General features: G+C 70.6%; 50 protein-coding genes and 4 tRNA genes (2 of these 54 only partly in view). 34 read left to right on the forward strand and 20 right to left on the reverse strand.

All coding sequences use genetic code 11. The features are described from left to right. The 6 genes from QMF80_RS11775 to QMF80_RS11800 form a co-directional block, all read left to right on the forward strand. Positions 1–775: the end of an NADH-quinone oxidoreductase subunit 5 family protein gene (locus QMF80_RS11775; RefSeq protein WP_283452332.1), read on the forward strand. The gene continues 1,226 nt to the left of window position 1, outside the view; the window shows 775 of its 2,001 coding nt (coding positions 1,227–2,001); the start codon falls outside the window, past its left edge; its stop codon occupies positions 773–775. A 38-nt stretch (positions 776–813) separates the two neighbouring features. Continuing rightward, positions 814–2,379, forward strand: a complete 1,566-nt coding sequence (locus QMF80_RS11780; protein ID WP_283452448.1) for a complex I subunit 4 family protein — start codon at positions 814–816, stop codon at positions 2,377–2,379. Further along, positions 2,376–3,959, forward strand: a complete 1,584-nt coding sequence (locus QMF80_RS11785) for an NADH-quinone oxidoreductase subunit N (RefSeq protein ID WP_283452334.1) — start codon at positions 2,376–2,378, stop codon at positions 3,957–3,959. The genes QMF80_RS11780 and QMF80_RS11785 overlap by 4 nt, the downstream gene beginning before the upstream one ends. A gap of 370 nt (positions 3,960–4,329) precedes the next feature. Next, the gene (gene htpX, locus QMF80_RS11790) at positions 4,330–5,193 is read left to right on the forward strand and encodes a zinc metalloprotease HtpX (RefSeq protein WP_283452336.1); all 864 of its coding nucleotides are present in this window, start codon (positions 4,330–4,332) and stop codon (positions 5,191–5,193) included. Further along, positions 5,190–5,582, forward strand: a complete 393-nt coding sequence (locus QMF80_RS11795; protein ID WP_283452338.1) for a YccF domain-containing protein — start codon at positions 5,190–5,192, stop codon at positions 5,580–5,582. The genes htpX and QMF80_RS11795 overlap by 4 nt, the downstream gene beginning before the upstream one ends. 223 nt (positions 5,583–5,805) lie before the next feature. Continuing rightward, positions 5,806–6,885 (forward strand): glycosyltransferase, encoded by a 1,080-nt coding sequence (locus QMF80_RS11800; RefSeq protein ID WP_283452340.1) that lies wholly within the window; start codon positions 5,806–5,808, stop codon positions 6,883–6,885. Here QMF80_RS11800 and QMF80_RS11805 read toward each other — a convergent pair. The 3 genes from QMF80_RS11805 to QMF80_RS11815 form a co-directional block, all read right to left on the reverse strand. Continuing rightward, on the reverse strand, positions 6,882–8,102 hold the full coding sequence (locus tag QMF80_RS11805) for an APC family permease (protein WP_283452449.1): 1,221 nt from the start codon (positions 8,100–8,102) through the stop codon (positions 6,882–6,884). The two genes, QMF80_RS11800 and QMF80_RS11805, sit on opposite strands and share 4 nt — an antisense overlap. A gap of 94 nt (positions 8,103–8,196) precedes the next feature. Next, positions 8,197–9,654, reverse strand: coding sequence for a SulP family inorganic anion transporter (locus tag QMF80_RS11810; RefSeq protein ID WP_283452342.1), 1,458 nt, complete (start codon positions 9,652–9,654; stop codon positions 8,197–8,199). A 249-nt stretch (positions 9,655–9,903) separates the two neighbouring features. Further along, positions 9,904–10,392, reverse strand: a complete 489-nt coding sequence (locus QMF80_RS11815) for a YajQ family cyclic di-GMP-binding protein (RefSeq protein ID WP_283452344.1) — start codon at positions 10,390–10,392, stop codon at positions 9,904–9,906. Positions 10,393–10,594: 202 nt separating this feature from the next. Here QMF80_RS11815 and QMF80_RS11820 point away from each other — a divergent pair. After that, positions 10,595–10,676 (forward strand) — tRNA-Tyr (locus QMF80_RS11820). Positions 10,677–10,850: 174 nt separating this feature from the next. Beyond that, positions 10,851–11,291 carry a DUF3574 domain-containing protein gene (locus QMF80_RS11825; RefSeq protein WP_283452346.1) on the forward strand — a complete coding sequence of 147 codons (441 nt, stop codon included), beginning with the start codon at positions 10,851–10,853 and terminating at the stop codon, positions 11,289–11,291. Positions 11,292–11,399: 108 nt separating this feature from the next. Here the strand turns inward: QMF80_RS11825 and QMF80_RS11830 are convergent, their stop codons facing one another. Both QMF80_RS11830 and QMF80_RS11835 read right to left on the reverse strand, forming a co-directional pair. Then, positions 11,400–12,056: an SDR family oxidoreductase gene (locus QMF80_RS11830; protein ID WP_283452348.1), complete on the reverse strand. Its 657-nt coding sequence runs from the start codon at positions 12,054–12,056 to the stop codon at positions 11,400–11,402. A gap of 54 nt (positions 12,057–12,110) precedes the next feature. After that, positions 12,111–13,400 (reverse strand): amidohydrolase family protein, encoded by a 1,290-nt coding sequence (locus QMF80_RS11835; RefSeq protein WP_283452349.1) that lies wholly within the window; start codon positions 13,398–13,400, stop codon positions 12,111–12,113. Between the two features lie 253 nt (positions 13,401–13,653). Between QMF80_RS11835 and QMF80_RS11840 the strand changes: the two genes are divergently transcribed. The 9 genes from QMF80_RS11840 to QMF80_RS11880 all read left to right on the forward strand — a co-directional run bounded on the left by QMF80_RS11840 (position 13,654) and on the right by QMF80_RS11880 (position 19,074). Further along, positions 13,654–13,726, forward strand: a tRNA-Thr gene (locus QMF80_RS11840). Between the two features lie 52 nt (positions 13,727–13,778). Continuing rightward, positions 13,779–13,851: transfer RNA gene (locus QMF80_RS11845), tRNA-Met, on the forward strand. Between the two features lie 88 nt (positions 13,852–13,939). Then, entirely contained in the window at positions 13,940–14,104 is a 165-nt protein-coding gene (rpmG, locus tag QMF80_RS11850; protein ID WP_006604855.1) for a 50S ribosomal protein L33, read from the forward strand. Between the two features lie 107 nt (positions 14,105–14,211). After that, positions 14,212–14,679 carry a MaoC family dehydratase N-terminal domain-containing protein gene (locus tag QMF80_RS11855; RefSeq protein WP_283452367.1) on the forward strand — a complete coding sequence of 156 codons (468 nt, stop codon included), beginning with the start codon at positions 14,212–14,214 and terminating at the stop codon, positions 14,677–14,679. Between the two features lies 1 nt (position 14,680). Further along, positions 14,681–15,109 (forward strand): MaoC family dehydratase, encoded by a 429-nt coding sequence (locus QMF80_RS11860; RefSeq protein WP_283452369.1) that lies wholly within the window; start codon positions 14,681–14,683, stop codon positions 15,107–15,109. 180 nt (positions 15,110–15,289) lie between these two features. Then, positions 15,290–15,853, forward strand: coding sequence for a TetR/AcrR family transcriptional regulator (locus QMF80_RS11865; RefSeq protein ID WP_283452371.1), 564 nt, complete (start codon positions 15,290–15,292; stop codon positions 15,851–15,853). Positions 15,854–16,047: 194 nt separating this feature from the next. Beyond that, the gene (locus QMF80_RS11870; RefSeq protein ID WP_283452372.1) at positions 16,048–17,523 is read left to right on the forward strand and encodes an MFS transporter; all 1,476 of its coding nucleotides are present in this window, start codon (positions 16,048–16,050) and stop codon (positions 17,521–17,523) included. Beyond that, on the forward strand, positions 17,520–18,641 hold the full coding sequence (locus tag QMF80_RS11875) for a UDP-N-acetylmuramate dehydrogenase (protein ID WP_283452450.1): 1,122 nt from the start codon (positions 17,520–17,522) through the stop codon (positions 18,639–18,641). Before QMF80_RS11870 ends, QMF80_RS11875 begins: the two co-directional genes overlap by 4 nt. Before the next feature lie 16 nt (positions 18,642–18,657). Beyond that, positions 18,658–19,074, forward strand: a complete 417-nt coding sequence (locus QMF80_RS11880) for a hypothetical protein (RefSeq protein WP_283452374.1) — start codon at positions 18,658–18,660, stop codon at positions 19,072–19,074. Between the two features lie 3 nt (positions 19,075–19,077). On the opposite strand, the gene QMF80_RS11885 is transcribed toward QMF80_RS11880, so the two are convergent. Then, positions 19,078–20,097, reverse strand: coding sequence for an adenosine deaminase (locus QMF80_RS11885; RefSeq protein ID WP_283452376.1), 1,020 nt, complete (start codon positions 20,095–20,097; stop codon positions 19,078–19,080). Between the two features lie 264 nt (positions 20,098–20,361). Continuing rightward, positions 20,362–21,588 (reverse strand): pyridoxal phosphate-dependent aminotransferase, encoded by a 1,227-nt coding sequence (locus QMF80_RS11890; RefSeq protein WP_283452378.1) that lies wholly within the window; start codon positions 21,586–21,588, stop codon positions 20,362–20,364. 191 nt (positions 21,589–21,779) lie between these two features. On the opposite strand from QMF80_RS11890, the gene QMF80_RS11895 reads away from it, so the two are divergent. From QMF80_RS11895 to QMF80_RS11935, 9 genes are all read left to right on the forward strand, one after another. Then, positions 21,780–21,852: transfer RNA gene (locus tag QMF80_RS11895), tRNA-Trp, on the forward strand. A gap of 106 nt (positions 21,853–21,958) precedes the next feature. Further along, the gene (gene secE, locus QMF80_RS11900) at positions 21,959–22,240 is read left to right on the forward strand and encodes a preprotein translocase subunit SecE (RefSeq protein ID WP_283452380.1); all 282 of its coding nucleotides are present in this window, start codon (positions 21,959–21,961) and stop codon (positions 22,238–22,240) included. Between the two features lie 84 nt (positions 22,241–22,324). After that, entirely contained in the window at positions 22,325–23,290 is a 966-nt protein-coding gene (gene nusG / locus QMF80_RS11905) for a transcription termination/antitermination protein NusG (protein WP_283452381.1), read from the forward strand. 168 nt (positions 23,291–23,458) lie between these two features. Beyond that, complete coding sequence (gene rplK, locus QMF80_RS11910; RefSeq protein WP_283452383.1) at positions 23,459–23,893, forward strand: 50S ribosomal protein L11; 435 nt, start codon at positions 23,459–23,461, stop codon at positions 23,891–23,893. Positions 23,894–24,002: 109 nt separating this feature from the next. Continuing rightward, the gene (gene rplA / locus QMF80_RS11915) at positions 24,003–24,731 is read left to right on the forward strand and encodes a 50S ribosomal protein L1 (protein ID WP_283452385.1); all 729 of its coding nucleotides are present in this window, start codon (positions 24,003–24,005) and stop codon (positions 24,729–24,731) included. A 420-nt stretch (positions 24,732–25,151) separates the two neighbouring features. Further along, a complete protein-coding gene (gene rplJ / locus QMF80_RS11920; RefSeq protein WP_283452387.1) occupies positions 25,152–25,682 on the forward strand; it encodes a 50S ribosomal protein L10 in 531 nt (176 codons plus the stop codon). 110 nt (positions 25,683–25,792) lie between these two features. Then, entirely contained in the window at positions 25,793–26,173 is a 381-nt protein-coding gene (gene rplL, locus QMF80_RS11925) for a 50S ribosomal protein L7/L12 (protein ID WP_283452389.1), read from the forward strand. Between the two features lie 551 nt (positions 26,174–26,724). After that, positions 26,725–30,207 carry a DNA-directed RNA polymerase subunit beta gene (gene rpoB / locus QMF80_RS11930; RefSeq protein ID WP_283452391.1) on the forward strand — a complete coding sequence of 1,161 codons (3,483 nt, stop codon included), beginning with the start codon at positions 26,725–26,727 and terminating at the stop codon, positions 30,205–30,207. 97 nt (positions 30,208–30,304) lie between these two features. Beyond that, positions 30,305–34,204 (forward strand): DNA-directed RNA polymerase subunit beta', encoded by a 3,900-nt coding sequence (locus QMF80_RS11935; protein WP_283452393.1) that lies wholly within the window; start codon positions 30,305–30,307, stop codon positions 34,202–34,204. A 168-nt stretch (positions 34,205–34,372) separates the two neighbouring features. Here the strand turns inward: QMF80_RS11935 and QMF80_RS11940 are convergent, their stop codons facing one another. After that, positions 34,373–36,859 (reverse strand): YfhO family protein, encoded by a 2,487-nt coding sequence (locus QMF80_RS11940; RefSeq protein WP_283452395.1) that lies wholly within the window; start codon positions 36,857–36,859, stop codon positions 34,373–34,375. A gap of 355 nt (positions 36,860–37,214) precedes the next feature. On the opposite strand from QMF80_RS11940, the gene rpsL reads away from it, so the two are divergent. The 4 genes from rpsL (at position 37,215) to tuf (ending at position 41,571) form a co-directional block, all read left to right on the forward strand. Beyond that, positions 37,215–37,586 carry a 30S ribosomal protein S12 gene (rpsL, locus tag QMF80_RS11945; protein ID WP_007265893.1) on the forward strand — a complete coding sequence of 124 codons (372 nt, stop codon included), beginning with the start codon at positions 37,215–37,217 and terminating at the stop codon, positions 37,584–37,586. A gap of 2 nt (positions 37,587–37,588) precedes the next feature. Further along, the gene (gene rpsG, locus QMF80_RS11950) at positions 37,589–38,059 is read left to right on the forward strand and encodes a 30S ribosomal protein S7 (protein WP_267751584.1); all 471 of its coding nucleotides are present in this window, start codon (positions 37,589–37,591) and stop codon (positions 38,057–38,059) included. Positions 38,060–38,098: 39 nt separating this feature from the next. After that, a complete protein-coding gene (gene fusA / locus QMF80_RS11955) occupies positions 38,099–40,228 on the forward strand; it encodes an elongation factor G (protein WP_283452410.1) in 2,130 nt (709 codons plus the stop codon). A gap of 149 nt (positions 40,229–40,377) precedes the next feature. Beyond that, on the forward strand, positions 40,378–41,571 hold the full coding sequence (tuf, locus tag QMF80_RS11960) for an elongation factor Tu (RefSeq protein WP_283452412.1): 1,194 nt from the start codon (positions 40,378–40,380) through the stop codon (positions 41,569–41,571). 116 nt (positions 41,572–41,687) lie between these two features. On the opposite strand, the gene QMF80_RS11965 is transcribed toward tuf, so the two are convergent. Beyond that, complete coding sequence (locus tag QMF80_RS11965; RefSeq protein ID WP_283452414.1) at positions 41,688–41,858, reverse strand: hypothetical protein; 171 nt, start codon at positions 41,856–41,858, stop codon at positions 41,688–41,690. A gap of 201 nt (positions 41,859–42,059) precedes the next feature. On the opposite strand from QMF80_RS11965, the gene QMF80_RS11970 reads away from it, so the two are divergent. Then, positions 42,060–43,181: a helix-turn-helix domain-containing protein gene (locus QMF80_RS11970; protein WP_283452416.1), complete on the forward strand. Its 1,122-nt coding sequence runs from the start codon at positions 42,060–42,062 to the stop codon at positions 43,179–43,181. On the opposite strand, the gene QMF80_RS11975 is transcribed toward QMF80_RS11970, so the two are convergent. Genes QMF80_RS11975 through QMF80_RS12025 form a run of 11 tightly spaced genes read right to left on the reverse strand, consistent with a single transcriptional unit; the run spans position 43,159 to position 54,880 of the window. Next, positions 43,159–43,695: a hypothetical protein gene (locus tag QMF80_RS11975; RefSeq protein ID WP_283452418.1), complete on the reverse strand. Its 537-nt coding sequence runs from the start codon at positions 43,693–43,695 to the stop codon at positions 43,159–43,161. The two genes, QMF80_RS11970 and QMF80_RS11975, sit on opposite strands and share 23 nt — an antisense overlap. Continuing rightward, on the reverse strand, positions 43,692–43,922 hold the full coding sequence (locus QMF80_RS11980; RefSeq protein ID WP_283452420.1) for a chorismate mutase family protein: 231 nt from the start codon (positions 43,920–43,922) through the stop codon (positions 43,692–43,694). The genes QMF80_RS11975 and QMF80_RS11980 overlap by 4 nt, the downstream gene beginning before the upstream one ends. 30 nt (positions 43,923–43,952) lie before the next feature. Further along, positions 43,953–45,275, reverse strand: coding sequence for an MFS transporter (locus QMF80_RS11985; protein WP_283452422.1), 1,323 nt, complete (start codon positions 45,273–45,275; stop codon positions 43,953–43,955). A gap of 46 nt (positions 45,276–45,321) precedes the next feature. Beyond that, positions 45,322–46,128, reverse strand: a complete 807-nt coding sequence (locus QMF80_RS11990) for a cyclase family protein (protein WP_283452424.1) — start codon at positions 46,126–46,128, stop codon at positions 45,322–45,324. Beyond that, positions 46,125–47,075: a branched-chain-amino-acid transaminase gene (ilvE, locus tag QMF80_RS11995; RefSeq protein WP_283452425.1), complete on the reverse strand. Its 951-nt coding sequence runs from the start codon at positions 47,073–47,075 to the stop codon at positions 46,125–46,127. Before ilvE ends, QMF80_RS11990 begins: the two co-directional genes overlap by 4 nt. A gap of 56 nt (positions 47,076–47,131) precedes the next feature. Next, complete coding sequence (locus tag QMF80_RS12000; RefSeq protein ID WP_283452427.1) at positions 47,132–48,799, reverse strand: FAD-dependent monooxygenase; 1,668 nt, start codon at positions 48,797–48,799, stop codon at positions 47,132–47,134. After that, positions 48,796–50,121 carry a tryptophan 2,3-dioxygenase gene (locus QMF80_RS12005; RefSeq protein ID WP_283452428.1) on the reverse strand — a complete coding sequence of 442 codons (1,326 nt, stop codon included), beginning with the start codon at positions 50,119–50,121 and terminating at the stop codon, positions 48,796–48,798. Before QMF80_RS12005 ends, QMF80_RS12000 begins: the two co-directional genes overlap by 4 nt. Further along, entirely contained in the window at positions 50,118–51,344 is a 1,227-nt protein-coding gene (locus tag QMF80_RS12010; protein WP_283452429.1) for an aminotransferase class V-fold PLP-dependent enzyme, read from the reverse strand. Before QMF80_RS12010 ends, QMF80_RS12005 begins: the two co-directional genes overlap by 4 nt. Continuing rightward, on the reverse strand, positions 51,341–52,168 hold the full coding sequence (locus QMF80_RS12015) for a tryptophan 2,3-dioxygenase family protein (protein WP_283452430.1): 828 nt from the start codon (positions 52,166–52,168) through the stop codon (positions 51,341–51,343). The genes QMF80_RS12010 and QMF80_RS12015 overlap by 4 nt, the downstream gene beginning before the upstream one ends. A 10-nt stretch (positions 52,169–52,178) precedes the next feature. Further along, positions 52,179–53,456 (reverse strand): ATP-grasp domain-containing protein, encoded by a 1,278-nt coding sequence (locus QMF80_RS12020; RefSeq protein ID WP_283452431.1) that lies wholly within the window; start codon positions 53,454–53,456, stop codon positions 52,179–52,181. A 56-nt stretch (positions 53,457–53,512) separates the two neighbouring features. Beyond that, positions 53,513–54,880: a hypothetical protein gene (locus QMF80_RS12025; RefSeq protein WP_283452432.1), complete on the reverse strand. Its 1,368-nt coding sequence runs from the start codon at positions 54,878–54,880 to the stop codon at positions 53,513–53,515. A 582-nt stretch (positions 54,881–55,462) separates the two neighbouring features. Between QMF80_RS12025 and QMF80_RS12030 the strand changes: the two genes are divergently transcribed. The 3 genes in view from QMF80_RS12030 to QMF80_RS12040 are tightly spaced (at most 11 nt apart) and all read left to right on the forward strand, a layout consistent with a single transcriptional unit that may run on beyond the window. Further along, positions 55,463–56,044, forward strand: a complete 582-nt coding sequence (locus tag QMF80_RS12030) for an NADPH-dependent FMN reductase (RefSeq protein WP_283452433.1) — start codon at positions 55,463–55,465, stop codon at positions 56,042–56,044. Between the two features lie 11 nt (positions 56,045–56,055). After that, a complete protein-coding gene (locus QMF80_RS12035) occupies positions 56,056–57,360 on the forward strand; it encodes an ATP-grasp domain-containing protein (protein ID WP_283452434.1) in 1,305 nt (434 codons plus the stop codon). Beyond that, on the forward strand, positions 57,357–57,412 hold the 5' end (the start) of the coding sequence (locus QMF80_RS12040; protein ID WP_283452435.1) for an anthranilate synthase component I family protein. 1,489 nt of this gene lie beyond the right edge of the window; 56 of the gene's 1,545 nt are visible here — the first part of the coding sequence; its start codon is at positions 57,357–57,359; the stop codon falls past the right edge of the window. The genes QMF80_RS12035 and QMF80_RS12040 overlap by 4 nt, the downstream gene beginning before the upstream one ends.

Genomic DNA, 57,412 nt, shown 5'->3' on the forward strand with positions numbered 1-57,412 from the left:
ACACTCCGAGCTCGCCCCGACGGCCGCGGGCTGGCTCGTCCTGGTCGCGGGCGTGCTCACGGCCCTGCTCACCGCCGCCTACGCCACCCGGCTGTGGCTGCTGGCCTTCCGCGGCCGGGGCGTCGCGGCCCCCGACCACGGCAAGGACCCGATCACCATGACCGGCGTGCTGTGGCTGCTCGCGATCCCCTCGGTCGGCTTCGGGCTGGCCGCCAGCACCCTCCCCGACTGGTTCGACGGCGGTGAACTGCGGCCGACCGTCCTCACCGTGGTGATGGGCACGGGCGCGGCCGTCATCGGCGCGCTGCTCACCTTCGCGCTGTGGCAGCGGGCCGAGGCCAAGGCCGCCACGGGCGCCCGTCTGCCGGGCGTACCCGCGTCGGCCCTCGCCGCGGAGTCCGCCGCCGAGACGCCCGAGGTCGCCGCGGTCACCCACGACCACCCCGCCGTCCCGGCCACCCCCGCGCCCGACCCCGGCAAGGCCCTGCTGGGCCCCCTGCACCGGCACGCGGCCGCCGGATTCCACCTGGACGCCCTCTACGACGCGCTTTTCGTCCGCCCCGTCCGGGGCGCCGCGAGCCTCGTCCGCTTCCTGGACCGCGAGGTCGTCGACACCTACGTCCGGGGCGCGGGCAGCGCCCCCCGGCTGCTCGGCACCCTCGTACGCCGCGCCCAGACCGGCAACGTGCAGACCTATCTGAGCGCCCTGCTCGCCGGTGCCGTGGTCCTGGCGCTCGCCACCGCCGTCCTCGCCAACGTCAACGCCGGATCGTGAGCCGTGAGTCAGCCGTGATTGATATCAGCGCATCCGTGATGCAGTTCCTTCTGGCGTTCATCGTGGCCGCACCGCTCCTCGGCGCCGTGGCCGCCCTGCTCCCGGCCCCGCCCGGGCTCAAGGGCCGCGGCGCCGACCAGGCCGTGCTGCGCCACGGCGTGACCGTGACCGGCGTGATCCTCGCCGCGGCGATCGCCCTCACCCTGGGCTTCGACCACGACGCCCCGTCCCGCTTCCAGGCGACGACGGACATCAGCTGGATCCAGGCCCTCAACGTCCGGATCCACCTCGGCATCGACGGCATCTCGCTCCCCCTCGTCCTGATGACCGCGCTGCTGTTCTTCCTCTGCGCGCTCTACAGCTACTTCAAGCTCCCCGCGGGCCCCGCCCCGAAGGCCTTCGTCGCCCTCCTGCTCGTCCTGGAGTCCGGCACCCTCGCCACCTTCGCCGTCCTCGACCTGCTGCTCTTCTTCCTCGCCTTCGAGATGGTCCTCATCCCGATGTACTTCCTCATCGCCCGCTGGGGCGGTGCCCAGCGGCAGGCCGCCGCCTGGAAGTTCATCCTCTTCACGCTGCTCGGCTCCGTGGTCATGCTCCTCGGCCTGCTGCTGATCGGGATCAAGAGCGGCACCTTCGACATGGTGGCACTCGCCTCCGACAACGGCCGCGGACTGAGCGGCACCACGCAGCTGATCGCCGTCCTCACCATCGGCACCGGCCTCGCCGTGAAGACCCCGATGTGGCCGCTGCACAGCTGGCTCCCGGACGCCCACACCGCCGCCCCGACCGTCGGCTCCGTGCTGCTCGCGGGCGTCATGCTGAAGATGGGCACCTACGGGTTCGTCCGCATCCTGCTCCCCGTCGCCCCCGACGGCATGCACGCCTTCGCCCCCTACCTGGCCGCCTTCGCCGTCGTCGGGATCGTCTACGGATCCCTCGCCTGCCTCGCGCTGGCCCGCAAGGGCGCCAAGGGCGACCTCAAGCGCCTGATCGCCTACTCCTCCGTCGGCCACATGGGCTTCGTCCTCCTCGGCATCGCGACGATGACGCCCACCGGAGTCAACGGCGCGCTCTTCGCCAACATCGCCCACGGCCTGATCACCGGCCTCCTCTTCTTCCTCGTCGGCGCGCTCAAGGACCGCTACGGCACCAGCGACCTCGACACCCTCGCCGGGGCCACCGGCGCGGCCCTCTACGGCCGCGCCCCCCGCTTCGGCGCGCTCCTGGCCTTCGCCGCCGTGGCCTCCCTCGGGCTGCCCGGACTCGCGGGGTTCTGGGGCGAGATGCTGACCCTGTTCGGCGCCTTCGACCCGGCCGCGGGGCTGTCCCGGCCCGCCTTCCTCACCTTCATGGCGATCGGCGCCTTCGGCACCCTGCTCACCGCCGCCTACATGCTGGTCGTCGTACGGCGCATCTGCATGGGCGACCCGCAGGCCCGCCCCGCCGACCAGGCCCCCCTGGCCGTCGCCGACATCCAGGGCTACGAGTTCGCCGCCTGGACCCCGCTCGCCGCCCTCACCGTCCTCGCCGGCCTCTGGCCCGCGGTCCTCCTCGGCCTCACCGACCCGGCCGTCCAGAAGCTCCTCGCAGGAGGCAACTCATGACGGCCCTGTACGCGGCCGCCGCGTCCGCCGCGTCCGCCGCCGCCCCGCAGCCGGGCGCGGCCGCTCTGGTCCAGTCCGTCGACTGGCTCGCGATCGCGCCCGTGGTCATCACAGCCGCCGTCGGCCTGGTCATCCTGGTCGCCGACCTCTTCGTACCCGAGCGGAAGAAGCCCCTGCTCGGCTGGACCGCCGTCGCGGGCCTCGCCGTCGCCACCCTCGCGCTGCTGCCGCTGCGCGCCGGGGACCGCGCCACCTTCTGCCTCACCGGCGACGCGGGCGCCTGCAGCTACACCGTCGACCACTTCGCGCTGGTCGTGCAGTTCCTGGTGCTGGGCGGCGCCCTGGTCACGGCCCTGCTGTCGGTCACCGCCGTCGAGGAGAGCAGGCTCCCGGCCGGGGAGTTCTGGTTCCTGCTGCTGTCCTCCGCCGCGGGAGCCGCGCTGCTGCCCGCCGCACGCGACCTCGCGACCCTCATCGTCGCCCTCGAAGTCGCCTCGCTGCCCGCCTTCGCCCTGGTGGGCCTGCGCCGGGGCGACCGGCTCTCCTCCGAGGCCGCCCTCAAGTTCTTCCTGTCCTCGGTGACGGCCACCGCCGTCTCCCTGCTCGGCGTCAGCTTCGTCTACGCCGCCACGGGCAGCCTGCACCTGACCCGGGTGGCCGAAGGCCTCCAGGACGTCCCCGCGCAACTCGACACCCTGGCCATGGCGGGCGTCGCGCTCACCCTCGTCGGCTTCGCCTTCAAGACGGCCGCCGTCCCCTTCCACTTCTGGGTCCCCGACACCTACGTCGGCGCCCCGCTGCCCATCGCCGCCTACCTGTCCGTCATCGGCAAGGCGGTCGGCTTCACCGGCCTCATCCTCGTCACCGTGATCGCCTTCCCGGCGTACTCCGACGTCTGGGGCCCGGCCCTCGCCGTGCTGGCCGCGCTCACCATGACCCTGGGCAACGCCGCCGCGCTGCGCCAGGCCAAGGACCGTGCCCACGGCGCGGTCCGCCTCCTCGCCTGGTCCTCCGTCGGCCAGGCCGGTTACCTGCTGGTCCCGATCGCGGCCGCCGCCTACGCGGGCCGGGACCAGATCGGCGCCACGGTCGCCTACGCCCTCATGTACGCCGCGGTGAACCTGGGCGCCTTCGCCGTCGTCGCCCTGGTGGCCCGTACGAGTCCGCGCGGCCGGATCGACGACTTCCGCGGTCTGTACGCGACGCGGCCCTTCGCCGCCCTGTCGCTGGCCTTCTTCCTGCTCTGCCTGGCGGGCCTGCCCCCGGGCATCATCGGTCTCTTCGCCAAGGTCACCGTCTTCCGCTCGGCCGTCGACGCCGGGCTGGGTTGGCTCGCGGTCGTCATGGCGGTCAACGTGGTCGTGGCGCTCTTCTACTACCTCCAGTGGACGGCGCTGCTCTTCCGCACCCCGACCCCGGTCGAGGGCGCGGACGCCGCGGCCGCCCCGGTGGCATCCCGCCCCAAGGCCCCGCTGCCCGTCATGGCGGCCATCGTCATCACCGCTGTCGTCGCTCTTGTGTTGTCCGGCGCCCCTCAGCTGGTACTACGTTTCGCGTCCACCGGCCTGTTCCCGAAGTAACCCGTACGGAGTAACACCCGCCCCGAGGCCCGGCCCCGCGGCCTCCCGGCCGCCCCCGGGCCGCCCCGCGGCGCCGCCCCCCCCGGCCCCCGGGACACCGCCCCCGCGTCCCCGCCCGGGCCGCCGTCCGGGACGGGGCGGGAACCCGTCGCCCCCGCCTGGCGTTGACCAGGAAGGGAGGGTCCACTGGACCGGAGACCCTCCGACCCCCGGACCCTCCGACCCGCGGACCCCCGGACCCGCGGACCCCGGATCCGCGGCCCCCCGACCTGGATCCGCCGACCCGCGATCCGCGGACCCGCGATCCGCAGGCCCACGATCCACCGATCCCGGACGGGTTCCCCCTGCCGCACCACTTGGAGGGCGCACCGTGCACCGCCGACACAACGGGCTGAAGACCGCCGTACTCCTCGGCGGACTGTCGGCACTCATCATCGTCATCGGCAGCCTCTTCGGCCGGACCGGCCTCGTCGTGGCCGTGCTCGTCGCCCTCGGGACGAACGCGTACGCGTACTGGAACAGCGACAAGCTGGCTCTGCGCGCGATGCGCGCCCGCCCCGTCAGCGAGTTCGAGGCCCCCGAGCTGTACCGGATGGTCCGCGAGCTCTCGACCTCCGCGCGCCAGCCGATGCCCCGCCTGTACATCTCCCCGACCGAGGCCCCCAACGCCTTCGCCACCGGCCGCAACCCGCGCAACGCCGCCGTGTGCTGCACCGAAGGCATCCTGCGCATCCTCGACGAACGCGAGCTGCGCGGGGTCATCGGGCACGAGCTGAGCCACGTCTACAACCGGGACATCCTCATCTCCTCGGTCGCCGGAGCCCTCGCCTCCGTGATCATGTTCCTGGTGAACTTCGCCTGGCTGATCCCGGTCGGCCGCTCCAACGACAACGAGGGCCCGGGCATCTTCGGCATGCTGCTGATCATGATCCTCGGTCCGGTCGCCGCGTCCGTGATCCAGCTGGCCATCAGCCGCTCCCGCGAGTACGAGGCGGACGCCTCCGGAGCCCAGCTCACCGGCGACCCGCTGGCCCTCGCCAGCGCGCTGCGCAAGCTCGACGCCGGGACCAAACAGCTCCCGCTGCCCCCCGAGCCCCGCCTGGAGACCGCGAGCCACATGATGATCGCGAATCCCTTCCGTCCGGGCGAAGGAATGTCCAGAATGTTCTCGACCCACCCCCCGATGGCCGAGCGCATCGCCCGGCTCGAACAGATGGCAGGCCGTCAGCAGTGAAAACCATCCTGAACATCATCTGGCTCGTGTTGAGCGGCTTCTGGCTCTGCGTGGGCTACGCCTTGGCGGGCCTGATCCTTTGCGTCACGATCATCGGCATCCCGTTCGGCATAGCGGCCTTCCGGATCGCGGTCTACGCCCTGTGGCCCTTCGGCTACACCACGGTCGAGCGCCGCGACGCGGGCGCCCCGTCCTGCGTCGGCAACGTCCTGTGGCTGGTCCTCGCGGGCTGGTGGCTGGCCCTCGGCCACATCGTCACCGGCCTGGCGCTGTGCGTCACGATCATCGGGATCCCGTTCGGCATCGCCAACTTCAAGATGGTCCCGCTCGCGCTGCTCCCGCTGGGCCGCGAGATCGTCCCGACGGACGCGCCCTTCGCCTCGCGCTGACGCCCCCAGGGGCGCCGGAGCCGATGCCCGTACGGGCTGATCCCGGTACGGGCTGATCCCCGTACGGGCGCCCGCGCCGATCCCGTAACGAGCGTCCGCGACGAGCGCCCGTACGAGCGTCCGTAGCGAGCTCCCGAACGGGGTGCGGGCCGGTCTTTTATACTGGGGTTCCGCTCTTGACGCCCAAGGGCACCCCACGTCGAAACCCTGGACAGGATTTCCGATGTCGGCAGCGCCCTTCCCGACCACCCTCTCGGTCGTCGTTCCCATGTACAACGAAGAGGAAGCCCTCCCGGCCCTCGTGGAGCGCCTGCGCCCGGCCCTCGACGGTACGGGCGTCGGCTACGAGGTCATCGCCGTCGACGACGGCAGCACCGACCGCACCGCCGCGCTGCTGGAGGAGTTCCGGGAGACCTGGCCCGAGCTGCGCGTCATCGGCCTGCGCGGCAACTCCGGCCACCAGGCCGCCCTGACCGCCGGGCTGCACGGCTCCAAGGGCGCGTACGTCGCGAGCATCGACGCCGACCTCCAGGACCCGCCGGAGAAGGTGCCGGAGATGCTCGACCTGGCCGTCGCCGAAGGCCTCGACATCGTCTACGGCGTCCGCGCCGACCGGAGCGCCGATTCCGGCTTCAAGCGCCGTACCGCCGGCCTCTACTACTGGCTGATGCGCCGCATCGTCGGCAAGCAGGTCCCCGCCCAGGCCGGTGACTTCCGGCTGCTCAGCCGCGAGGCCGTCGAAGCGCTCAAGGCGCTCCCGGACCAGCACCAGGTGTACCGGCTGCTCGTGCCGTGGCTGGGCTTCCCCAGCGGTCAGGTCAGCTACCAGCGCGAGGAGCGGGTGGCGGGGGAGACCAAGTACCCGCTGAGCAAGATGATCCGGCTCGCGGTCGACAGCATCACCAATTTCTCCGCCGCCCCGCTGCGCCTGGCGACGTGGCTCGGGGTGTTCAGCTTCTTCTCCTGCTTCGTGATGATGGCCGTCACCTTCGTCGTCTGGTTCGTCGGGCACACCGTCCCCGGCTGGACCTCGCTCTTCGTGGTGATGCTCTTCCTCGGCGGCGTACAGCTGATATGCGTCGGGCTGCTCGGCGAGTACATCGGGCGCATCTACACCGCCGTGCAGCGCCGCCCCACGTTCTTCGTCGGCCACGACACGGACACCGGCACGGGCACGGACACCGGCACGGGCACGCATACCGCCACGGGCACCCACCGGAGCGCGCCCAGAACCGGCACCGGCACCGGCGCCGCCGCCGGCACCGACACCGGCGGCGCCAAGGACCGCGAGCCCGCCCGCTAGCGCGTCCGCGAGCCGGCCCGCCGTACGCCGTACAGCAGCGCCCCGAGCCCCAGCACCCCCGCGCCCGCCACCACCGACGCGGGCGGCAGCGCGCACGCCAGCACCACGCACCCGGCCAGTCCCACCACCGGTACGGCGCGGTCCAGCACCCGCCCGCCCAGCGTCCAGGCGGCGGCGTTCGCGATCGCGTAGTACGCCAGCACCCCGAACGACGAGAACCCGATCGCCCCGCGCAGGTCCACGCACCCGGCCAGCACCGCCACCACCGCACCCACGGCGGCCTCCGCCCGGTGCGGCACCCGGTGGCGCGGATGTACGGCCGCCAGCGCGCGCGGCAGATGCCCGTCCCTGGCCATCGCCAGGACGGTCCGCGACACCCCCAGCACCAGCGCCAGCAGTGCCCCCACGGCCGCCAGTACCGCACCCGCCCGCACCACCGGGGCCAGCCCGCCCCAGCCCGCCGCCCGCACCGCGTCGGACAGCGGGGCCGCCGACGCCGCCAGGCCGTCCGTCCCCAGAACGGATAGCACGGCCACCGTCACCGCCGCGTAGACGCTCAGCGCGATCCCCAGCGCCACCGGCACCGCACGCGGGATGGTCCGCTCCGGATCCCGCACCTCCTCGCCCAGGGTGGTGATCCGCGCGTACCCCGCGAACGCGAAGAAGAGCAGCCCGGCCCCTTCCAGCAGCCCCCGGACCCCCCACGCCCCGCCGCCCCACGGCGAGCCGGCCGCGCCGGAGGTCAGGCACAGCGCCACGACCCCGGCGAGCACCGCCAGTACCGCCGCCACGATCACCCGGGCGATCCGGGCCGACTTCCGCACGCCCCCGTACCCCGCGGCCGTCACCGCCACCACCGCCGCGACGGCCACCACGTGTTCCCGCCCCGGCCACAGGTAGGCGCCCACGGTCAGCGCCATCGCCGCGCACGAGGCGGTCTTGCCGATCACGAACCCCCAGCCCGCCAGGTACCCCCAGAACGGTCCGAGCCGTTCGCGCCCGTACACGTACGTCCCCCCGGACGAGGGGTACCGGGCGGCCAGCCGGGCCGAGGAGCGCGCGTTGCAGTACGCCACCACCGCGGCCACGCCGAGCGCGCCGAGCAGCGCCCCGCCCGCCGCCCGGGCCGCGGGCGCGAGCGCGGCGAAGATCCCGGCCCCGACCATCGCCCCCAGCCCGACGACGACCGCGTCGGTCACCCCCAGCCGGCGCTCCAGCCGCCCACCCGCCGCGCCACCCTCATCCGCACCCGCACCCGCACCCGCACCTGATCCCGCATCCGCACCCGCGTCGTTCGTCACGCGCGGGACCCTAACCCGTCCCGGTGACGCTCCCGTGACCGTGGCCTGAACCGGCGGCGGCGGTGGCGGCGGCCCGCTGCGCCTGCCACCCGTCGAGCGCCGCCATGCAGGCGTGGTCGAGGTGACGCACCCCGGTCAAGTCGACCCGTACGGGCTGGTCCCCGGGCAGCGCGTCCAGTACGTCGAGCAGCCGGGGCAGCCGCAGGAAGCTCGCGTTCCCCGCCACCCGCACGCACAGCACCTCGCCCTCCCAGACCTCCTCCACCTGCATGCTGGAGGTCTCCCACGCCGCCTTGGCCACCGCGAGCGCCAGCCCCACCAGCACCCCCTCGAAGAGGTTGGTGGCCACGACCGCCCCCGCCGTCGCCACCAGCACCACCGCCTCCCCGGGGTGTGAGCGCCACAGCGCCGCCACCCCGCGCACCGGAAGCAGCTTCCAGCCCGCGTGCAGGAGTACGCCCGCCAGCGCGGCCAGCGGTACGACGGCCAGCGCGTGCGGCAGCAGCACGGCGAACAGCAGCAGCCAGACCCCGTGCAGCACCCGGGCCGCCCGGGTCCGGGCCCCCGCCTCCACATTGGCCGCGCTGCGCACGATCACGGCGGTCATCGGGAGCGCGCCGAGCAGCCCGCACACCGCGTTCCCGGCGCCCTGGGCGATCAGCTCGCGGTCGTAGTCGGTGCGCGGGCCGTCGTGCATGCGGTCCACGGCGGCGGCGCTGAAGAGGGTCTCGGCGGAGGCGATGAGCGCGAAGGCGATCACGGTCCCCACCGCCCCCGCGGAGCCCAGTACGGCGAACTCGCCCCAGCCCGGCGCCGCTACGGCGTCCAGCACCCCCCGCACCTCGATCCGTGCCACCGGCAGCCGCAGCAGCGCCGCGGCCCCGGTGGCCGCCACGACCGCGACGAGCGCTCCCGGCACCACCCGGACGGCGTCCGGCATTCGCCGCCAGCCCGCCGTCACCAGCACGGTCGCGGCCCCCAGCGCGACGGCCGCCCAGTCCGCCTGCGCCGCCAGCCGCACCAGCCCCCCGAACTTCTCCAGGGTCGGTCCGGGCGCCTCCACCCCGGCCGCGGCATAGAGCTGCCCGGTGATCAGTACGAGCCCGATCCCGGCCAGCATCCCCTGCACCACGGCCACCGAGACCGCCCGGAACCACCGGCCCAGGCGCAGCGCGCCCATGCAGAGTTGGAGCAGCCCGGCCGCCAGGACCAGCACCCCGAGCGCGGCCACGCCGTACGCCCGCACCGCCTCGTAGACCAGCACGGTGAGCCCCGCCGCCGGACCGCTGACCTGGAGCGAACTCCCGCGGAACCAGCCGGTGACGAGCCCGCCCACCACCCCGGTGACGATCCCCAGCTCGGCGGGCACCCCCGAGGCGACCGCCACCCCCGCACAGAGCGGCAACGCCACCAGCGCGACCACGACGGACGCTCCCAAGTCCGCACGGAAAGTGCCGTCCCCTGGCATCCGAGACCCCCTGCCCACGCGGTGATGGATGCCCCCAGCGTGCTGGGGCGCACCCCGCGGCTCCCAGTCCCCACCGAGGCCGCCCCGGGTCCACGCGCCGCACGCACGCGGCGCACACCCCCGCCGAGCGCCACCCCCAGGCGCGAACCCCCGAACACCTGCCCGGACCGGACCCCGCTCCGGCCGGGAACGGCCGAGGGCGCAACGGGAGTCGTCCCGTTGCGCCCTCGGTGGCCGCGACCATTGGGGTCAGCGGTAGTTCACGAACTGGATCGCGAAGTCCAGGTCCTTGCCCTTGAGGAGGGTCTGGACTTCCTGGAGGTCGTCGCGGCTCTTCGAGGTGACGCGCAGTTCCTCGCCCTGGACCTGGGCCTTGACGGCCTTGGGGCCCTCGTCGCGGATGATCTTCGCGACCTTCTTGGCGTTCTCCTGGGAGATGCCCTCTTCGATCGTGGCGAAGATCTTGTACTCCTTGCCGGACAGCTGCGGCTCACCGGCGTCCAGCGCCTTCAGCGAGATGCCGCGCTTGATCAGCTTGGTCTCGAACACGTCGAGGATCGCCTTGACGCGCTCCTCGGAGTTCGCCTCCATGATGATCTTCTCGCCGGACCAGGCGATCGTGGCGCCGGTGCCCTTGAAGTCGTAGCGCTGCGAGAGTTCCTTGGCGGCCTGGTTGAGGGCGTTGTCGACCTCCTGCCGCTCGACCTTCGAGACGATGTCGAAACTGGAGTCGGCCATGTGCTGTGGCTCCTTGAAGTCGGCTGTGCTGGCCCACAGGGGCACGCGCCGGACAGACCCCGGCCGCGCCGTCAAGCCTAGCCACCACACCCGCCGACGGCGCAGATCAATCCGGTGGCGAAGCACCCCTGTCCATCGGGTATCGTTTACGTCGTTGCCAGAGAGCACCGCCGCGAGGCGGAAATCAACGGCAGCCTCCCATGGCGGTGTGCCCGAGTGGCCAATGGGAACGGACTGTAAATCCGTCGGCTTAGCCTACCCAGGTTCGAATCCTGGCGCCGCCACGCGACGTGAGACCCCCGTAATTGCGGAAACGCAGCTGCGGGGGTCTTCTCGTTGTGCCGACGCCCGCAGACCGCCTCCCGCGTCGCACACCCCGCAGCCGTACGCCGCCACACCGCTGCCGCGCAGAGGGCGTAGCGACCGCATCGTCGGGCGCCGCCGGTCGTTCAACCCGCGTGACTTGGACTACTGACACCCGTGGCAAGGTCGGCGGCGGGGTGCTGATCGCACTCCTCGGCGCCGGGATCCCCGCGCTGGTCGGCGCCGCCCTGCACGGGCACACCGGCGTGCCCTACCGCGAGACCCGGCTCTACTTCGGCACCGAGCGCCCCGGTGGTGCGCCCCCGGTCGGGGAGCGGGAGTTCGACCGGTTCATCGACCGGAAGATCACCCCCGCCTTCCCCGAGGGGCTGACCGTGCAGCCGGGGCACGGACAGTGGCGCGAACCGAGCGGACGGATCGTCCACGAGACCAGCTACGAGGTGGTCCTGCTCTACCCCGACAAGGGCGCCGACGAGCGCGGCGTACGCATCGAGGAGATCCGCCGGGCGTACCGGAAGGAGTTCGCGCAGGACTCGGTCCTGCGCTCCGACGCCGAGGTCAGCGCCGACTACTGACGGGCCGACGGCCGGCGGACGGCTGGCGGACGGCCGGATCCGTACCGGTCCGTCCGACGTTCCCGTCCGCAGGTCCCGTCCGAGGTTCCCGTCAGCGGGTCGCCGTCCTCAGTTGCCCGCCACGTCCTTGACCGCCACCGCGACCGGGGTCGCGCCCGCCACCAGCTCCAGGGTCAGACCCGCCGTCGCCGGGGTCTCGACCAGCTCCGCCAGCACGGCCGCCACGTCGTCGCGGGGGACCGGCCCGCGGCCCGTACTGGCCTCCAGCCGGACCAGGCCCGTCCCCGCGTCGTCGATGAGGGCGCCGGGGCGCAGGATCGTCCACTCCAGGCCCAGCCGGGTCCGTACGTGGGCGTCCGCCTCGCCCTTCGCCCGCAGGTAGAAGTCGAAGACGCCGTCGCCCGGATGGTCCGCGTCCGCGCCCATCGAAGACACCATCAGGAACCTCGGTACGCGCGCCCGTTCGGCCGCGTCGGAGAACAGCACCGCCGCCGCCCGGTCCACGGTGTCCTTGCGGTCGACCGTACTGCCCGGACCCGCCCCGGCCGCGAACACCGCGACCTGGGCGCCCTGCAGGATGCCCGCCACGTGCTCGACGGTCGCCGACTCCAGGTCGCAGAGCACCGGTTCCGCGCCGGCCGCCCGTAGATCGTCGCCCTGCGCCGGGTCGCGGATGATCCCCGCGACCTCGTACCCGCGCGCGGCGAGCAGGCGCTCCAGCCGCAGCGCGATCTGACCGTGTCCACCCGCGATGACAATGCGCATGCCTCGACCGTACGTCGCCACGGGCGCCCACGCGTCCGAAGGCGCCGCCGACGCTCAGGGACCGGGCTCCATCCGGCCCTGTCGGGGCAGGTCCAGGGCGACCGCGACCGCGGAGTCGCAGTACTCGCGTACGGCACTCGTCCGGGCGACCACCCGCCCGCGGTGGATCACGATCCGGCTGTACGCCAGGGACAGCACCCCCGCGAGCCGCTCCCCGCGCACGGCGAGCAGCTCCGCCGGGAACCCGGCCTCCACCCGCACCTCGGGCAGCCCCATCGCCTCCCGGGCCGCCGTACTCACCGCGTCGTACGCCTCGGCCGCACGCAGCCCGCCCTGCGAGGCCAGCAGGTACGCGGCCTCCAGCGGGTCCCCGCGCCCCACCGGGTTCCCGGCGTCCCGCAGCGCCCCGCTCCCCGCCGCGACCCGCACCCCGGCGGCCCGCAGCAGCCGTACGGGCGCCGTGCGCAGCCCGCGCCGCTCCAGGGCCGCGCAGTCGCCCTGGGGCAGGCAGGTGACCCGTACGCCCGCCGCGCCGAGCTGGTCGGCGGCCCGGGAGGCCACGTCCAGCGGGAGCCGCGAGAGACCGCCGCAGGGCCCGATCGTCACCCCGGGGCGCAGGCCCCCGGCCATCGACGCGAGGCGGGCGAGACGGCCCGGATCGTCACCGTCCGTGTGCAGGTCCACGGGGCAGCCGTGCTCGGCGGCGATCTCCAGGACGGCCTCGACGAAGCCCGCCGGGTCGGGGTCGAGGTCCGGGCAGCCGCCGACGACGGCCGCGCCCATCTTGACCGCGTCGCGCAGCATCGCGAGCCCGTCGGCGCCCGCGACACCGGTCAGCAGCCGGGGTACGGCGACGGCCGTGAGGTCGGCGAGCCCGCGCAGGGACCGGCGGGCCTGGAGCACGGCCTCCATCGGGCCGAGGCCGTGCACATCGGCGATGCGGACGTGCGAGCGGATGGCGGTGGCGCCGTGCCCGAGTTGCAGCAGGGCGGCCTCGGTGGAACGGCGCTGGACCTCGTCGGCCGTGTGGGACACGGGTCCTTCGCCGTCGGCGGTCAGCGCGGTGTCCCCGTGGGCGTGCGGTTCGGCGGGGGCCGGGAGCAGCAGGAAGCCGGTCAGATCGACCCGGCCGGGGGTGGGGGCGGGCAGGCTCCCGGGGGTCCCGACGGCTTGGATCCGGCCGCCGCCGAGCCGTACGTCGACCGTGCGGCCGTCGGTCAGCCGGGCACCGGTGAGCAGCAGCGTCGCCGTGTCCGCCGTGGCGGGAGCGGGGCCGTGGCCGCCGTCCCCGCCGCGGCCGCCGCGCGGGGAGGGGGACGGCTGCGGCGGCTGGCTGTCGGACATCGCGCTCCTGCTGGGGCTCAAGCGGTTCCTGAGCCCGTGGCCGCGGCCCGCGGCCCAAGATCACGCAGCGTGCTCAGAGCCTAGGGCGCGGCGCACTCCGCTTCGCGGAAGAGGGCAATAGTCGTACCGGTGTGGTGCCGGTGCGCGGGGGCGTGCGGATGTCGTCCGGAGGGGGTGGTGAAGTGGGCCGGAAACCAGGCGCCGCAAAGGATTTGGGCGATCGGTGGGCAACCGTGTAATGTCTTCATCGCTCGCCCCAATAGCTCAGTCGGTAGAGCGTCTCCATGGTAAGGAGAAGGTCTGCGGTTCGATTCCGCATTGGGGCTCTGGTGAGAGAGACCCCCCGCCTGCTTTAAGGTGGGGGAGCAATCACATCAAAGCGGCGTAGCTCAGTCGGTAGAGCAAGCGGCTCATAATCGCTGTGTCACCGGTTCAAGTCCGGTCGCCGCTACACACAGTAGCCGATTGCGGGGTCGGTCTCCCGGTCGGCTACTCTTGTTTGCGTTCATCCGTCCACATTTCCGTCAAGGAGCACTCACGTGGCTGCCACCGACGTCCGCCCGAAGATCACGCTGGCCTGCGTGGAGTGCAAGGAGCGGAACTACATCACCAAGAAGAACCGGCGTAACGACCCGGATCGTCTTGAGATGAAGAAGCACTGCCCGCGCTGCAACTCGCACACCGCGCACCGCGAGACCCGCTGACCCCAGCGGTAACTCGAATACAGGCTCCGTCATAAGGTCGTCCCCTGCAAGGGGGGCGGCCTTGTGTCGTTTCTACGTGTCATTTACACCACAGGAGGTAGTGAGCCATGGCGCTCGACCAGTCCTTCGTGGGGCGGACCTATCCGCCCACCGATCCGTACGAGGTCGGCCGGGAGAAGATCCGCGAGTTCGCGGAGGCGGTGGGCGACGCCAACCCCGCCTACACCGACCCCGAAGCCGCCAAGGCGCTGGGCCACCTGGACGTGATCGCGCCTCCGACGTTCGTGTTTGCCATCACATTCCAGGCGGCGGGTCAGGTCATCCAGGACCCGCAGCTGGGTCTGGACTACAGCCGCGTGGTGCACGGGGACCAGAAGTTCGCCTACACGCGGCCGGTGCGGGCCGGTGACCGGCTCGCGGTGACGTCCACCATCGAGGCCGTGAAGTCCCTCGCGGGCAACGACATCATCGACATCCGCGGCGAGGTCCACGACGAGACCGGTGAGCACGTGGTGACCGCGTGGACCAAGCTCGTGTCCCGCGCGCCGGAGCCCGCCGCCACCGAAGGGGCCTGAGATGGCTGCACAGATCAACTACGCGGACGTCGAGGTCGGCACCGAGCTGCCCGCCGGGAGCTTCCCGGTGCTGCGGTCCACGCTGGTCCGGTACGCCGGTGCCTCGGGTGACTTCAACCCGATCCACTGGAACGAGAAGTTCGCCCGTGAGGTCGGACTGCCGGACGTGATCGCGCACGGCATGTTCACCATGGCCGAGGCGATCCGCGTGGTCACGGACTGGACGGGCGACCCGGGCGCGGTGCTGGAGTACGGGGTCCGCTTCATCAAGCCGGTCGTGGTGCCGAACGACGACCGGGGCGCGGTGATCGAGGTCACGGCGAAGGTCGCGGCGAAGCTCGACGAGAACCGGGTCCGGGTGGACCTGACGGCCACGAGCGCGGGCCTGAAGGTCCTGGGCATGTCCCGGGCGGTAGTCCAGCTGTCCTGACGCGCGCGGGCGGCCGGGGGCCGGGAGCCGGGGGCTGGTGTGCTGCCCCGGCCTGGGCTCCCTGCTCCGCAGGGGCCGCCTCCGCCCCCGCCTCCGCCCCCGAAGAGCCGCCACGCCTCCGCCCCCGCCGCCGCCCCGCAGGGGTTGACTTAGTTAGTGAGTGGCCACTAACTTTGGGGCATGGTCAGGATGAGCGCGGACGAGCGGCGCGAGAGCGTCATCAATGCGGCGATGAGCGAGTTCGCCCGGGGCGGGTACTACGGGACCTCCACCGAGGCCATCGCCAAGCGCGTCGGCGTCTCCCAGCCCTACCTCTTCCGGCTCTTCCCCAACAAGCAGGCCATCTTCCTGGCCGCCGCCGGCCGCTGCGTGCAGGACATGCGCTCCGTCTTCACCGAGTCCGCCAAGGGGCTGCACGGCGACGAAGCCCTGGAGGCCATGGGCGCGGCGTACATGCGGCTCATCACGGAGCAGCCGGACAAGCTCCAGATGCAGCTGCAGATCTACGTCACGGTCGCCGCCGCCGAGGCGGCGGGGGAGAGCGAGTTCGGGGAGTCGGTCCGGGCCGGGTGGCTGGAGCTGTGGGACGCGGTTCAGGAGCCCCTGGACAACGACCCGGCCGAGGTCACGCTCTTCATGGCGTACGGGATGCTGATCAACACCCTCTCGGCGATGGGCTTCCCGCCCGGCCACCGGATCTGGGACGCGTGCTATCCGGCCGTCCGCCCCCGGCTCCAGAAGTAGGACGCCGGCCGGGCGCCGGTTCCCGACCGCCCGGGGCCGCGGGCCCGTGAGCCGTCGTCCGCCCGAGGCACCGCGCCGTCGCGGCACCGCCCTATCTCTTCACCTCTCCATCTCCTTACCTCGTGCACGCGCGTTCTTGTGGGCACGGAAGTTAGTAATGCATCACTAACCTTTCACTTTCCACTGGGGGAACCGTGAGCACCACACCCGTACCCGCACCCGACACCCGACTCCGCGGCCCCGCCGTCTGGGCCCTCGTCCTCACCGGTGTCGCCAGCTTCATGGCCGCCCTCGACAACCTCGTCGTCACCACCGCCCTCCCCGCCCTCCGCGAGGATCTCGGCGGCGCGCTCGAAGACCTCGAATGGACGGTGAACGCCTATACCCTCACGTTCGCCGTCCTCCTCATGTTCGGCTCCGCCCTCGGCGACCGCTTCGGCCGCCGCAGGCTCTTCATCACCGGGCTCACGATCTTCACCGGCGCCTCCGCCGCGGCCGCCCTCTCGCCCGGGATCGACGCCCTCATCGCCGCCCGCGCCGTCCAGGGCGTCGGCGCCGCGATCATGATGCCGCTCACCCTCACCCTGCTGACCGCCGCCGTCCCGGCCGCCCGCCGCGGTATGGCCCTCGGGATCTACGGCGCCGTCACCGGCCTCGCCGTCGCCAGCGGCCCGCTCATCGGCGGCAGCCTCACCGAGCACATCTCCTGGCAGTGGATCTTCTGGCTGAACGTGCCGATCGGCCTCGCCCTGATCCCGCTCGCCCGCCTGCGCCTGGTCGAGTCCACCGCCCCCAACTCCCGCCTGGACATCCCCGGCACCCTCCTCATCAGCGGCGGACTCTTCGGGATCGTCTACGCCCTGGTCAACGCCAACGCACACGGCTGGACCAGCGCCCCGGTCCTGACCGGCCTGATCCTCGGCGGCGCCCTCGTCGGCGGGTTCGTCTACCACGGCATCAACAGCGCGAACCCGATGCTCCCCATGCGGCTCTTCCGCAACCGCGGCTTCCTCGGGATCAACTTCGCCAGCCTGCTGATGTTCCTCGGCATGTTCGGCTCGATCTTCCTGCTCAGCCAGTTCCTCCAGGGCGTCACGGGTTACTCGCCCACCGAAGCGGGCCTGCGCATGCTGCCCTGGACCGGCATGCCGATGATCGTCGCCCCGATCGCCGGAATCCTCTCCGACCGCATCGGCGGCCGCCCCGTCGTCGCCGCCGGACTCGCCTTCCAGGCGATCGGCCTCGGCTGGTTCGCGATGGTGCTCAGCGCCGACGTCTCGTACACCGCCCAGCTCCCGGCCCTGATCCTCAGCGGCATCGGCATGGCCCTGTACTTCGCCCCCGCCGCGAACGTCCTGATGTCCACCGTCACCCCCGCCGACCAGGGCAAGGCCTCCGGCGCCAACAACGCCCTGCGCGAGCTGGGCGGCGCCCTCGGTGTCGCCGTCCTCGCCTCGGTCTTCTCCGCCCAGGGCGGCTACGAGACCCCGCAGTCCTTCACCGACGGAACCGTCCCCGCCCTGTGGATCGGCGCGGGCGCCGTCGCCCTGGCCGCCCTGCTGGCCCTGCTCCTGCCCGGCCGCGCCGCGCAGCGCGCCCAGGCCGCGGGCCCGGTCAGCGGCTCCGCGACGGCCCCGGCCGAGGCCCGGGTCAAGGTCGCCGCACACTGACGGCCCCCTACGGTCCGTGGCCCCGCCGGGAAGCGGGGGCCACGGACCGTACTCTTGTCCACGTGCAGGAACTCCACGATGCCCCCCTCGCCCCGCTGACCACCTTCCGCCTCGGCGGCCCGGCCACCCGGCTGGTCACCGCGACCACCGACGCCGAGGTCACCGCCGCCGTGCGCGCGGCCGACGAGAGCGGCACCCCGCTCCTGATCATCGGCGGCGGCAGCAACCTGGTCATCGGCGACCAGGGCTTCGACGGCACCGCCCTGCGCATCGCGACCACCGGCTTCGTCCTCGACGGCGCCACCCTGGAACTCGCCGCGGGCGAGAACTGGAGCGAGGCCGTCGCCCGCACCGTCGAAGCGGGCCTCGCCGGGATCGAATGCCTCGCCGGGATCCCCGGCTCCGCCGGAGCGACCCCCGTGCAGAACGTCGGGGCGTACGGCCAGGAGGTGTCCAGCACCATCACCGAGGTCGTCGCCTACGACCGTACGCTCGGCGAAACGATCACCCTCACCAACGCCGAATGCGCGTTCTCGTACCGCCACAGCACCTTCAAGGAGCACCCGGAGCGCTACGTCGTCCTGCGCGTCCGCTTCGCCCTGGAAGCCGCGGGCGGCCTCTCCGCGCCGATCAAGTACCCCGAGACCGCCCGCGCCCTCGGCGTCGAGGCGGGCGACCGGGTCCCCGCCGCCACCGCCCGCGAGACCGTCCTGCGGCTGCGCGCCTGCAAGGGCATGGTGCTCGACCCCGCCGACCACGACACCTGGTCCGCCGGTTCCTTCTTCACCAACCCGGTCCTGAGCGACGAGGCCTACGCCGCTTTCCTGGCCCGCGTCCACGACCGCCTCGGCCCCGACACCGCCCCGCCCGCCTACCCGGCGGCCGACGGCCGTACGAAGACCAGCGCGGCCTGGCTGATCGACAAGGCGGGCTTCACCAAGGGGTACGGCTCCGGCCCCGCCCGGATCTCCACCAAGCACACCCTGGCCCTCACCAACCGCGGCGAGGCCACCACCGAGGACCTCCTCACCCTGGCCCGCGAGGTCGTCGCGGGCGTCCACGCGGCCTTCGGCGTCACCCTGGTCAACGAACCGGTGACGGTCGGCGTCAGCATCTGAGGAGTCCCGGCCGCCCATGATCTGTCCCCGGCACGGGGCCGGTACGGACCCCACCAGACTGGTGGGACGCACGATCGCCAGCATCGTCGCGTCCTGGCACGTCTACGAGGGCGAACGCTCCGAAGCCCCCCTCGACGTCTGGCTCATCGACGACGAGGGCGACTCCACCAGGATCACCACCGGCTCCGACCGGTGCCTGATCGTCGAGTCGGCCGACCCGCACGCGCCCTGCGACATGGACGAGTGGGGCCGGATCGAGGTCGGCGAGGACCTCGGCGACCACCCCTTCCTGCGCCACCTCGGTGACACCGTGGCGACGGTGAGCGAGTACGCGGCCCCGCGGACCGGCCGCACCCAGCTGGAGATCGGCTTCGCCGACGGCGACCGGGTGCGGGCCGACTGCTGGGAAGGCGACCTCCGTCTCACCCGCTGAGACTCAGCTGGTCAGCCAGTGGTCGATCCCCGCCAGCAGCTTGGCCTGTACGTCCTCGGGCGCGGCCGAACCGCGCACCGACTGCCGGGCCAGCTCGGCCAGCTCCGCGTCCGTGAAGGCGTGGTGGCGGCGGGCGATCTCGTACTGCGCCGCCAGCCGGGACCCGAACAGCAGCGGGTCGTCGGCGCCCAGCGCCATCGGCACGCCCGCCTCGAACAGGGTCCGCAGCGGAACGTCCTCGTGGCGCTCATAGACCCCCAGGGCCACATTGGACGCCGGACAGACCTCGCAGGTGATCTGGCGGTCGGCCAGCCGCTGCAGCAGCCGCGGGTCCTCGGCGGCCCGGACGCCGTGCCCGATGCGGGCGGCGCGCAGATCGTCCAGGCAGTCCCGGACGGAGGAGGGCCCGCTCAGCTCACCGCCGTGCGGGGCCGCCAGCAGACCGCCCTCGCGGGCGATCGCGAAGGCCCGGTCGAAGTCGCGGGCCATGCCGCGGCGCTCGTCGTTCGAGAGCCCGAAGCCGACGATGCCGCGGTCGGCGTAGCGGACGGCGAGCCGCGCCAGGGTCCGGGCGTCGAGGGGGTGCTTCATCCGGTTCGCGGCGATGACCACGCGCATGCCCAGGCCCGTCTCGCGGGAGGCGGCGTCCACGGCGTCCAGGATGATCTCCACGGCCGGGATCATGCCGCCGAGCAGGGGGGCGTAGGAGGTCGGATCCACCTGGATCTCCAGCCAGCCGCTGCCGTCCCGTACGTCCTCCTCCGCGGCCTCGCGGACCAGGCGCCGGATGTCGTCGGGCTCGCGCAGGCAGGAGCGGGCGGCGTCGTAGAGCCGCTGGAAACGGAACCAGCCGCGCTCATCGGTGGCCCGCAGTTTGGGTGGCTCTCCGCCGGTCAGCGCGTCGGGCAGCCGCACGCCGTACTTGTCGGCCAGCTCCAGCAGGGTCGACGGGCGCATCGAACCCGTGAAGTGCAGGTGGAGGTGGGCTTTCGGCAGAAGCGTGAGATCGCGTACGTGCTCCATCCGGTGATCCTGCCGTACGAATCGCCCGCGCGGCAGTCCGTTTCCCGATCGGGACCGTTCCCGAACGCAGTTCCACCGGGGTCCAGGTCCCCGCGCGGCGGTTCCCCCACCCGCCCCACCCGCCCCGCCCCGTCCCGTCCCGGAACCGGCTCCGCCCGGACGCGGTCCCCACCCGCCGGGCGCCCTGGCAATCCAGCCAACGGGAAGGGGGCCCGGGACGGAACCCGGGCCCCCCTCTACTCCGCCGTGCCGCCCGCCCTACGGCTAGGCCTTGGCCTCGGCCAGGAGCTTCTGGATCCGGGACACGCCCTCCACCAGGTCCTCGTCACCGAGCGCGTACGAAAGGCGCAGGTAGCCGGGGGTGCCGAAGGCCTCGCCCGGGACGACCGCGACCTCGACCTCGTCCAGGATCAGGGCCGCCAGCTCGACCGAGCTCTGCGGTCGCTGCCCGCGGATCTCCTTGCCCAGCAGCTCCTTCACCGAGGGGTACGCGTAGAACGCGCCCTCGGGGGTCGGGCAGAAGACGCCCTCGATCTCGTTGAGCATCTTGACCATGGTCTGGCGGCGGCGGTCGAAGGCCTTGCGCATCTCCGCGACCGCGTCCAGGTTCCCGGACACCGCGGCCAGCGCGGCGACCTGCGCCACGTTGGAGACGTTCGAGGTGGCGTGCGACTGGAGGTTCGTCGCGGCCTTGACGACGTCCTTCGGGCCCACGATCCACCCGACGCGCCAGCCGGTCATGGCGTACGTCTTGGCCACGCCGTTGACGACGATGCACTTGTCGGCGAGCGCGGGCACCAGCACGGGCAGCGAGGTGAACTTCGCGTCCCCGTAGACCAGGTGCTCGTAGATCTCGTCGGTCAGCACCCACAGGCCGTGCTCGGCTGCCCACTCGCCGATGGCGCGGGAGTCCTCCTCCGAGTAGACGGCGCCGGTCGGGTTCGACGGGGAAACGAAGAGGACGACCTTCGTGCGCTCGGTGCGCGCCGCTTCCAGCTGCTCGACGGTGACCCGGTAACCAGTGGTCTCGTCGGCCACGACGTCGACCGGCACACCGCCCGCGAGACGGATCGACTCGGGGTAGGTGGTCCAGTAAGGGGCCGGGACGATGACCTCGTCGCCCGGGTCGAGGATCGCGGCGAAGGCCTCGTAGATGGCCTGCTTGCCACCGTTGGTGACGAGGATCTGGGCCGGGTCGACGGCGTAGCCCGAGTCGCGCAGCGTCTTCTCCGCGATGGCCTTCTTCAGCTCCGGCAGGCCACCCGCCGGGGTGTAGCGGTGGTACTTCGGGTTGCGGCAGGCCTCGACCGCGGCCTCGACGATGTAGTCGGGGGTCGGGAAGTCGGGCTCACCGGCGCCGAAGCCGATCACCGGACGGCCCGCGGCCTTGAGGGCCTTGGCCTTGGCGTCGACGGCGAGGGTGGCGGACTCGGAAATGGCGCCGATACGGGCGGAGACCCGGCGCTCGGAAGAAGGCGTTGCAGAGCTCATGCGGCCAATCGTCCCAGACCGCGAAGTGCCGCCGCACACCGTTTCACTTACCGGACGGAGCAGGTCCGGCCCGTCTCTGTTCGACGTCGGGGCCGGGACCACGTATGCTCACCTGTCGTTGGACCTCACCAACCGCTTCAAACGCGTGCACTCCGTGCACTCGCTCGGATGCGGTAGGTTGGGGAAAGCAAAGGGTCGTAGCTCAATTGGTAGAGCACTGGTCTCCAAAACCAGCGGTTGGGGGTTCGAGTCCCTCCGGCCCTGCTCCACACTCCTTCGCCGGAAGTGTGCGCAGGTACGTACATCTATGCACCGCCGTGCGGCTCAACCGGGGCGCGGCACGGCCATGACCCGGATTCAGGTGAGAGACGTGACGGACGCCGTGGGCTCCATCGACATGCCTGACGCCGAGGACGAGACCCGCGAGAAGAAGGCCCGAAAGGGCGGCAAGCGCGGAAAGAAGGGCCCCCTGGGCCGTCTCGCGCTCTTCTACCGGCAGATCGTCGCGGAGCTCCGCAAGGTCGTCTGGCCGACTCGCAACCAGCTGACGACGTACACCACTGTGGTGATCGTGTTCGTCGTCATCATGATCGGTCTTGTTACCGTGATTGACTATGGCTTCAACGCGGCCATCAAGTTCGTCTTCGGCTGATCCCCGCGGGGGGCGGCACCTTGATGGGTGCCGCCCGTTTTCGCATGTTCCACCCCATTTTGTATCCAGGAAGAAGCAGCCACCGTGTCTGACCCGAACCTGAACGCGAGCCCCGACTCCGTCGAGTCCGTCGAGGACGCGCTCGACATCGTCGAGGCGGCGGACGCTGCTGACCCGGACGAGGTCGAGATCGCCGACGCCGAGGCGGGTGTCGCGGCCGAGGAGGCCGCCGTGCACGTCGTCGACGAGGACGAGGCGTCCGACGAGGCTGACGACACCGACGAGGACCTCGCCGCCGACGCGGCCGACGAGGACACCCCGGCTGACGACGACGCCGAGGACGGCGACGCCGAGGACGAGGCCGACGACGCCGAAGAGGCGGACGAGGCCGACGCCGAGGCCACCGCCGAGGACGAAGAGCCCGCGGAGCCGGTCGACCCGATCCAGGCCCTGCGCGACGAACTCCGCAGCCTGCCCGGCGAGTGGTACGTGATCCACACCTACGCGGGCTACGAGAAGCGCGTGAAGGCGAACCTGGAGCAGCGCGCCGTCTCGCTGAACGTCGAGGACTTCATCTACTCGGCCGAAGTGCCCGAGGAAGAGATCGTCCAGATCAAGAACGGCGAGCGCAAGAACGTCCGGCAGAACAAGCTGCCCGGTTACGTTCTCGTCCGCATGGATCTGACGAACGAGTCCTGGGGCGTCGTCCGCAACACCCCGGGCGTCACCGGCTTCGTGGGCAACGCCTACGACCCGTACCCGTTGACCCTCGACGAGATCGTCAAGATGCTCGCCCCCGAGGCGCAGGAGAAGGCCGCCAAGCTGGCCGCGGAAGAGGCCGGTCTGCCCGCGCCCGCCGTCAAGCGCACCATCGAGGTCCTGGACTTCGAGGTCGGCGACTCGGTCACCGTCACCGACGGCCCGTTCGCCACGCTCCAGGCGACCATCAACGAGATCAACCCGGACTCGAAGAAGGTCAAGGGTCTCGTCGAGATCTTCGGCCGCGAGACCCCGGTCGAGCTGAGCTTCGACCAGATCCAGAAGAACTGATCCAGATCTTCTGACACACGCTTCCAGCCAGGTCAGATCGCCCCGGAAAGGGTGGTCTGACCTGCTGGGTTTTCAGCCCCGCCCTGATACCCGTTATCGTGGTGCGGTATGCCTCCATCCGGATGACCGGTTGGCGGCGAAAAACTCTCACAGGACCCGGAGAGAGCAATGCCTCCCAAGAAGAAGAAGATCACGGGGCTCATCAAGCTCCAGATCAAGGCCGGTGCGGCCAACCCGGCGCCGCCGGTCGGCCCCGCGCTCGGTCAGCACGGCGTCAACATCATGGAGTTCTGCAAGGCCTACAACGCCGCGACCGAGTCGCAGCGTGGCATGGTCGTGCCGGTGGAGATCACGGTCTACGACGACCGCTCCTTCACCTTCGTGACGAAGACCCCCCCGGCCGCGCGTCTGATCCTCAAGCACGCGGGTGTGGAGAAGGGCTCGGGCGAGCCTCACAAGACCAAGGTCGCCAAGCTCACCGGCGCCCAGGTCCGCGAGATCGCCACGCTGAAGATGCCTGACCTGAACGCCAACGACCTGGCCGCCGCCGAGAAGATCATCGCCGGCACCGCCCGTTCGATGGGCATCACGGTCGAGGGCTGATCCAGCCCCTCGCACGCCCCAGTGGTAGGGCCAGCGCTGGCCCGCACCACGACTCCACACCAGCCACGCGGCGGAAGCCGCATGGTGCTATCTGCAAACAGGAGCAGAAGTGAAGCGCAGCAAGACTCTCCGCGCTGCGGACGCCAAGATCGACCGGGAGAAGCTCTACGCCCCGCTCGAGGCCGTCCGTCTCGCCAAGGAGACCTCCGCGACCAAGTTCGACAGCACCGTCGAGGTCGCCTTCCGCCTGGGTGTCGACCCGCGCAAGGCCGACCAGATGGTCCGCGGCACCGTGAACCTCCCGCACGGCACCGGCAAGACCGCCCGGGTCCTGGTCTTCGCGACCGGTGACCGTGCAGCGGCCGCGGAAGCCGCCGGCGCCGACATCGTCGGCAACGACGAGCTGATCGACGAGATCGCGAAGGGCAACCGCCTCAACGAGTTCGACGCCGTTGTCGCCACCCCGGACCTCATGGGCAAGGTCGGCCGCCTCGGCCGCGTGCTCGGTCCCCGTGGCCTCATGCCGAACCCGAAGACCGGCACCGTCACGATGGACGTCGCCAAGGCTGTCACCGAGATCAAGGGTGGCAAGATCGAGTTCCGCGTCGACAAGCACTCGAACCTGCACTTCATCATCGGCAAGGTCTCCTTCACCGATGAGCAGCTCGTCGAGAACTACGGCGCGGCCCTGGACGAGATCCTTCGTCTGAAGCCGTCCGCCTCGAAGGGCCGCTACATCAAGAAGGCCGCCCTGAGCACCACGATGGGCCCCGGCATCATCCTGGACCAGAGCCGCACCCGGAACCTCCTCGTCGAGGAAGACCCGGCGTCGGTCTGATCCGGCCGGGCCCCCGGGCTCACCGGCAGTATCCGAGCGGGCCCCGCACCTCCCTCACGGGAGGCGCGGGGCCCGTTTCCGTTCCCGGGCGGCCCGCCGGGGCCACTCCGGGGGCGCGGGCCCGCAGCGGGGCTCCCAGCGGCCTCCAGGGGCCCGCGGGGGTCTCCAGGGGGCGATTTGCTCCGGGGCGGGATGTTCGCGTACGCTTCCGGAGAAGCCAAAGACCGCTGGTCGTTGCCGTGCTCGCAAGAGGACGGCGGCCGAAGGATTCGCTAGCTGCGAACGACCTGCGCAGGTGTTCAGTGGAAAGTTCCCGGACTCGTTCCGGTTGAGCTACGCCCCGAGCGCCTGCGCCGGGGCGTTTTCGTTGTCTAGCCCCTTCTGAGCGGTCCTCATCACCCGGAAGGAGGCCGACGCACTATGCCGACGCCCAACAAGGCTGCCGCGGTAGCCGAGCTCACGGACCAGTTCCGCGACTCGAACGCCGCCGTGCTGACCGAGTACCGGGGTCTCACCGTGGCGCAGCTCAAGACGCTGCGTCGTTCCCTCGGTGCGAACGCCCAGTACGCCGTGGTGAAGAACACGCTGACCAAGATTGCGGCCAACCAGGCCGGGATCACCGCGCTGGACGAGCACTTCGCTGGTCCCACCGCGGTCGCCTTCATCACCGGTGACCCGGTGGAGTCGGCGAAGAGCCTGCGTGACTTCGCCAAGGACAACCCGAACCTCATCATCAAGGCGGGTGTCCTTGATGGTAAGGCGCTCACCGCCGATGAGATCAAGAAGCTCGCGGACCTCGAGTCCCGCGAGGTTCTGCTCAGCAAGCTGGCCGGCGCGTTCAAGGGCAAGCAGTCTCAGGCTGCCTCGCTCTTCCAGGCGCTGCCGTCGAAGTTCGTCCGCACCGCGGAAGCGCTTCGCGTCAAGCTCGCCGAGCAGGGCGGTGCCGAGTAATTCGGCTCGCGCATTGATCCACGCCGCCTAGTGCGTGGGTCGTAGCGGGCCGTCACGCCCGCCTCTATATACATCCGGCACCTGCCGATTTAGTGGAAGGATCGCCCATCATGGCGAAGCTCACCCAGGACGAACTCCTCGCCCAGTTCGAGGAGCTCACCCTCATCGAGCTCTCCGAGTTCGTGAAGGCGTTCGAGGAGAAGTTCGACGTCACCGCCGCCGCGGCCGTCGCCGCCGCCCCGGTCGGCCCGGGCGCCGTTGCCGCCGAGGTCGAGGAGCAGGACGAGTTCGACGTCATCCTCACCGGCGCCGGCGAGAAGAAGATCCAGGTCATCAAGGTCGTGCGTGAGCTGACCTCGCTGGGTCTGAAGGAGGCCAAGGACCTCGTCGACGGCGCTCCGAAGCCGGTCCTCGAGAAGGTCGCCAAGGAGGCCGCTGAGAAGGCTGCCGAGTCCCTCAAGGCCGCTGGCGCCTCGGTCGAGGTCAAGTAACACCTCTGAGGCCCGCTCAGGGCCTTTCCAAGGGCGATCACCCGTAAGGGTGGTCGCCCTTTGGCGTACCCGCAGTGCCTGACTTGCCCTGTCCTGGTTGGGGAGTAGGGTGATCTTCGTTGCTCCGTGACAGGGCCCGGTGATGATCCGCACGGAGCAGGGGGCCTTGACGAACGGCACGCGGCGCGCAATTCTCAGTCCCGTTGCCGCGTGGAGTGGCCGATCCGGATCCCGAGGCATGGATCGGTTACAAAGAGGGCAGTATCGATACGCGCTCTGTGTGCGAGGGCCGCAGTGTTCAACAACAAGGGAAGGCCTGTTGCAGGACTCCGAAGAGCTGGCCTGGACATCAGTGAGCCAAGTGGCTACACTGACCCTTTGCGCTGCCTGTTAGCTGCCCCCTGCCCGTCGCCAGGGGCATACCCACGCTAGAGCACATCTGACTGATCACCCTGACCTGGTCCTTTGGCCAGAGAGGGGAAAGTTCGTCTTCTGTGTGAGGTGGGACCGGTACGCGCGTAGTGAGTCCGAGCCCTCGGAAGGACCCCCTCTTGGCCGCCTCGCGCAACGCCTCGACCAATACGAACAACGGTGCCAGCACTGCCCCGCTGCGCATCTCCTTTGCAAAGATCAAGGAGCCTCTCGAGGTTCCGAACCTCCTGGCGCTGCAGACCGAGAGCTTTGACTGGCTGCTCGGTAACGCCGCCTGGAAGTCTCGCGTCGAGTCGGCTTTGGAGAGCGGACAGGACGTCCCCACCAAGTCCGGTCTGGAAGAGATCTTCGAGGAGATCTCGCCGATCGAGGACTTCTCAGGGTCGATGTCGCTGACCTTCCGCGACCACCGTTTCGAGCCTGCGAAGAACTCCGTCGACGAGTGCAAGGACCGCGACTTCACGTTCGCGGCGCCGCTGTTCGTCACGGCCGAGTTCACCAACAACGAAACTGGCGAGATCAAGTCCCAGACGGTCTTCATGGGCGATTTCCCGCTGATGACCAACAAGGGCACCTTCGTCATCAACGGCACCGAGCGTGTCGTGGTGTCGCAGCTCGTCCGTTCCCCCGGTGTCTACTTCGACTCCTCCATCGACAAGACGTCCGACAAGGACATCTTCTCCGCCAAGATCATCCCTTCCCGGGGTGCCTGGCTGGAGATGGAGATCGACAAGCGCGACATGGTCGGTGTCCGCATCGACCGCAAGCGCAAGCAGTCCGTCACCGTTCTCCTGAAGGCTCTCGGTTGGACCACCGAGCAGATCCTGGAGGAGTTCGGCCAGTACGAGTCCATGCGCGCCACCCTGGAGAAGGACCACACCCAGGGTCAGGACGACGCGCTGCTCGACATCTACCGCAAGCTGCGTCCCGGCGAACCGCCGACCCGTGAGGCCGCGCAGACGCTGCTCGAGAACCTCTACTTCAACCCGAAGCGCTACGACCTCGCGAAGGTCGGCCGCTACAAGGTCAACAAGAAGCTCGGTGCGGACGAGCCTCTTGACGCCGGTGTGCTCACGACGGACGACGTCATCGCCACCATCCGTTACCTGGTCAAGCTGCACGCCGGCGAGACCGAGACGGTGGGCGAGTCGGGCCGTCCGATCGTCGTCGAGACCGACGACATCGACCACTTCGGCAACCGTCGTCTGCGTAACGTCGGCGAGCTCATCCAGAACCAGGTCCGTACGGGTCTGGCTCGCATGGAGCGCGTCGTGCGTGAGCGCATGACCACGCAGGACGTCGAGGCGATCACGCCGCAGACCCTGATCAACATCCGGCCGGTCGTCGCCTCCATCAAGGAGTTCTTCGGCACCAGCCAGCTGTCGCAGTTCATGGACCAGAACAACCCGCTGTCGGGTCTCACCCACAAGCGACGCCTGTCGGCGCTCGGCCCGGGTGGTCTGTCCCGTGAGCGGGCCGGCTTCGAGGTCCGAGACGTTCACCCGTCGCACTACGGCCGCATGTGCCCGATCGAAACCCCTGAAGGCCCGAACATCGGTCTGATCGGTTCGCTCGCGTCCTACGGCCGCGTCAACGCGTTCGGTTTCGTCGAGACCCCGTACCGCAAGGTCATCGAGGGTGTCGTCACGGACGACGTCGACTACCTGACGGCCGACGAGGAAGACCGCTTCGTCATCGCCCAGGCCAACGCCGGCCTGAGCGACGAGATGCGCTTCACCGAGAACCGCGTGCTGGTTCGCCGTCGTGGTGGCGAGATCGACTACATCGCCGGCGACGACGTCGACTACATGGACGTCTCCCCGCGCCAGATGGTGTCCGTCGCGACCGCGATGATCCCCTTCCTGGAGCACGACGACGCCAACCGCGCCCTCATGGGCGCGAACATGATGCGCCAGGCCGTTCCGCTCATCAAGGCGGAGGCGCCGCTCGTCGGCACCGGCATGGAGTACCGCTGTGCGGTCGACGCCGGTGACTCGATCCGTGCGGAGAAGGACGGTGTCGTCCAGGAGGTCTCGGCCGACTACATCACCGTCGCGAACGACGACGGTACGTACACCACGTACCGCGTCGCGAAGTTCTCCCGCTCGAACCAGGGCACCTCGGTCAACCAGAAGGTCATCGTCAACGAGGGTGACCGGATCGTGGAGTCCCAGGTCCTCGCCGACGGTCCTGCGACCGAAGAGGGCGAAATGGCCCTCGGCAAGAACCTGCTCGTCGCGTTCATGCCCTGGGAAGGTCACAACTACGAGGACGCGATCATCCTGTCGCAGCGCCTCGTACAGGACGACGTCCTCTCCTCGATTCACATCGAGGAGCACGAGGTCGACGCCCGTGACACCAAGCTGGGCCCCGAGGAGATCACCCGGGACATCCCGAACGTCTCCGAGGAGGTCCTCGCGGACCTCGACGAGCGCGGCATCATCCGCATCGGTGCGGACGTCGTCGCGGGCGACATCCTGGTCGGCAAGGTCACGCCCAAGGGCGAGACCGAGCTGACCCCGGAAGAGCGCCTGCTCCGCGCGATCTTCGGTGAGAAGGCCCGCGAGGTGCGCGACACCTCGCTCAAGGTTCCTCACGGTGAGATCGGCAAGGTCATCGGCGTCCGCGTCTTCGACCGCGAAGAGGGCGACGAGCTTCCCCCGGGCGTGAACCAGCTGGTCCGCGTCTACGTCGCCCAGAAGCGCAAGATCACCGATGGTGACAAGCTCGCCGGCCGTCACGGCAACAAGGGCGTCATCTCGAAGATCCTCCCGATCGAGGACATGCCCTTCCTTGAGGACGGCACCCCGGTCGACATCATCCTGAACCCCCTGGGTGTCCCGTCCCGAATGAACCCGGGACAGGTCCTGGAGATCCACCTCGGCTGGCTCGCCAGCCGCGGCTGGGACGTCTCCGGCCTCAGCGTGGAGTGGGCGGAGCGGCTGAAGGCCATCGGCGCCGACAAGGTCGCCCCCGGCACCAACGTCGCCACCCCGGTCTTCGACGGCGCCCGCGAGGACGAGCTCACCGGCCTGTTCGAGCACACGCTGCCGAACCGTGACGGTGACCGCCTGGTCCTGCCGACCGGCAAGGCCCACCTGTACGACGGCCGCTCCGGCGAGCCGTTCCCGGAGCCGGTCTCGATCGGCTACATGTACATCCTCAAGCTCCACCACCTGGTCGACGACAAGCTCCACGCGCGTTCGACCGGTCCGTACTCGATGATCACGCAGCAGCCGCTGGGTGGTAAGGCACAGTTCGGTGGCCAGCGCTTCGGTGAGATGGAGGTGTGGGCGCTTGAGGCTTATGGCGCCGCTTACGCCCTCCAGGAGCTGCTGACCATCAAGTCCGATGACGTCACCGGCCGCGTGAAGGTCTACGAGGCCATCGTCAAGGGCGAGAACATCCCCGAGCCGGGCATTCCCGAGTCCTTCAAGGTGCTCATCAAGGAAATGCAGTCGCTCTGCCTCAACGTGGAGGTGCTGTCCTCGGACGGCATGTCCATCGAGATGCGCGACACCGACGAGGACGTCTTCCGCGCGGCGGAGGAGCTCGGTATCGACCTGTCCCGGCGTGAGCCGAGCAGCGTCGAAGAGGTCTGACGGGCCTGACGGGGGGCTCGCTCAAGAGCCCCCCGTCATCCCCGGGACCGTTCAGACCATGATTGAGACTCGACCCCGAAAGAGGGATTGACGCACAGTGCTCGACGTCAACTTCTTCGACGAGCTGCGGATCGGCCTTGCCACCGCGGACGACATCCGAACCTGGTCCCACGGCGAGGTCAAGAAGCCGGAGACCATCAACTACCGCACCCTCAAGCCCGAGAAGGACGGACTCTTCTGCGAGAAGATCTTCGGTCCGACCCGGGACTGGGAGTGCTACTGCGGCAAGTACAAGCGTGTCCGCTTCAAGGGCATCATCTGTGAGCGTTGTGGTGTCGAAGTCACGCGCGCCAAGGTGCGTCGTGAGCGCATGGGCCACATCGAGCTTGCCGCTCCCGTCACCCACATCTGGTACTTCAAGGGCGTCCCGTCGCGTCTTGGCTACCTGCTGGACCTCGCGCCGAAGGACCTCGAAAAGGTCATCTACTTCGCCGCGTACATGATCACGTTCGTGGACGACGAGCGCCGCACCCGCGACCTCCCGTCGCTGGAGGCCCACGTCTCCGTCGAGCGCCAGCAGATCGAGAACCGCCGTGACGCGGACCTCGAAGGCCGCGCGAAGAAGCTCGAGACCGACCTGGCCGAGCTTGAGGCCGAGGGCGCGAAGGCCGACGTACGCCGCAAGGTGCGCGAAGGTGCCGAGCGCGAGATGAAGCAGCTGCGCGACCGTGCGCAGCGCGAGATCGACCGTCTGGACGAGGTCTGGTCGCGCTTCAAGAACCTCAAGGTCCAGGACCTCGAGGGCGACGAGCTGCTCTACCGCGAGCTGCGTGACCGCTTCGGCACGTACTTCGACGGTTCGATGGGTGCCGCGGCGCTGCAGAAGCGCCTGGAGTCCTTCGACCTCGAGGAAGAGGCCGAGCGCCTCCGCGAGATCATCCGTTCCGGCAAGGGCCAGAAGAAGACCCGTGCGCTCAAGCGCCTCAAGGTCGTCTCCGCGTTCCTGCAGACCAGCAACAGCCCCAAGGGCATGGTTCTGGACTGCGTGCCGGTGATCCCGCCGGACCTGCGTCCGATGGTGCAGCTGGACGGTGGCCGCTTCGCGACCTCCGACCTGAACGACCTGTACCGCCGCGTGATCAACCGCAACAACCGTCTGAAGCGTCTCCTCGACCTCGGTGCCCCCGAGATCATCGTGAACAACGAGAAGCGCATGCTTCAGGAGGCCGTCGACGCGCTGTTCGACAACGGCCGTCGTGGCCGTCCGGTGACCGGTCCCGGTAACCGCCCGCTCAAGTCCCTCAGCGACATGCTGAAGGGCAAGCAGGGTCGATTCCGTCAGAACCTTCTCGGTAAGCGTGTGGACTACTCCGCGCGTTCCGTGATCGTCGTCGGTCCGCAGCTGAAGCTGCACCAGTGCGGTCTGCCCAAGGCGATGGCGCTGGAGCTCTTCAAGCCGTTCGTGATGAAGCGCCTGGTCGACCTGAACCACGCGCAGAACATCAAGTCGGCGAAGCGCATGGTCGAGCGCGGCCGCACGGTCGTCTACGACGTGCTCGAAGAGGTCATCGCCGAGCACCCGGTTCTGCTGAACCGTGCGCCCACGCTGCACCGCCTCGGCATCCAGGCCTTCGAGCCCCAGCTGGTCGAAGGCAAGGCCATCCAGATCCACCCGCTCGTCTGCACCGCGTTCAACGCGGACTTCGACGGTGACCAGATGGCCGTGCACCTGCCGCTGTCGGCAGAGGCGCAGGCCGAGGCCCGCATCCTGATGCTGTCCTCGAACAACATCCTGAAGCCGGCCGACGGTCGTCCCGTCACCATGCCGACCCAGGACATGGTGCTGGGTCTGTTCTTCCTCACCACTGACGGTGAGCTCCGTGACACCAAGGGCGAGGGCCGCGCGTTCGGCTCTACGGCCGAGGCGACCATGGCGTTCGACAACAGTGAGCTGGCTCTCCAGTCGTCCGTCGACATCCGCTTCCCGGTGGGCACCATCCCGCCGCGCGGCTGGGTGCCGCCGGTCGCCGAAGAGGGCGAGCAGGAGTTCCAGCCGGGCGACACGTTCCGTCTGCGTACCTCCCTGGGCCGCGCGCTCTTCAACGAGCTGCTGCCCGAGGACTACCCGTTCGTCGACTACTCGGTGGGCAAGAAGCAGCTCTCCGAGATCGTCAACGACCTGGCCGAGCGCTACCCCAAGGTCATCGTGGCGGCGACGCTCGACAACCTGAAGGCGGCGGGCTTCCACTGGGCGACCCGTTCGGGCGTCACCGTGGCCATCTCCGACGTCGTCGTGCCCGAGGCCAAGAAGGCCATCGTCAAGGGCTACGAGGAACTGGACGAGAAGGTTCAGAAGCAGTACGAGCGCGGTCTGATCACCAAGGACGAGCGCACGCAGGAGCTCATCGCGATCTGGACCAAGGCGACCAATGAGGTTGCCGAGGCGATGAACGCGAACTTCCCCAAGACGAACCCCATCTTCATGATGGTTGACTCGGGTGCCCGAGGAAACATGATGCAGATGCGACAGATCGCCGGTATGCGTGGTCTGGTGTCGAACGCGAAGAACGAGACCATCCCGCGTCCCATCAAGGCCTCGTTCCGTGAGGGCCTCACCGTTCTGGAGTACTTCATCTCCACGCACGGTGCCCGTAAGGGTCTGGCGGACACCGCCCTGCGTACCGCCGACTCGGGTTACCTCACCCGTCGTCTGGTGGACGTCTCGCAGGACGTCATCATCCGCGAGGAGGACTGCGGTACCGAGCGTGGTCTGAAGCTCAAGATCGCCGTTCGGGACGAGACCGGCGCCCTGCGCAAGTCCGACGACGTCGAGACCTCGATCTACGCCCGCATGCTGGCCGAGGACGTCGTCATCGACGGCAAGGTCATCGCGCCGGCCAACGTCGACCTCGGTGACGTCCTGATCGACGCCCTGGTCGCCAACGGCGTCGAGGAGGTCAAGACCCGCTCGGTCCTGACCTGTGAGTCCGCGGTCGGCACCTGTGCCTTCTGCTACGGACGCTCGCTCGCCACCGGCAAGCTGGTCGACATCGGTGAGGCGGTCGGCATCATCGCCGCCCAGTCCATCGGTGAGCCCGGTACCCAGCTGACGATGCGTACCTTCCACACCGGTGGTGTGGCGGGTGACGACATCACGCAGGGTCTGCCGCGTGTGGTCGAGCTCTTCGAGGCCCGTACCCCGAAGGGTGTCGCCCCGATCTCCGAGGCCGCAGGCCGCGTGCGGATCGAGGAGACCGAGAAGACCAAGAAGATCGTCATCGTGCCGGACGACGGTGCCGAGGAGACGGCGTTCCCGATCTCCAAGCGCGCCAAGGTCCTCGTGCACGAAGGTGACCACGTCGAGGTGGGCCAGAAGCTCACCGCGGGTGCCACCAACCCGCACGACGTGCTGCGCATCCTCGGTCAGCGCGCGGTCCAGATCCACCTGGTCGGCGAAGTCCAGAAGGTCTACAACTCGCAGGGCGTGTCGATCCACGACAAGCACATCGAGATCATCATCCGGCAGATGCTGCGCCGCGTGACGATCATCGAGTCCGGCGACGCGGAGCTGCTTCCGGGCGAGCTGGTCGAGCGGTCGAAGTTCGAGACCGAGAACCGTCGTGTGGTCACCGAGGGCGGTCACCCCGCCTCCGGCCGTCCGCAGCTGATGGGTATCACCAAGGCCTCGCTCGCGACCGAGTCGTGGCTGTCGGCGGCGTCCTTCCAGGAGACCACCCGAGTGCTGACGGACGCGGCGATCAACGCCAAGTCCGACAGCCTCATCGGCCTCAAGGAGAACGTCATCATCGGTAAGCTCATCCCGGCCGGTACGGGTCTGTCCCGCTACCGCAACATCCGGGTCGAGCCCACCGAGGAAGCCAAGGCCGCGATGTACTCGGCCGTCGGCTACGACGACATCGACTACTCGCCCTTCGGCACCGGCTCCGGCCAGGCTGTCCCGCTGGAGGACTACGACTACGGCCCGTACAACGGCTGAGTCGCGGCAGAGCAGTAGGCACTAACCGCAGGGCGGTCACCCGAGAGGGTGACCGCCCTGCGGCGTTTGCTCAGGGCCGCCCCGCGCGGCACTAGAAGGGCCCCCACCCCGGCCGGGCATGTCGCCCGGTCGGAGTGGGGGCCCTTGCCGCTGCCCCGGTCGCCCCGCTCAGCGTCCCGTGCGGCGGCGGTGGCGGGTGGTGACCGCGACGGAGATCAGGGCCAGGAGGGCCAGGGCGCCGGCCGCCAGGCCCGGGGTGAGGCCGCGGGGGGTGAAGGTGCACGAGACCTTGGTGGTGGCCGGGGTCACCGGGAGGGCGACCAGGCCGTTGAACGAGGACGGGGTGGCGAAGGCGCCGCCGCCCGCCGCGCACTGCCAGCCCGGGACGTCGGTCATGGCGAAGACAGCCGTGCCGGAGGCACCCTTGGGGAGGGTGGCTTCGATGCTGTGGCCGCCCGCGGTGACCGAGGTGGCGCCGGTGGCGGTCAGGTGGGCGACGGCCGCGTCCAGGCGGGCGCGGTCCAGGCAGCCGACCGGGTGCTCGGGGGCGAAGGCCTCGGACCGGGTCTCGACGGTGACGTCGGCCCTGCCGGAGGCGGGGACCTCGCCGAGCTTCATGACCCCGGAGAGCGTGTCCTCGATCGGGCGCCGGGCGCCGTCGCTGACGACCGTGCCGTAGAGGGCGGGGGAGTACCAGTACAGCTCGGAGCCGGGGGTGCACTGGGCGGTGTACGTCTGCGCGGTGTCCGTCCCGGTACGGGTGACCTTCGGGACCTGGTAGACGGTGGCGCCCAGGACGTTCTCCTGGTGCGCGTACACGCTGTCGGGCGGGTTGGGCGAGGCGAAGGGGCCGCTGCGGACGGTCACCAGGGGCGGGGCCGGGAAGCGGGTGCCCGTCCAGCTGTTCGCGGTGTCGCCCGGACGGACCCGGGCGCCGATCGAGAAGATCGCGTCGAGGACCGGGTTGTCGGCGCCGAAGAAGGTGCGGCCGTCGTTCTTGTACCCGTAGCCGAGGGGTTCGAGGGCCTTGTACGTGGCCTCGGGGAGGTAGCTGCTGTAGTACTGCGGGCCCTCCGCCTGGAGGGCGAGGGCGTCATTGTACGAGGTCTGGGGGGCGCCCGAGTCGGTCCGGTATGCGGGCCAGCCGTCCAGCTCGCGGACAGCGTCGACGTGGTGGGTGATCGACCGGTTCGAGGTCGCGGCGGGCGCGGCCCAGCGTTCGCGGGCCCGGCGTTCGTCGGCGTTCACCGCGGCCAGCGTGGATTCGCCGAAGACGACGCCGACCATGAGGACCGCGGCGATCGGGACGAGTACGCGGCGCTTCTCGCCCAGACCCAGCAGGAGCAGGGCGAGCAGCGAGATCCCGCCGCCGCCGAGGACGGCCGCCCAGGTGTAGCCGCCGAAGTCGTCGGTGTGGCGCAGGACGAAGGTGGCGGCGACCAGCAGCGCGGCGGTCAGCGTCAGGTGCAGCGGGCGCGGCCGGTTGGCCAGGGCGAGCCAGGCCAGGATCACCAGCATCCCGCTGAAGACGAAGGCCTCGCGGTACGGATTGCCGTTCGGCACCGCCAGCCCGTGCCACACGTACTGGGTCGGCGGGAACTGGAAGGAGGCCGCCACCAGCACGATCGCGGCGGCCCACACCAGCCGGGTGCGCTTGGCGACGGCGGTGTTGAGCACGAAGGACCCGGCCAGGATCAGCCCGAGCGAGGCCACGTACAGCCGGGGCCGGCCGCCCCACAGGTGGGTGGCGGGCAGCATGCCGGTGAGGAAGACCTCCAGCCGCTGCGGGCTGAAGGAGGAGGCTTGGGTCGGCTGCGCGGAGCCGCTGGAGAGGAACGACGGCAGCAGCAGGGGCAGGGTCAGCATGATGCCGACCACGGCGGCGGAGGCCGCGCGCCACACGGCCCGGATCCGCGCACCGGACTCCATGTCCCGGGTGATGAGACGGATGGCGAGGAGTACGCAGGCCGCCATCGTCGCCATCATCGCGGTGTAGAAGTTGCCGTACCAGGCGAGCGCGACCAGGACGGCGACCCCCGGCCAGCGGCGTCCCTCCAGGCACCACTCGACCGCGATCCCGAGCATGGGCAGCGCCACCAGGCCCCACAGCCACATCGGGATGTACGAGGCGTCGCTGAGCGCCCACCCGCACAGCCCGTAGCAGGCGCCGAGCACCCCGCGCTGCCACCAGGGGCCCGGGTTCAGCTTGCCGAGGTAGACCGCCATCAGGGCCGCGGCCAGGCCCATGGTGAGCGGGGTGACCAGGAACACCGCGAGGTCGACGTGGGCCCGGGGGACCAGCACGGTCAGCCAGGAGACGGGGTTGCCGAGGTAGGTGTAGTAGTCCGAGAGGAACTGCTGGCCGAAGCCGCCGCGCCAGGTGAAGAGCAGGTCACCGGCGGCCTGGCCGTGGACCAGGTCCCAGAGCGCGCGGTGGAAGGGCACGTATTGGTTGGCCTGGTCGTTCAGGGCGCGCCCGGTGTCGCCGAAGGGGAAGGCTCCGCGCAGCGCCCAGGCCGAGCAGAAGGCGCCCGCGGTGACGAGGAAGGCGAGCAGGGGCGCGTACAGCCGCCGCAGGAGCGGCCGCAGGCGGCTGCGGGCGGGCCTGCCGGGCCGAGGGGGCGGGCCGTCGACCGCTGTCCGCTCCGATGCCACGGTGCCCAATGTCTCGCTCCTGGTGCTCGCCGATGCGCGCTGCTCGATGATCGGTATGATGGATGGTTTCGGGTAGTTTAAGCGGCTGCGGACCGCTGCCCCGGGGCCGGTCGGCCCGGCGAGGGCATTTGTTTTGACCGGAGAGAATGCGGTAGGTACGCTCAGACCTTGTGCCTGGGGTGTGCCTGGGCTCCCGTGCGTGTCCATCAACCGCATGCGAGCCGCAACTGGCCACCGTCATCCGAACGGTTTCCGCTTAGCGCGGGGGCTGTCCGGGTGCGACACACCCGACCGCGTGGGTCGGCAAATGTTCCAGGTTAGCTTCACTACACGGCACACAGAAACCGGAGAAGTAGTGCCTACGATCCAGCAGCTGGTCCGTAAGGGCCGGCAGGACAAGGTCGAGAAGACCAAGACCCCCGCGCTTGAGGCTTCGCCCCAGCGCCGCGGCGTCTGCACGCGTGTGTTCACGACCACCCCGAAGAAGCCGAACTCGGCGCTCCGTAAGGTCGCGCGTGTGCGTCTGACCTCCGGCATCGAGGTCACGGCCTACATTCCGGGTGAGGGACACAACCTGCAGGAGCACTCCATCGTGCTCGTGCGTGGTGGCCGTGTGAAGGACCTGCCGGGTGTTCGTTACAAGATCATCCGCGGTGCGCTTGACACTCAGGCTGTCAAGAACCGCAAGCAGGCCCGCAGCCGCTACGGCGCCAAGAAGGAGAAGTAGAAATGCCTCGTAAGGGCCCCGCCCCGAAGCGCCCGGTCATCATCGACCCGGTCTATGCATCTCCTCTGGTGACGTCGCTCATCAACAAGATCCTCATGAACGGCAAGCGCTCCACCGCCGAGCGCATCGTCTACGGCGCCATGGAAGGCCTCCGCGAGAAGACCGGCAACGACCCGGTCATCACGCTGAAGCGCGCGCTGGAGAACGTCAAGCCGTCGCTTGAGGTCAAGTCCCGCCGTGTCGGTGGCGCCACCTACCAGGTGCCGATCGAGGTCAAGCCGGGTCGTCAGTCGACCCTCGCGCTGCGCTGGCTCGTGGGTTACTCCCGCGCCCGCCGCGAGAAGACGATGACCGAGCGCCTCATGAACGAGCTGCTGGACGCGTCCAACGGTCTTGGCGCCGCTGTCAAGAAGCGCGAAGACACGCACAAGATGGCCGAGTCCAACAAGGCCTTCGCGCACTACCGCTGGTAGTCCCAACCCACATCGAGACCGAGAGAAGACTGAGCCGATATGGCTACCACTTCGCTTGACCTGGCCAAGGTGCGCAACATCGGCATCATGGCTCACATCGACGCGGGTAAGACGACCACCACCGAGCGCATCCTGTTCTACACCGGTGTGTCGTACAAGATCGGTGAAGTCCACGACGGCGCTGCCACGATGGACTGGATGGAGCAGGAGCAGGAGCGCGGCATCACGATCACGTCTGCCGCGACGACCTGCCACTGGCCCCTCGATGAGGTTGACCACACGATCAACATCATCGACACCCCGGGCCACGTCGACTTCACGGTCGAGGTGGAGCGTTCGCTCCGCGTGCTCGACGGCGCCGTCACCGTCTTCGACGGTGTCGCCGGCGTCGAGCCGCAGTCCGAGACTGTCTGGCGTCAGGCGGACCGCTACGGCGTCCCGCGTATCTGCTTCGTCAACAAGCTCGACCGCACCGGTGCCGAGTTCCACCGCTGTGTCGACATGATCAAGGACCGCCTCGGTGCGGTTCCGATCGTGATGCAGCTCCCCATCGGCGCCGAGATGGACTTCCAGGGCGTTGTCGACCTGGTCACCATGAAGGCGTTCGTCTGGTCCGCCGAGGCGACCAAGGGCGAGATGTACGACATCGTCGACATCCCGGCCACGCACACCGAAGCCGCTGAAGAGTGGCGCGCCAAGCTCATCGAGACGGCCGCCGAGAACGACGACGAGCTCATGGAGCTGTTCCTGGAGGGCGTCGAGCCTTCCGTCGAGCAGCTGCACGCCGCGATCCGTCGCATCATCATCGGTTCCGGCAAGGGTGACGGCGCCACGATCACCGCGGTGTTCTGTGGCACGGCGTTCAAGAACAAGGGCGTTCAGCCCCTGCTCGACGCCGTCGTCCGTTACCTGCCCTCGCCCCTGGACATCGAGGCCATCGAAGGCCACGACGTCAAGGACGCCGAGGTCGTCGTGAAGCGCAAGCCTTCGGACGACGAGCCCCTTTCGGCGCTCGCGTTCAAGATCATGCGCGACCCGCACCTCGGCAAGCTCACCTTCGTCCGGGTTTACTCGGGCCGCCTGGAGGCCGGCACTGCGGTGCTGAACTCCGTCAAGGGCAAGAAGGAGCGCATCGGCAAGATCTACCGCATGCACGCGAACAAGCGTGAAGAGATCGCCGCGGTGGGCGCCGGTGACATCGTCGCCGTCATGGGCCTGAAGCAGACCACCACTGGTGAGACGCTGTGTGACGACAAGGCACCCGTGATCCTGGAGTCCATGGACTTCCCGGCTCCGGTCATCCAGGTCGCCATCGAGCCCAAGTCCAAGGGTGACCAGGAGAAGCTGGGTGTCGCCATCCAGTCTCTCGCGGAGGAGGACCCCTCCTTCCACGTTCACTCGGACGAAGAGACCGGCCAGACCATCCTCGGTGGTATGGGCGAGCTGCACCTCGAGGTGCTGGTCGACCGTATGAAGCGCGAGTTCAAGGTCGAGGCCAACGTCGGCAAGCCGCAGGTCGCTTACCGCGAGACGATCCGCAAGACCGTCGAGCGTCACGACTACACCCACAAGAAGCAGACCGGTGGTACCGGTCAGTTCGCCAAGGTGCAGATCGCGATCGAGCCGATCCTCGAGGCCGACGGTCCGGCGTACGAGTTCGTGAACAAGGTCACCGGTGGCCGCATCCCGAGGGAGTACATCCCCTCGGTCGACGCGGGTGCTCAGGAAGCCATGCAGTTCGGCATCCTGGCCGGCTACGAGATGACTGGCGTCCGCGTCATCCTTCTCGACGGTGGTTACCACGAGGTCGACTCCTCGGAGCTCGCCTTCAAGATCGCCGGTTCGCAGGCCTTCAAGGAGGCCGCGCGCAAGGCGTCCCCCGTACTGCTCGAGCCGATGATGTCCGTTGAGGTCACCACGCCCGAGGAGTCCATGGGCGACGTCATCGGTGACATCAACTCCCGCCGTGGCCAGATCCAGGCCATGGAGGAGCGTCACGGTGCCCGCCTCGTGAAGGGCCTCGTGCCCCTCTCGGAGATGTTCGGCTACGTCGGAGACCTCCGCAGCAAGACCTCGGGTCGCGCCAGCTACTCGATGCAGTTCGACTCCTACGCCGAGGTTCCCCGGAACGTCGCTGAGGAGATCATCGCGAAGGCCAAGGGCGAGTAACTCTTCCGAGTACACGCTTTAGGCTTGTCACCGGAGCCTCTGGGGCAACAGGAGCAACCCTCCCGCTGCCCCGGGGGAACCGGCTATCCAGCAAAGATCACCTGGCGCCGATGAGCAAGGCGTACAGAACCACACTCCAGGAGGACCCCGTGGCGAAGGCGAAGTTCGAGCGGACTAAGCCGCACGTCAACATCGGCACCATCGGTCACATTGACCACGGTAAGACGACCCTCACGGCCGCCATTACCAAGGTGCTGCACGACGCGTACCCGGACCTGAACGAGGCCTCGGCCTTCGACCAGATCGACAAGGCTCCTGAGGAGCGCCAGCGCGGTATCACCATCTCGATCGCGCACGTCGAGTACCAGACCGAGGCGCGTCACTACGCCCACGTCGACTGCCCGGGTCACGCCGACTACATCAAGAACATGATCACCGGTGCCGCGCAGATGGACGGTGCGATCCTCGTCGTCGCCGCCACCGACGGCCCGATGCCGCAGACCAAGGAGCACGTGCTCCTGGCCCGCCAGGTCGGCGTTCCCTACATCGTTGTCGCCCTGAACAAGGCCGACATGGTGGACGACGAGGAGATCCTGGAGCTCGTCGAGCTCGAGGTTCGCGAGCTCCTCTCCGACTACGAGTTCCCGGGCGACGACCTTCCGGTCGTCCAGGTCTCCGCGCTGAAGGCGCTCGAGGGCGACCCGGTGTGGAGCGAGAAGCTTCTCGGTCTCATGGCCGCGGTCGACGAGCACATCCCGACGCCGCCGCGTGACACCGAGATGCCGTTCCTCATGCCCGTCGAGGACGTCTTCACGATCACCGGTCGTGGCACCGTCGTCACCGGTCGCATCGAGCGTGGTGTCCTGAAGGTCAACGAGACCGTGGACATCATCGGCATCAAGGAAGCCAAGACCACCACCACGGTCACCGGCATCGAGATGTTCCGCAAGCTGCTCGACGAGGGCCAGGCGGGCGAGAACGTCGGTCTGCTCCTCCGTGGCATCAAGCGCGAGGACGTCGAGCGCGGCCAGGTCATCATCAAGCCCGGCTCGGTCACCCCGCACAAGGAGTTCGAGGCCCAGGCCTACATCCTGTCGAAGGACGAGGGTGGCCGTCACACCCCGTTCTTCAACAACTACCGCCCGCAGTTCTACTTCCGTACCACGGACGTTACGGGCGTTGTGACCCTCCCCGAGGGCACCGAGATGGTCATGCCCGGTGACAACACCGAGATGACCGTCGCGCTGATCCAGCCGGTCGCCATGGAAGAGGGCCTGAAGTTCGCCATCCGTGAGGGTGGCCGGACCGTCGGCGCCGGCCAGGTCACCAAGATCAACGCCTGATTTCCATCAGAGCTGGTCTGACCTGGTAGCTCTTCGGAGCGCCAATCACTGAGGGGCCCTTCCCCCGTCGCTCGCGCGACGGGGGAAGGGCCCCTTGGTGTTTCCCCCGGACCGCGCTACGACCAGCCGTTGTCCAGCTCGGTCGCCTTCACCGAGGTGGACCAGCCGTTGTCGCCGGCGACGGTCTGCCCCGCACTGGACAGCACAGGAGAGTGGCCGATAATGAGGGCCAGCGCCGCGGCTGCACCGGTGATGAGCAGGGTGATTGGGGCAGGGATCGACTGCATTGTGTGGGTCCTTTTCATGCTGATAGGTCAGAACAGCATCAGGTTGAGGGTCGACATACAGCGCTGATCAGCCAGATTTTGGTTTCACCGGGTGACCGGCTGCCTCGTCTTCGAGTAGCTTGCCGCGCTCAAGAGCCGCTGGGGACCCCCCTTGACCTGCGGTATTCACGTCTGTCGCAAACACGAAGGGTGGCGAAGTCGATGGAGTACGGCGAAAACGGAGCCGCTGAGGTCCCGGAGGCGGAGCTGACCCCCGACGGGTTGCGTCTCTACGAGTTCGTGGCCGGTCTGCCCTCCTTCACGCCGGAGGAGGTGGCGGGCGCACTCGGGCTCGGGGAGCTGGAACTGGAAGCGGCCGTCGAGCAGTTGGAGGAGCTGCGGCTGCTGCGCCGTGACGCCGGCAACGCGAACCGGATGGCTGTCGTCTCCCCGCAGTTCGCGGCGGGCCAGCTGCTGTGGCCGATGGAACGCAGGATCCGGCGGCAGTCGGAGGCGGTGGAGCGGATCCGCACCTCGTTCGCCGCGCTGGGCCCCTGCTACCAGCTGGGTCAGCAGCGCCAGCAGCGCAAGGCCGTGGAACTGCTGACCGATCTGGACGACGTACGCCGTTTGATCGACGGGCTGACGGACAGCTGCCAGACCGAGGCGCTGCACGTGCAGCCGGGCGGCGCCCGCGACCCGGAGGCGCTGCAGAAGGCGCGCGGCAGCATGGCGCGGCTGCTCGAACGAGGGGTGAGCAGCCGGTCGATCTACCAGCACCCGGCCCGCTACAGCCAGCACACGGTGGAGTTCGCCGAGTGGATGATGGAGCGCGGCGCCGAGGTGCGCACCCTCGCGGACGGCCCGGACCGGATGCTGATCTACGACCGCCGGGCGGCGGTGGTCAGTGTGGAGGGCAATTCGGCGCACGCCCTGGTCGTCTACGAGCCCAACCTGGTGGCGTTCATGGTGACTTCGTTCGAGACGGCGTGGCGGGCGGCGGACCCGTTCCCCGTGAGCTTCGACCGCGAGTGGGCGAAGCAGGTCTCCGAGGACCTGCGTCACTCGATCGTCCGGCTGCTGACCGCGGGCCTGGACGACAAGGCCATCTCGCGCAGGCTGGGCATGTCGGTGCGGACCGTGCAGCGCCACGTCGCGGAGATCATGCGGTCCCTCGACGCGAAGAGCCGTTTCCAGATCGGCTACCTGGTCGGTCTGGAGGAGGCGGGTGTGCTGGTCGACGGCGGGGGCAGGGCGGCCGCCGACGCGGTCGAGGCCGACCGCGCGGGTGCGGGTGCGGCCGAGGGGCAAGCGGGCCGGTTCACCACTGGGCCAGGAGCCTAGGCTGCCCCACGTCCCGGCGGCTGTGGCCCAGGGTCATGGCCCGGATGACGCCCGGGGTGCTCAGCCCGGCGATCAGCGGGTCCAGCACGGCGCCGAGCGCCGCCGCGAGCCGCAGGTTCTCGTCCTGGAGCAGTGGGTGGGGCCGCGTCGCCCGTGCGGCCGTCGGGCCCAGCCAGTCCAGGCCGGACGGTGGGGCGCCGGGCAGGACCATCACGTATTCGTGTTCGCTCTCGTACGGGCCTGCGCGCGGCGACCGGATCCACCACGCGGCCCCGGCCGCCTCCAGCGGGGGCACCGGCGGGGCGATGAGCCGGGGGACCCGGCCGGTCAGCGCCCGGACGAGGGCCGACGCCGCCTCGGCACGGCCGCCCGCTCCGGACACCGGGGCGTGGGGGAGGGTGAGCGCGCCGCCGGGCAGGACGCCCACCCGCCAGGGGGCCGGCGGGACGCCGGTGCCGGTGTCCTTGCCGGTGCCGGGCGTGCGGGCGTAGACGTAGCACCGGACGGCCGTCACCGCCGGGGCAGCCGGTCCGGGAGGCCGAGGAGCAGCAGGGCCAGGTTGACCCCGGGGCGGCCGAACTCCTCGTGGTAGCGGTCGATGACCACGTTCTCCTCGGTCAGGGAGGTCCGGGCGCCGCCGGAGGTGACGCGGGCGTGGGTCTGCTCGCGGGCGGCCTCGGCGCGGCGGCCGACGAGGTGGATGATCTGCTGGTCGAGGACGGCGATGTCGTCGGGCTGCATGGGGTTCTCCGTTGTGGTGGTCACGGGGGGTCAGCCGGCCGGTACGAGCTCGGCGGCGCCGGAGTCGGCGGTGGCGGCGGAGGCGGTACGGGCCCCGCGGCGCAGGGTGGTGAGGGCGACGAGCCCGCACAGGGCGGCGAGCGGCAGCCAGACCCAGACCGGGTCGCCGAGGCCGATGAGCGCGATGCCCGCGGAGGGGCCGAAGAACATGCCGATGCCCATCATGGAGTTGCACAGGGCGCTGGCCCGGGTCAGCTCGCGGTCGGGCACCTTGGAGATCAGCCAGGGGTGGAACGAGCACGAGTACGCGCACTCGCCGAGGCCGAAGAAGGCGGCGTAGAGGATCAGTCCGGTGAGCTGGACTGGTCCGGGGCCGAAGGCGGTACCGAAGGCGAAGAGGAATCCCGTCACCCAGAAGGCCACGGCGACGCGCAGCCCGCGTTCCTCGGGGTGCTTCTCCAGCAGCTTCCCCAGGGGGCGCTGGCAGGCCACGATCACCACGACGTTGACGGTGAGCATCACCGAGATCCAGCCGATGCCGGTGTCCATGAGCTGGTCGGCGACCAGGGGGGCGGTGGCCTCGAACTGGCTGAAGCCGAAGAGGTACGCGCCGAACTGGAAGAGGGCGGCGGTCAGCGAGGCGCGGATCAGCATGCCGGTGCCGAAGGCGGGGGCGGGGGCGGGCCGGTCGGCTTCGGTGGCCGCGCCGTCCGGTGCGGCGGTGCCGGGTGCCGCGGTGTCCGGTGCCGCGGTGTCCGCGATGCCGGGGACCTTGCGGGCCAGCGCCAGGACCAGGGCCACCGGCAGGTACCCGGCCGCGTTCACCAGCAGCAGCCAGGTGATGGCTTCCCGGGAGAAGACGGCGAGGAACAGGCCGGCCACCAGGGAGCCGCCCGCCAGCGTGGCGTTGAGGATCTGGTAGCGGCGGGCGAAGACCGCGCGCCGTTCCTCGGGCGGCACCAGGGAGTTCACGATCGGGATGATCGCGGCCATGAAGGCGCCCTGGCCCGCGCCGCCGAGCAGGGCCGCCGCGCCCGCCTCGGGCAGGGTCGTGGCGCCGGTCAGCACGCCGAAGCAGCCGATCCACAGGAACAGGCCGAGGATGGCGAGGGCGTGCCGGGGGATGCGGACGGCCGCGGCGGTGAGCAGCAGCGATACGGCGAGGTTGGACAGGCCGGAGGCGCCGTAGTAGACGGCGACCCCGGCCGTTCCGATCTCCGGCCGGGCGGCCAGGTGGATCCCGATGAAGGGGAAGACCATGCCGTAGCAGAACGACGACAGGCCGTGCAGGACCAGGATGCGGTTGACCGACCTGCGGCGGAGCGCGGCCAGGGCGTCGGGCGTCGGGCTCATGGGTGCCTTTCCGGGATCGGGGATCAGGGGGCGCGGGGCCGGGCCGTCAGGCGCCGGTGGCGGGCACGAGGGCGAGGATGCGGGCGGGGCTGCCCGAGCCGCCGACGATGGGCAGCGGCGCGGCGATCAGCACGGCGCCCTGGGCGGGCAGCCTGTGCAGGTTGCGGAGCTGGGTGATGCCGTACTTGTCGGCGCCGTGGAAGTACCAGTGGCAGGGGTAGGGCTGGTCCTCGAACTCGCCCGCGAGGCCCGCGTCGGTGCCGACCGTCTCCACCCCGATGCCGATGATCTCGGTCTCCTCGGCGAGCCAGCGGGCGCAGTCCGGGGCGATGCCGGGGGTGTGCCGCCCGTTGAGGAAGGTGTCCTGGTCGCCCTGGCGGGCCTCCCAGCCGGTGCGGTAGAGCAGCCAGCCGCCCGCCGGGAGGGGGCCGTGCTCCTGCTGCCAGGCCTCCACGTGGTGGCGCCGGAGCAGGAAGTCGGGGTCGGCGGCGGCCTCGGCGGAGAAGTCGAGTACGGCGGCGGGGCCGACCAGGCGCTGCGGCGGGACCTGGGAGACGTCGTCGAGGTCGCGGCCCGTGAGCCAGTGGACCGGCGCGTCGAAGTGGGTGCCGGTGTGCTCGGAGAGGCGGATGTTGTTCCAGTAGACGGTCGGTCCGGCCTCGTCGTAGTGGCTGATGACCTCGCGCTCGAACGGCCAGGGCTGGCCGCGCTCCGGCGGGAGCTGGATCAGCGGGGTCTCCTCGGACAGCGGGGAGGTGAGGTCGACGACCTCCACGGAGCCGTCGAGCAGGGCGCTCAGCAGCGGTGCGAGCGCGGCGCTGGCGCCGACGGCGGCGGCGGTGGCGGTGCTCATGCGGAGGTCTCCGTCGTGTGGACGATCGTGTTCCAGTGGCGGTAGTCGGGGTGCTGGTCGCGCACCACGGCGTCGTAGAGCTCCTGGAGCTTGCGGGTGGTCACGCCGGGCCCGCCGTCGCCGACCGGGATCCGGTCGATGGTGGTGACCGGCGCGACCTCGGCGAGGGTGCCCGCGACGAAGATCTCGTCGGCGGTGTACAGCTCGGTGCGGTCGATCTCGCGGCGCTCCATCGTGATGCCCAGCTCGTTCGCGGCGAGTTCGCCGATGGTGGCGACGGTGATGCCTTCGAGTACGCCGCTGGTCCCGGGCGGGGTGATGAGCTTGCCGTCCCGCAGCATGACCACGCAGGAGCCGGGGGCCTCGGAGACGGTGCCGCGCTGGTTGAGCAGGAGCGTGGTGTCGTAGCCGTTGCGCACGGCCTCGTGGTGGGCGAGACGGCTGTTGTGGTAGTTCGCGCCCGCCTTGATGCGCGTCGGCATGCTGTCGTCGCCGATCCGGCGCCAGGAGGAGATGGTCGCGGAGAGCCCGCCGTCGAAGCCGCGGCCGCGCGGGGCGCGGGTGGTGGTGATGTGCGCGCCCGCGTCGTCGGTGTGGCTGAGCGGGTCGCCGTTCGGGCCCATGTTGAAGTACGAGACGACGCAGATGTGCGCGTCCTCGTCGAAGGTGTTGGCCTTCAGGACGTCGAGCACGCCCTGCTTCAACTGCTCGTCGGTGAAGGGGATCTCCATGCGCAGCGACTTCATCGAGCGGCGCAGCCGGGCGAGGTGCTCGTCGATGCGGAAGACCGCGAGGCCCGACCGGTCGGGGCGGCGGTAGGCGCGCAGGCCCTCGAAGACGTTGGCGCCCCAGAAGGCGCCCTGCGAGCGGGCGTGGACGGTGCAGTTGTCCCAGTCCACGACGGTGCCGTTGAGCCAGGCGTGGGTGGGGAGCTGGGGGACGGTCATGGGGTACTCCTGCGGGGTGAAGAAGGTGGGGTGGCCGGGTCCGGTACTGGGCCGGATCAGACGCCGACGGGGATCCGGGTGTCGGCCGCCGGGGTGTCCTCGGCGGCGGCCGCCGTGGCCAGCGCGCAGCGGGCGAGCGTGTCGCCGTAGCGCTCCGGGTGGTCGGCGTCGGCCAGGGCGCCGAGGTGGCCGTCGGGGCGGACGATCAGGCAGGTGCCCTCGGTGGCCTGGTAGGCGGCCCGCAGCACGTTGTCGCGGTCGCGCAGTACGGTCACGCCCGCGGGCATGCCGTCGGCCGGGCCGGCGGCCGGTACGGCCAGTTCGCCCTCGCGCAGGACCACGATCAGGTCGGCGTCCAGGCCGCGGGTGTCGGCGAGCGCGCGCTCGGCGAAGGCGCGGGCGGTCTCCCGGTCCGGGGCGAAGTAGAGGCCGGTGAACCCGGCGCCGTACAGCTCGCGCAGGCGGGCCGCGCCGGGGGCGGAGATCCGCGCGTCCGGGGCGAAGGCGCCGAGGAGCGGGTGGCGCTGGGCGGACTCGACGACGGGGGAGTCGACGTAGGTGTGCGGCTCGGCCATCTTGCCGCTGTTGACCTTGTCGCGGGCGCCCTGGAAGGGCTGGGAGAGGGTCAGCAGCACCTTGCGGACCGTGCGGCGCAGCAGGTTCGGCGGCACCATGAACTTGATCGTCGCCTCGGTGACGGCCAGGTTCTCCTTCGCGGCGGCGTAGCGCTCGTCGTGGTAGGTGTCGAGGAGGGCGTCCTCGGCGTGGCCCCGCAGGACGAGGGCCAGCTTCCAGGCGAGGTTGTCGGCGTCCTGGATGCCGCTGTTCATGCCCCGGGAGCCGTACGGCGGCAGTGAGTGGGCGGAGTCGCCCGCGAAGAAGATCCGGCCGATCCGGAAGTTCTCCACCACGCGCTGGTGGAAGCGGTAGGTGGACAGCCAGTCGATCTCGTAGTCCACGTCGCCGATGACCGCGCGCACCCGCTGGTCGAAGCGGCCGTCGGCGCGCTCCGCCTCGATGTCGGTGTGGGGGGCGAGCTGCCAGTCGATGCGCCAGATGTCGTTCGGCTGCGGGTGCATGACCAGCTGGCGGCCCGGGTTGAACGGCGGGTCGTAGTGGAAGTGGCGCTCCTTGGCGAGCGGCAGCTTCACCTTCAGGTCCGTGATCAGGAAGCGGTCCTGGTGGCTGTAGCCGGTCCAGGCGACGCCGGTGAGCGCCCGCATGGGGCTGCGTACGCCGTCGCACGCGACGAGGTAGCGGCAGGTGTAGGCGCGCGGGCCGTCCGGGGTGTCGGCGGTGACGGTGACCCCGTCGTCGTCCTGCACGGCGTCGGTGATCTCGTGCGCCCAGCGCACCTCGGCGAGCGGCTCGGACTCGATCTTCTCCAGCAGCAGCTGTTCGATGCGGAACTGCGAGATGTTGACGAACGGGCCGTAGCCGATCCGGCGGGTGTACTCGGCGGCGCGGATCTCCTTGCCGCGCACGTAGGTACGGGCGGTGGTCCAGGTGACGCCCTCGGCGCCGATGGTCTCGGCGCAGCCGAACTTGTCGAGCACCTCCAGGACGTCGCCCTGGATCAGGCAGGCCTTGGAGCCCTGCTTGCGCAGCTCGGGGTCGCGCTCGAAGAGGACGGAGGGGATGCCGAAGGAGGCCAGGCGGGCGGCGAGGGCCATGCCGACGGGGCCGGCACCGACGATGCCTACGGGGATCTGGTCGCTGTTCATGCTGCTGCTCCGCCTTCGTTCGGGAGGCCGGTGGGGGTGTCGGTGCGGGTGTCGGTGCTGCCGTCGGCGCCGCTGCCGGTGGCGCCGTCGGTGTCCGGCTCCTCCGCGACGCTGCGGAAGACCGGGATCTTGCGTACGGAACTGAGGTACGGCGTGCCCTCGGTGGCCCCGGTGCCCGAGCGGGTGCCGAGCATCCGCACGGCGATCCGGTAGTGGGTCTGGCGCCAGCGGCGCAGCGCCCCGGCGAAGCCGAGCATCGAGGCGGTCAGCAGCTCGCGGTCGGCGGCCGTGAAGCGAGGATCGCCGTGGGCGGCGGCGCAGGCCTCGTCGAGGGTCTGCTGGCCCGCCAGGATCCGCTCGCGCACCTCGGGGGTGGATCGGTAGGCGGGGGAGTCGAGCCGGTCCTGGTCCGGGACCCGGCACAGCGACTCGACCAGCTTGTAGTTGCGGGACTGGATGGCGCTGGCGCCCTCGGTGAAGTCGCGGAACACCCGGAACGACTCGACCTGCATCGTCGCGAGGAGCGAGAACAGCGGGGCCGATTCGGCGAGCGCGCTCTCGGCGACCGCCAGGTGGGCCGCCGCCGCCTCGGTGCGGGCGCCGTCGAGGTGGCCGATGGCCGTACGGATGCTCAGCGCCAGCAGCGCGAACGTCGTCTCGAAGGTCTGGAGCACCCGGATGAACATGTGCTCGTCGTGCGATATGTAGACCGGCAGCATGCTCAGTCGCAGCACCTGGCGCTCGTGCCCGTCCAGCAGTTCGCCGTCGGTCAGCTCCCACAGCTGGGCGGCCTGCCCGGCCGGGTCGGCGGCGGTGATCCGGTCCCCGAGGCCGAGCCGGACCAGCGCGGGCCGGGCCACGCGGACGGCGAGCCGGTGGCGCTTCTCCACCATCCGGGCGTCGGGCCGCATCTGCGGCAGCCATCCGGTGCGGCCCTCCGCGGCGGCCAGCTCGAAGCGCAGCAGGTCGGCGAGGAGCTGCACGGTCAGCCGGTCCCGGGTCACCCGGGCCGCCGCGGCGGCCTCCGGGCCGTCGTCGGCGGTGGGCAGGCCCAGCACACCGAGGGAGGTGTACGTCGGGTAGTCGTAGCGCCCGTCCCACTTGTCCAGCGCGGTGTCCAGGAACCGGTCCAGGAGCAGCCGCTCGGCCGCGTCGGCGCCCGAGGGCGCCTGCGGGGCGAGCCGTTCCCGGGCCAGGGCCAGCGACTTCAGGGTCGGGTCGCCGACGAAGTGCTTGCCGACGAGGTGGAACTCCTGGAGCACGGCGGGGTAGGGGAACCGGCTGGGTACGGGATCGGCCAGCCAGTCGGTCAGCTCTTTCACGCTGGGGGTCTCACCTTCGGGAGCGGGACGGGGACGGTAAGGGCGGGCCCGGTCAGCGCGCGGAAGGCGCGCATGGCCTGGCAGAGGGCCTCCACGTCGGCCGCGGAGTTGTAGTAGTGGAAGGACAGGCGCACGACGGGGCCGCGCGGGCTGACCGCGATGCCCCGGGCGGCCAGCCACCCGGCGAGGGAGCGCGGGTCGGCGTCGTACAAGCCGAGGTGGGCGCCCTGGAGTTCGGGGGTCTCGGCCCGGCGGACCCGTTCGCCCTGGGCGGTCAGGGTCCGTGCGGCGAGCTCGATCAGCGCGCCGACGTGGCGTCGTACGTCGGCCCAGTCGACCCCGTCGAACAGGCCGAAGGCGGCGTTCGCGGCGTAGACGGCGGGCACGGCCGGCGTGCCGGTCTCGAAGCGGCGGGCGACGGCCGGGAAGTCGAGCCGCAGCGGGTCGAAGGCCATCGGCTCGACCCGCCCGAACCAGCCGGTGAGCTGCGGGTCCCGGTCGGTGGCCAGACCGGCGCGGGCGTAGAGGAAGGCCAGGCCGGGCAGTCCGGCGAGGTACTTCATCGTGCCCGCGACCAGGTAGTCGCAGCCGATCTCGGCGACGTCCACCGGCATCACGCCCACGGCCTGATAGGCGTCGACGAAGGTCAGCGCTCCGGCCTCCCGGCCGGCCTCGACGATCTCCGCGACCGGGGGCCGCTCGGCGTACTGGTAGGTGGACATCGGGACCGAGAGCAGGGCGGTCCCTGAGCCGAGGACGGCCGTGTAGTCGGCCGTCCTGATCCGCCCGGCGTCCCGGTCCCCGGTGAAGACGACCCGGGCGCCGCGCGGCCGCTGGGCGAGCCAGACGTGCGCGATGGAGGGGAACTCCTCGACCGTGGTGACGATCTCGGTCCGGGGCGTTTCCAGGGACAGGGTGGAGACCACCTGGTAGGCGCCGACGGAGGCGTTGGGCAGGACCGCGATCTGGTCCGGGGCCGCGCCGACCAGGGAGGCGAAGTTCTCCCGGGCCTCGTGGATCTCCCGTTCGAACCGGTCCCAGGGCGCCCCGTGGGCGCCGATGGCCTCCTGCATCCGTGCCAGGGACCCGTCGACCGCGTCGGACCGGGCGCCGAGGCTGCAGCTGGCCAGGTGGACCGTCCGCTCCAGCATCGGGAAGGCACGGCGGAAGGCGGCGGCCGTGACGGCGGGTGCGGGTGCGGGCGCCTCGGCGGGGCCGCTCATGCCGGGCTCGCCCCGGCGGGCGGTGCGGTGGCGGTGCCGGGTGCGGTCGCGGGGCCGGCGCCCATCGGGCAGACCGGCTTCGCGACGCCCTCCAGGTACTCGGCGTACTCGGGGGCCGGTTCGTCCCCGCCCATCGGACCGCTCAGGGTCAGCTCGGTGCGCAGCTCCCACAGCTGCGGGAAGAACTTGTGCCCGATCAGCTTGGCCAGGAACTCCACCGGCGCGCCCTTGGTGCCGACCACGGAGTGGCCGATGACCCGGGTGGCCATCTTGTAGTGCTGGGTGCGCCACAGCGAGATGCGCTCGTCCCAGTCGATGAGGGCCTCGCACAGCCGGTACTCCGGGGTGTCCTGGCCGCTGCGGTAGACCTCGACGAGGTCGGTGCCGCGGGCCTCGGTCAGCCGCCGGAACGCCTTCTCCAGGTCCAGGCTGACCAGCCGGGCGGCCTTCCAGCCCGGGGACTCGAAGCCCGAACCGTGTCCGAGGATCGTCCGGATGATCTGGAAGTCCCAGGGGGCCAGCTGCCGCATCATCTCCAGCTGGTCGGCGGTCATCCGCGCGCTCAGCGAGGCCCGGCCCAGCAGTCGGGCGGCGGTGTCCAGCTGCCCCGCGTCGATCTGCCGGGTGGCCTCCTCGACCTCGTAGCAGGCGAGCTTGAGCCACAGCTCGGTCGACTGGTGGACGACCTGGAACAGCATCTCGTCCCGGTGGACCATGTCCTCGGGGCGGCGCTGGAGCGACAGCAGCGTGTCGGTCCGCATGTAGCGCGTGTAGTCGTTGTCCCCTTCTCCGTCGAGTACGGGAACCGAATAGTCCTTGGCCACGATGCTCCTGTCAGACGGTGGTGGTGGACAGGGCGAGCGGCTCGGCGCGCACCCGGAAGTCCTTGGCGGTGGCGGTGATGGCGGCCTCGGCGGCGGCGCCGGTCGCGGCGCGGAAGCGGAAGCGGCCGCCGACGTGCTCGTAGTAGGCGTCCGCGTCGGGCAGTACCTCGCCCGGGTGCAGCACGACCTCGGCGTACGGTCCGATGGCGCGGCCGGTCATGGAGGTCGACTCCGTGATGCGGCAGGGCCGTTCGGCCGGGGCGGGCACGAGCATCCAGCCGGCCACCTCGTCGGCGGCGTGCGGAGCGGCGGCGGACACCGGGACCGGCGGCAGCGGGAGGTCCAGCTGGAGCTGCCAGGCGGCGTGCATCAGGTCGTAGCCGTGCACCTCGCGCCAGAGGAAGGCGATCTCGGCGCCGCCGACGCGGGCGCCGCACTCCAGGAAGCGGCAGTGGGGGCGGCCGTCCTCGTCGCGGTCGATGAAGACTTCGAGGTGGAAGACGGTGGCGCGGCCGGGGGAGAGCGCGCCGAGGAAGGCGGTGGCGGCCCGCTCGACGGCCGCGTTGACCTCGGGGTCGTCGATCTCGACGGAGCCGAGGTGGTTCCCGTCGCGGAAGCCCAGGCAGGTGTTGAGGTAGCGGGAGGCCCGCCAGGCGAGCAGCCGTTCGCCGTCGAAGACCCCGTCCACGTGGGAGATCGGGGCGGCCACGAAGGCCTGCACCAGCATCGGCTCGCTGTCCAGGTCCAGCTCGGCGACCTGTTCGGGGCGGTCCACCCGGACGACGCCGGAGCTGGAGCTGCCGGTGCGCGGCTTGACGATGACGGGCCAGCCCGTGTCGTCGCCGAAGGCGAGGACGGCGGCGCCGTCGGTGGCGGCGGCGAACTCCGGTACGTCCAGGCCCGCGTCGGCCACCGCGCGGCACATCACGTACTTGTCGCGGAAGACGATCTGCGAGGCCTGGCGCGGACCGGGTACGTCCCACTCCTCGCGCAGCGCGGCCCCGACGAGCAGGTCGTCCTCCTTGAGGGCGACGATCGCGCTGGGTGCGCCGTGCCGGGCGGCCAGGGCGCGCACCTCGGCGCGGACCCGCTCCAGGTCGTCGGTCGCGGGGACCAGGACGACCTCGTGGGCCTCGGGGGGCACGGAACCGGTGCCGACCGCGGTGCTCACGTAACTGACGCGGTGCGTGGAATGGTCGACGTAGCGGGTGAATTCCGCGTACCGCTCGCGCCAACGGTTGACGACGACGATGTGCGGGCTGGTGTCCGGGCCCGTATGCGCGCTCATGTCAGTGCTCATATCCGCGCGAGTGTCCGCGCGAGTGTCCGCGCTCATATCCGGGCTCATATCTGCTTCTCCTCGTCTTCCGGGTGGGTGAATACGCAGGTGCCGCGGGTGCCGGGATTCGCATAGGTGATGACGGATCCGTCCTCCGGCTTGAGGGCCCGTACGAAAGCGCCGCCGAATCCCTGCGGGGTGACGAAGATTCCCCAGTTCGCGACCCATTCCCCGGTCAGCCCGCTGTCCGGGTCGAGCGCGGGCTCCAGGGCCGGTACGACCAGCTCCTGCGCCACGTAGTCGCGCAGGGCGGTCGCCGCCAGGGCCGCGGCCCATTCCTCGTCGCCGACGTCCCGGCCGATCACCACGCCGTCGGCGCTGTATCCGATGCCGGGCTTGAGCACGAGCGAGGCGCGGTGCGTACGGGCGTACTCAAGGGCGTCTTCGCAGCCCTCGGCCCCCAGCACCCAGGTCCGCGGCAGCACCCGGTCGATCAGCTCCAGCTCGGACCCGCTCAGCGCGGCGCGGACGGCCGGGCGGTGCAGCAGGCCGAGCGCGGCCTTGCTGGTGAACAGGGCCCCTTCGAGCGGGGTGAACAGGGCGGTGCGGCCGTCCGCGTGGGCGCGGTTGACCCGGGTCAGCGCGGCCCGGGCGGCCGGGTCGCCGGCGATCTGGCCCGCGGCGAAGAACCGCAGGATCACGTCGAGCGGGCGGCCGCGCAGGGCGAGCCTGCCGTCCGGGGCCTCGGTCAGCTCCTGGATCTCGCCGAGCTGGAGGTCGATGCCGTGGCCGCGCAGGTCCTCCTGGATGGAGAGGAAGACGACGTCGTGCTCGCCGAGCGCGCCGGGGGCCTCCAGCAGGGCCACGGCGATGTCGCTGGTCGTCGCCGACGCCGCGCCGGTACGGGCGGCCGACGCCGCGCGCAGTGCGGCGGCCAGGTGCGCCATGGTGTCGGTGTGGCCGAGCCGGTTGCGTTCGGCGAAGGCGCGGAAGGCGGGGACTTCGAGGAAGGCGCGGTTCAGCTGGGCGCTGTCGATGCCGCCCAGTTCGCTGCCGACGTTCAGTTCCAGCAGGCGGAAGCCGGCGCCGTCGTGGAAGGCGTCGGCACGGGCGTAGAGCAGCGGATCGCCGGTGGCGCCCTCGCGCATCACCTCGGACAGCTCGGGCGGGAGCCCGATGGCCGCGCAGTAGCGGTCGAGGTCGCCGTCGTAGCAGCGTTCCGGCAGCGAGACGAGGATGCGGAAGATCGCGGCGAGGTCGTCGGAGAAGGCGCTGATCTCCCGCTCCGGGACGAAGACGGGGCGGGGCAGCAGGACGTGGCCGTAGGCCTTGTCGTAGGCGGCCGGGACGGCGGTGCGCGTGGTGAGCGTACGCAGCTCGCTGCCCGGGCGCCGGGTCTCCTCGACGTAGCGGCCGGTGACGGAATTCTCCATGGGCGGTCTCCATTTCTGCCGGATCTGGGCATGCCGGATCACGGCACGAAGGGGAAGCCGCCGAAGGCGCGGCGGCGCGGAATGCTGTGAAGACGGTGAATACGGGGAATGCGAAATGTGGGCGCGAAGAACACGGGAGCGCGGGAAAGCGGGGAATGTGTGGGGGGGTGGGGGAAAGCCGGTCGGTGGGGGGAAGCCGGCGAGTGCGGGGAACGCGGAGAATCCGAAAGCCCGGATGAGGAATCCGAACGCGGCCTTCGGGGCGGTCCGGCGCGGGGCCCGAAGAGAGCGGCCCGGGGAAAAGCGGGAAGCGGGGGTTGATCCGCGGTGACGTGCCTTCACTGTGGCAGCGGCGGCGTCGGCCGGGGCCGCGTCCCGGGCTGCGCGTTTACGGCTGTCGTGTATGCGCCAGGGGGCTCCGGGCGCCCGGAACAGGACAGAACCGGTCGAAGGGTCGGCTCCGGCGGTCCGATCCGGTTGCGCGGGGCCCCGACGGCTGCTTACCTACAGATCACTGCAGGGGCCCACGCCCCTCCGGACGATCCGCGGTGACCACCGGACCGTCCACCAGGGAGAACCCACATGCCCCGCCTGCAGATCGTCATCGCGAGCACCCGCCCCGGCCGTGTCGGCCCCGCCGTCGCCGCCTGGGCCGCCGCCGAAGCCCGCCGCCACGGCGGCTTCGAGATCGAGACCGTCGACCTCGCCGAGGCCGGCCTGCCGTTCTTCGACGAGCCCGAGCACCCGTCCACCGGCGAGTACGTCCACCAGCACACCAAGGACTGGAGCGCCACGGTCTCCCGCGGCGACGCCTACGTCTTCGTGATGCCCATGTACAACGGCGCCTTCACCGCGCCCCTGAAGAACGCCATCGACTTCCTCTACCAGGAGTGGCAGGACAAGCCCGTCGCCCTCCTCAGCTACACCGCGGGCCCCTCGGGCGGCGTCCCGGCCGTGGAGATGCTGCGCCCGATCCTCACCCGGGTCGGCTTCCGCGCCGCCGGGCGCAGTCTGTCCGTTCCCAACGTCGGCGAGCTGACCGACCCCGCCGACCGGTCCGTCTTCCGCGCCCCGGCCGCCCTCGCGGCCGAGCTGGACGGCGTACTCGACGAGCTGGCCGAGCTGCTGGCGCCGCTCGACGTGCCCGTCCCGGCGCAGGTCTGAGGGGCGCGGCCATGACCTCGCACTCTCCGCCCCCGCCCCCGCGCGGGTCCGTAGCCGCCTCTGCCCCCGCCTGCGCCGCGCCGCGGCTGATCGTGGTCGGCAGTGGCGGGCGCCCGTACCGCGCGTACTCCTTCGAGTCCCTGCACGCCCGCTACACCCTCTCCGCGGTCCTCTCCGCCGAGCCGGACTGGCAGCGCGGGTACCTCGACTCGTACGCCGTCGCCGACCTGTCCGATCCGGTCGCGATCGCCGATGCCGTACTCGCCCTGGCGGGCCCGGACATCGCCTCCGCCGCGGTGCTGACCTGGGACGAGACGGCGGTCGAGGCGACCGCCGCGGCCGCCGCCAAGCTCGGGCTGCCGCACCTGTCCGCCGAGGCCGCGAGCCGCTGCCGCGACAAGTACGCGACCCGCACGCTGCTCGCCGAGGCGGGTCTCGCCGCGGTGCGCCACCGGCTCGTCACCACGGCGGAGGAAGCGGCCCTGGCAGCAGCCGAGTTCGGCTATCCGGTGGTCCTCAAGCCGCGCGCCCTCGCCGGCAGCATCGGCGTCACCCGCGCCGACGACGAGAGCCAGGTACGGGCGGCCTTCGCCCTCGCCGACGGCGCCGCCTTCGCCACGCTGCCCACCGGCCACGGCGTCCTCGTCGAGGAGTACCTCGACGGCCCCGAGATCAGCATCGACAGCGCCGTCCACGAGGGCGACGTGCACATCGTCCACATCGCGCGGAAGCGGCTCGGCTTCGCACCGTACTTCGAGGAGGTCGGCCACCTCGTCGCCACCGCGGACGGCGAGCCCTGGGCGGACGAGGTCCGCGAACTGGTCACCGGCGTGCACCGGGTGCTCGGCGTCACCACCGGCGTCACGCACGCCGAGGTGCGCCTCACCTCCCGCGGGCCGCGGCTGATCGAACTCAACGCCCGCCTCGGCGGCGACCTGATCCCCTTCATCAGCGCCCTGGCCAGCGGAATCGACCTGGTGGCCGCCGCCGCCGAGCTGGCGTTCGGCAGGCTCCCCGACCTGACCCCGACGCGCGCGAACACCGCCGAGGTCCGCTTCGTCTACGCGGCCGGCGACGGCCTGGCCCGTCCGCTCGACCTCACCGCCGCCGCGGCCGTGTCCGGCATCGCGCACACCGCCGTGCTCGCCGGTCCCGGGGACACCCTGCTGCTCCCGCCCCGCCAGGCCATCCCGCGGCTCGCCGCGCTGGTCGCCGTCGGACCGGACGAGGCCGCCTGCGCGCGGATCCTCGACCTGGCCGAGGCCGCCGTGGACCGCGCCGTGGACCCGCTGCCGGGAACGGAGGCCACCGCGTGACCGCTCCCGTCGACGAGGTCGCCGGCCTGTGGGCCGCCGACCTGCGGGCGGG

Source organism: Streptomyces sp. G-G2, assembly GCF_030063135.1.
In the GTDB taxonomy this organism is placed as follows: Bacteria; Actinomycetota; Actinomycetes; order Streptomycetales; family Streptomycetaceae; genus Streptomyces.

What these genes read in the sequence shown, in the direction of transcription:
- rplJ (WP_283452387.1), top strand. Translation starts at nt 25,152, where the DNA reads ATGCCGACGCCCAACAAGGCTGCCGCGGTAGCCGAGCTCACGGACCAG.
- rpsG (WP_267751584.1), top strand. Translation starts at nt 37,589, where the DNA reads ATGCCTCGTAAGGGCCCCGCCCCGAAGCGCCCGGTCATCATCGACCCG.
- QMF80_RS11980 (WP_283452420.1), bottom strand. Translation starts at nt 43,922, where the DNA reads ATGCAGCCCGACGACATCGCCGTCCTCGACCAGCAGATCATCCACCTC.
- QMF80_RS11780 (WP_283452448.1), top strand. Translation starts at nt 814, where the DNA reads ATGCAGTTCCTTCTGGCGTTCATCGTGGCCGCACCGCTCCTCGGCGCC.
- QMF80_RS11970 (WP_283452416.1), top strand. Translation starts at nt 42,060, where the DNA reads ATGGAGTACGGCGAAAACGGAGCCGCTGAGGTCCCGGAGGCGGAGCTG.
- QMF80_RS11855 (WP_283452367.1), top strand. Translation starts at nt 14,212, where the DNA reads ATGGCGCTCGACCAGTCCTTCGTGGGGCGGACCTATCCGCCCACCGAT.
- QMF80_RS11835 (WP_283452349.1), bottom strand. Translation starts at nt 13,400, where the DNA reads ATGTCCGACAGCCAGCCGCCGCAGCCGTCCCCCTCCCCGCGCGGCGGC.
- QMF80_RS11785 (WP_283452334.1), top strand. Translation starts at nt 2,376, where the DNA reads ATGACGGCCCTGTACGCGGCCGCCGCGTCCGCCGCGTCCGCCGCCGCC.
- fusA (WP_283452410.1), top strand. Translation starts at nt 38,099, where the DNA reads ATGGCTACCACTTCGCTTGACCTGGCCAAGGTGCGCAACATCGGCATC.
- QMF80_RS11800 (WP_283452340.1), top strand. Translation starts at nt 5,806, where the DNA reads ATGTCGGCAGCGCCCTTCCCGACCACCCTCTCGGTCGTCGTTCCCATG.
- QMF80_RS11815 (WP_283452344.1), bottom strand. Translation starts at nt 10,392, where the DNA reads ATGGCCGACTCCAGTTTCGACATCGTCTCGAAGGTCGAGCGGCAGGAG.
- QMF80_RS11860 (WP_283452369.1), top strand. Translation starts at nt 14,681, where the DNA reads ATGGCTGCACAGATCAACTACGCGGACGTCGAGGTCGGCACCGAGCTG.
- QMF80_RS11865 (WP_283452371.1), top strand. Translation starts at nt 15,290, where the DNA reads ATGGTCAGGATGAGCGCGGACGAGCGGCGCGAGAGCGTCATCAATGCG.
- QMF80_RS12000 (WP_283452427.1), bottom strand. Translation starts at nt 48,799, where the DNA reads ATGAACAGCGACCAGATCCCCGTAGGCATCGTCGGTGCCGGCCCCGTC.
- QMF80_RS11830 (WP_283452348.1), bottom strand. Translation starts at nt 12,056, where the DNA reads ATGCGCATTGTCATCGCGGGTGGACACGGTCAGATCGCGCTGCGGCTG.
- ilvE (WP_283452425.1), bottom strand. Translation starts at nt 47,075, where the DNA reads ATGACCGTCCCCCAGCTCCCCACCCACGCCTGGCTCAACGGCACCGTC.
- QMF80_RS11965 (WP_283452414.1), bottom strand. Translation starts at nt 41,858, where the DNA reads ATGCAGTCGATCCCTGCCCCAATCACCCTGCTCATCACCGGTGCAGCC.
- rplK (WP_283452383.1), top strand. Translation starts at nt 23,459, where the DNA reads ATGCCTCCCAAGAAGAAGAAGATCACGGGGCTCATCAAGCTCCAGATC.
- QMF80_RS11880 (WP_283452374.1), top strand. Translation starts at nt 18,658, where the DNA reads ATGATCTGTCCCCGGCACGGGGCCGGTACGGACCCCACCAGACTGGTG.
- QMF80_RS11810 (WP_283452342.1), bottom strand. Translation starts at nt 9,654, where the DNA reads ATGCCAGGGGACGGCACTTTCCGTGCGGACTTGGGAGCGTCCGTCGTG.
- QMF80_RS11890 (WP_283452378.1), bottom strand. Translation starts at nt 21,588, where the DNA reads ATGAGCTCTGCAACGCCTTCTTCCGAGCGCCGGGTCTCCGCCCGTATC.
- QMF80_RS12025 (WP_283452432.1), bottom strand. Translation starts at nt 54,880, where the DNA reads ATGGAGAATTCCGTCACCGGCCGCTACGTCGAGGAGACCCGGCGCCCG.
- QMF80_RS11885 (WP_283452376.1), bottom strand. Translation starts at nt 20,097, where the DNA reads ATGGAGCACGTACGCGATCTCACGCTTCTGCCGAAAGCCCACCTCCAC.
- QMF80_RS12010 (WP_283452429.1), bottom strand. Translation starts at nt 51,344, where the DNA reads ATGAGCGGCCCCGCCGAGGCGCCCGCACCCGCACCCGCCGTCACGGCC.
- QMF80_RS12020 (WP_283452431.1), bottom strand. Translation starts at nt 53,456, where the DNA reads ATGAGCGCGCATACGGGCCCGGACACCAGCCCGCACATCGTCGTCGTC.
- QMF80_RS11985 (WP_283452422.1), bottom strand. Translation starts at nt 45,275, where the DNA reads ATGAGCCCGACGCCCGACGCCCTGGCCGCGCTCCGCCGCAGGTCGGTC.
- QMF80_RS12035 (WP_283452434.1), top strand. Translation starts at nt 56,056, where the DNA reads ATGACCTCGCACTCTCCGCCCCCGCCCCCGCGCGGGTCCGTAGCCGCC.
- QMF80_RS12030 (WP_283452433.1), top strand. Translation starts at nt 55,463, where the DNA reads ATGCCCCGCCTGCAGATCGTCATCGCGAGCACCCGCCCCGGCCGTGTC.
- rplL (WP_283452389.1), top strand. Translation starts at nt 25,793, where the DNA reads ATGGCGAAGCTCACCCAGGACGAACTCCTCGCCCAGTTCGAGGAGCTC.
- QMF80_RS11990 (WP_283452424.1), bottom strand. Translation starts at nt 46,128, where the DNA reads ATGAGCACCGCCACCGCCGCCGCCGTCGGCGCCAGCGCCGCGCTCGCA.